The sequence below is a fragment of the Pseudoalteromonas sp. J2K-J599 genome, from assembly GCF_059295115.2.
Genome location: NZ_CM200271.1, coordinates 2,595,218 through 2,652,888, shown reverse-complemented (window position 1 = coordinate 2,652,888; position 57,671 = coordinate 2,595,218). Strand labels below are relative to the sequence as shown.

The following is a 57,671-nucleotide window of genomic DNA, read 5'->3' as shown; positions in this document are numbered from 1 at the left end:
TGTTCGCCACGAAGTAGTACATAACCGCTATGTGGTTGATGGACTAAAAAGCCGTGGTGCGGTATTTGTTGAAGAGCTTGATCAAGTACCTGACGACAGTATTGTTATTTTTAGCGCACATGGCGTATCGCAAGCGGTTCGCAGCGAGGCTAAACGTCGTGATTTAAAAGTATTTGATGCAACGTGTCCGCTTGTAACTAAAGTGCATATGGAAGTTACACGTGCGAGTCGCAAAGGTATTGAGTGTATTTTAATTGGACATCATGGTCACCCTGAAGTAGAGGGAACAATGGGACAATATGATAACTCAGACGGTGGTATTTATCTTGTTGAAACCGTTGATGATGTTGTTGCGCTTAATGTAAAAAATGCTGAAAATCTTTTTTACTGTAGTCAAACGACTTTATCAGTTGATGATACTGCTGATGTTATTGATGCACTACGCAATAAGTTTCCATCAATTGACGGACCTCGTAAAGATGATATTTGTTATGCAACGCAAAATCGTCAGGATGCTGTTCGTGACTTAGCTGACAAAGTTGATGTGCTATTAGTTGTTGGCGCTAAAAACAGCTCTAACTCTAATCGCTTACGTGAACTTGCAGATAAAATGGGCACTGTTGCTTATTTAATTGATGATGCAACTGATGTGCAAGAGCAGTGGGTTTCAGGTTCTAAATCAGTGGGTGTAACTGCGGGTGCATCTGCGCCAGAAGTACTTGTACAACAAGTTGTAAGCCGATTAAAAGATCTTGGTGGTAAGCAGGTTGTTGAAAACCCAGGCGAAGAAGAGAATATCGTATTTGCTGTTCCTGTAGAGCTACGTTAATTTAAAATTTAGATTATAGGAGAGTCGTTATGAGCAAGTCACTAAAAGATGATGGTTTGCTTTTTTCGGCTCTTTTTAATGAGCGAGGCGTACTAGCTTCGCTTATTGTTTCTCAAGTTATTGCTATTGTTTTAGCCTTTGCACCTAATGTAGAAGGCGATATTTGGCTTCGACTTGGGATCATTAGTTTGTTTATGCATTTAATTGTTTTAGTCGGTACCTCTTCTTTATACTTTTGTCGTTTTTTTTTACAAAACCGTACTCAAGCTTTTCAGTTAGGTTTGTTTTTTATCTTTTTTTTATTATCTACGTGCATTTTTAGTATTTTATTTTCCCATTTTGCTTTTGATATAGATGATACAGATAACTTAATTTATTTCACACTTCGCAATTGCATTATAGTGGCTTTGCTGGCGGCTTTATTCGTCCAATTTTTATTAATTCATTTTGAAAAAGAGCAGCAAACTAAAGCGCTTTCTCGAGCTGAGCTTGATGCCTTGCAAGCTAGAATACGTCCTCATTTTTTATATAATAGTTTAAACACTGCTGCAGAGCTTACTCATCATGATGCCGATGCGGCAGAGCAGGCTATTTTAGCATTAGCCGCCTTATCGCAGGCTGCAATGCACTCAGGAAAAAATGTATCTCTTGACGATGAAATAACGCTAAGTAAGCAATATATAGCACTTGAAACATGGCGTTTCGGTAATCGCTTAAGAGTTAATTGGCAAATACCCAATGAACTACCTGCATTGAGCATTCCTTGTTTAACCCTGCAGCCATTAATTGAAAATGCAGTATGCCACGGTGTTGAAACAAGTGAGCATGGTGCAGAAATAAAAGTAGAGCTACATATTACTACCGGCTATATAACCATGATTGTTTCTAACCCAATAACAATTTCTAATGCTCAAACTAGGCCTAATAACGGCATGGCGCTTGAAAATATTCGCCAGCGATTAAATATTTATTATAAAAATAAAGCGCAGCTAACAATTACTAATAAAAATGATGTGTTTAGGGTCAAGGTCGTGATCCCTAAGCTTATTGAGGGTAGTGTATGAACGTACTCATTGTTGACGATGAACCTCTTGCGAGATCGCGCTTAATTCGTTTGTTGGCTCATGATAAAAGTATAGTTGTACAAGGCGAGGCAAGTAATGGTAATGAAGCCCTAGTACTTGCTAAAAAGCAAACGCCGGATCTGATTTTTTTAGATGTTGATATGCCTGGTATGAATGGTTTGCAAGTTGCTAATGAGCTCAATAGTTTAACTCTACCTCCTGCTATTGTTTTTATAACTGCTCACCCTGAGCATGCCTTAGATGCTTTACAATTAAGCGCTGCAGGCTATTTAGTTAAACCTATTTCAGAGCAATCATTGCAAAAGGTGCTTAAGCAAGTTGGGCGCTTAAATAAAGTACATATTCAAAAACAACAAAATGCAAAAATCTCTTATCAGCTCGCTGGTACTCTACGCAGTGTTGATATAAATGATGTTTTGTATTTTAGTGCCGAAGAAAAGTATACCAAAATGATATTCTGTGGTGGAGAAGCTTTACTTGAACAAAGTCTAAAACAATTAGAGTTACAATATCCTACACATATTTTGCGAATTCATCGCAATACATTGGTTAATAAACAAAAAGTAATTGCTTTGCATTCAAAAGCGAATGGCAATCATATGATTGAGCTACAAGGGGGCAGTGAGCTATTGCCAGTGAGCCGCCGTGAGCTTAAATTAGTTAAAAATTCGCTTTAGGCTTACCTTGCAATTAACTCCCCCCTGATTTAAATACATTTGAGCTTTAATTATCAACGGTGTTATTGAATAAACAGATTTAATTAACCGTTTATCAACAAATATAACCGCTTGTCTTAGTCCTCATTGATTCCTCAAATAAATAACATAAACTTATAATCAGATAATTTTTATTTGGTTTTATTATGCAATCACCTCACATAAAAGTGCAAAGAGGCTTCACTCTGATTGAAGTGCTAATTGCATTTATTATTCTTAGTTTTGGCCTTCTAGGCGCAGTTGCTTTGCAAGCAAAAGCAAAGCAAACAAGCTTTGATTCTATGCAGCGTGCTGCTGCAGTTGCACTTGGTAATGATATTGTGCAGCGTATCCGTGCTAACGATACCCCGCAAATAGCCGGACTGTACACACAGACATTTGATAGTGAAACTGCTACTACAACCTCGCAGGCGTGCTTTACAAACACTTGTAGCGCAGCGCAAGTTGCGGCGTTAGATCTTGAGCAGTGGAAAAGAGCTATAAGAGCTCGAGAAAATACGGGAACTTTAGATGGTGCTACCGTATGTATTGCACCTACCGCAGTTGCTGGTTCGGGTGGTAAAGCATTTAATTTAGAAGTAATTGTTTCGTGGCAAGGTCGACAAGAGTTCAATGCAAATGATGCTACTGGCGCTATAAAGTGTGGAACGGCTGACAAAAAGCGCCGTTTAGTTGTTTTAACTAGTTATATTTACCTTAGGAGCTAACATGAAGCAAAAAGGTTTTACACTTGTAGAAATGATGATTTCATTATTTATTGGTGGATTAATACTAGGTGGCGTTATGTTTACCTATATAGGAATGAAAGTAACCACTAAAGATACGATGACTATTGGTGAGCTTCAAGAATCAGGGCGCCTTGCAATTAACATTATGCAACGTGATATTGAACAAATTGGCTTTTGGGGAACTTATTATGACGATTCGTTCACCGCAATAAACACAGATACACTAGCAAACCCTGGAACAGACTGCTTTGAAGGATTAAATAATGGGAGTTTCCCTGATTTTGCTACAGCTAGTAATTTTAGAACTATTTACGCAAAGGTTGCAGGCGAATCAAAAGAGCTTAACTGTCTAAATAATCCGATTAAAAGCACTGACATTATTCAATTAAAATTTTTACAAGGCAAGAGTTTAACAGTTAATGCAGTAACTAATGAGACTCAGGTCGATGAAAACTACTTTGTAGCTGAGCAAGAGAAAGCTCAATTTTTCACGCTGCTTCTCTTAATGTTAATGCAACTGTTTGGCCTTATAGCCATCATGTTTATTATCTATCAGAACAAACTTATAAAGTTAATAATAAGAATTTAACTGTACCTGCATTAATGAGAAAGCGCCTTGTTGGTGGAAATATCAACACAGAAACTATTATGGAAGGTGTTGAGAATATGCGGTTTGTTTTTGGTCTTGATACTAACAGTGATAATCGCGTAGATACCTACCGAAGTATTCAAGATATGAAGCATACAGATTGGGAAAATCGTAAAGGTATTTTAACTGTTCAGGTTTTTTTATTAATACGCGCATTGCAGCCAGACCCAGGAGTTAAAATTAAAAACCAAACTTACACATTAGGTGAAGATGAAGACAAGCGTGAATTGAAATTTACCGATAGTTTCAGACGCACAGTGTTTACCACGACTATTCGATTAAATAATGTTGGATCAAATTTATGGCGTATTTAAAACAATTACAAAAAAAACAGCAAGGTGTAGTTCTAATTACAGCTTTAATAATGGTTATTGCAGTGACTGGTATTGCTGTGACACTTATGAGCAGTAGTAGTATTGATATTAAAATTACCAATGCAGCACAAGAGCGCGAAGTAGCCGAAAATGAACTCATTGGTGAAGTGCAACGCATGATCTCTGATGAGGCAAATCAAGGCGCTGATAATCATTTCTTCCTGACTCCCGATGAAGTAACTGCAATCGCGGATGGTGATGACAAAGGTATGGTGATTGCAAATCATGCAGATATGCAAAGCAAAATGACTAACCTGAACAAGGGGGAGCTAGATTTAGAATGCCCTCGACGCTTTAATTTTACAGCAGGTATATCGTGCAATATGTTACAGGTCGCCACTACGATAGAATATGGTTCTAAAAGTAAGCATGAACTAACTATTGTTACAGGTATAGCACAAGAAATGGCCAGCGTAAGCAAGGGGATTTAAGATGAAATTTAAATTAAACAAAGTGTTAGCTTCTTTGCTTGGCTTAACAATAAGTATGTCGGTATTTGCAGAGGATATTGAGCTTTATGTAAATCATGATGTAGAGACAGACGAAAATCCAAGAGTGTTAATGATATTTGATACTTCAGGAAGTATGGCTTGGGATGTTGTAGATGGAGGCAGGTGTTATCGTCGTTATCAAAATGGACAGTTCTATGAATCTGATTGTTTTAAAAGTCAGACTTACTTTAATTACACACAGCAGTGTTACAAGTCTGTAAATGGATATGCACAAGCTATTTGTGAAGATAGCCGATTATTAGTAGCAAAAAACGCCGTTAGCCAACTAGTTACTGATAATGATGATATTGATTTTGGTTTAATGAGATTTAGAGAAAGTTCAGGTGGCTATGTATTAGCAAGGCTTGGTTCTAACAAAAATACCTTACTTAATGAAATTGATGATTTGCCTGCAAGTGGAGCAACTCCCTTAACAGAAACCTTATGGGAGGCGTATAGATATATTACTGGGCAAAGTCTTTACTATGGTTATGGTATTAACAATAGAGATAAAGCAGCTGATGCTAATGGAACTTATAAGTCACCATTTAAAAAGGAGTCAGGAGATCCTCTTAGGTGCGATAACTCAATTAATATTATTTTGATGACTGATGGAGATCCCACTAACGATGATGGTCGTGATGATCAGATTAAAAGTGTACATAATAATTTATTTAATGATTCAATCCCTTTTGTGAGTGGTGATTATTCTAATAGCTATTTAGTTGCTCTATCAAAAATAATACATGGAACAAATAATACAAAAGTAGATTTATACTCTGAGACAAGCGATGTGCTAGATACGGGTAGAGTTTTTACCATTGGCTTTGGCACAGGAATGAGTGATGGCGGTATTGACTTACTAGAGAAAGCGGCATCGGTTGGTGGAGGGCAGTACTTAGAGGCGCGAACTTCAGAGGCTTTATCAGAGGCATTAAAAAATACGATTTCAAGAATCAGAGAAGTAAATGATAGTTTTTCATCACCTTCAGTTGCAAGTAATAATGTAGATCAAACTCGTAGTCGAGATGCTGTTTATTTTGCCATGTTTTACCCAGAAACAGGTGCTCGTTGGCGTGGAAACCTAAAAAAGCTGAAAGTATCAGGGAGTCAAATTGTTGACTCAAAAGGATTATCGGCACTTGATGAAAATGGCTTGATTGACGAAAATGCAGAAACATTTTGGTTGCCAAGCGGGGAGCCAGCTGATGGTAACTTAGTTGCACAAGGTGGTGTAAACCTTCATTTAACTACATTAGATTCAGATAGCCGTAATTTATACACAGACAATCAGGGAGCAATAGTAAATTTTAATACCTCAGTTGTCAGTGATATTCTTAATTTAGTCGATAATAATCCTATGAGCTTATCGAGCGATGATATTAAATGGGCGATGGGTGTTGATGTTGATGATGATGATGCTGATGGGTCTAACGTTGACCAGCGTCAAGATATTTTTGGTGATCCTCTGCATTCTAAACCTGTTGCAATCGATTATGGTAATGATGATATTCGAGTTTTAATAGGAACTAATGCAGGCTTTTTGCATATGTTCAAGGATTCTGATGATAGCGTAAGTGAAAGTTGGGCATTTATACCGTCTGCTTTATACGACATTATTGAACCCCTACGTAAAAATCAGGCCGATACGAAAGTATATGGTATGGATGGCCCTATTAGTATTTATTTTGATAATAAAAACTTAAATAGTGATGGTTTAAACGACGGTATTATTGATGCGAGTGGCGACGATAGAGTGTGGGCTTTTGCGGGAATGCGTCGCGGTGGTAAAAATTATTACGGACTTGATATAACAAACCCAAACATACCAAAAAAATTATGGGACGCACCAATAGAGGGCGGAAAAGGCGATTTTAAAGAGCTTGCGCAAACATGGTCAAAGCCACAAATAGCCTATATTAAAGCATTTGGTGATAAGCCTTTGTTAATTTTTGGTGCTGGATACGATACAAATAAAGATGCAGCTATTCGTAGTGAGGATAATATAGGGCGAGGTATCTATATTGTTGAAGCCGAAACAGGTAAAAGAGTATGGGCATTAACACCCGATATTAATGGCTTTAAAGGTAAGCATAGCATTGCTGCAGATGTTACCACGCTTGACTCAGATTATGATGGATATATAGACCGAATTTATGCGGCAGATACTGGGGGAGATATTTGGCGTATAGATATGCCAGGCACTAGTACTAGCGAATTTAGTCACTTTAAATTAGCTGAGCTTGGCAGTAATAAAGCAACTGAAGATCGACGCTTTTTTTACAAACCACTCGTAGCACGTACAATTTATAGTAAAGTAAGCGAGACAACAATTGATGGTAGTACCGTTATAACACGCTTAGATACGCCGTATGATGCAATAGTTATTGGTAGTGGTAACCGCTCAAAACCAACTGGTACCAATGAGAAAGATCAACTGTTTATGATCAGAGATGAAAATACAGTTACTAAATCGTATAAAACGAATGCACCAGATACTATTGTACCTGCTGATTTGATGCAAATGAATTCAGACCCATTTGGTAATGCTCTAGATGACGTTGATGATTTTGTTGACTTAGAAGTCGACTTGGCTAAATTTAATGGCTGGAGATATGAGTTAGGAACGGGTGAAAAATCACTAGCTGCTGCTACAGTTGTTGGAGGTGTTGCTTATTTTACAAGTTTCACACCTGCATCAGATACATCGACTGAAAACCAATGTTCACTAAGTGGTGGTGGAGGTTCTTTATACGCTTTTCACTTACATTACGGTACTAAAGTGTATGACGAGCTTAAATTTACAACCAGCTACGATGTACCAGATACACCTCAGTTATACTTTGGTGAAGGCGCTTCATGTGTAGATGGTAATGGCGATGGTAAATGTGATGACGACCCAACAGTTGACGTAATACAAGAAAGTCAGTTTTATTTAATTGGCCCTGGTATTAAAGGTGAAAATGCGGAAAATCCAATGAAACCTGTAGAAATAAAAGGTCCTGGTTTAACTGTTGTCGATGGTAAAGTTGTATTGGTTAATGACAATGCTGTAGGGTTTGGCTTTAAAACTCAACAAACATATATCTATAAACGTGAAGAAAATGACGAAGTTAATAATTAAGGAAATTAAATGAAGAAACAACATGGGTTTACCTTAATTGAGCTGATGATAGCGGTTGCAATTGTAGGCATACTTGCTTCAATTGCATTGCCCAATTATACAGAATATGTAAAGCGTGCTTCGCGCGCTGAAGCGGCTGCAGCATTGCTAGATGCTGCAAATAAGGAGGAGCAGTATTTTGTCGATAACAGGGAATATACAGAGACATTTACTGATTTAGGATTGCAAAGTAAGACCGAAAATGGTCACTTTGAGCTATCTATAAAGGTAGTCGATAGCAATACCTTCACTATTACAGCTAAGCCTATAGATGGTCCTGTAAAGGGGGATAATGACTGTAAAGAGCTTACAATTACTGACACAGGTCTTAAAGGTGCAAAAGGAAGTAAAGGTAACTCTGATATTGATTATTGTTGGGGTCGATAATAGCCTAGATTACTTCTTTTGACACTTATCAGTTGATTTGATGCGAATTCTACCCGTTTGACTTACAGATAAAGCCAATCCTTCGAGATTGGCTTTATTGCTATTGGGACAATATATAAAAGTCCCATTTTGAAAGCCATTTAAAGAACCATCTGGACGAAACGTAATGGCGTTGCGCGGATACTCTAAAGTATCAGCGTCATGAACATCCTCGAAAGTGCTTAAGAGTAACTCATCATCATCTAGAGTCGTTGATTTATCTTTGTCGATAAAGAGTGACATTTGACCATCCCACTCGTCCTTTGTACATTGACTGCCTTTTAGTGCGCAAAGTGTGACGTAAGTCCCATTTTCAATTGCGTAAAGGCGGCCATAATTTATATTTCGGTGTAGCAGATTCACATGGTTATCTAATCGGTTTTTAGCCAAGAAATCTGGATAAAACCACATCGACAATTGACTGATAATACTGACAACAGCCATCGATACCATTAATTCAAGAAGTGTCACTCCCTTGTTTTTTGATATTGATAATCTCATCCTTGAAAACCTGAGTTAATAAATGATTAACTGAGTCTAGTAAATGATACAAATATGACAAGATGAATTTGTATGTTTTTTAACCGCAAGTCTGAGCTGTATCACCAGTATAAAAAGAAGTACCAGATTGAGATACTGTTAAAGCTTTATTATTTTCACTGCCATTATTAGGACAAAATACAAAATCACCGGGTTTCGTTGTTATTCGACCACTGGTATTAAATCGTAATCTCCTATCATTACCAGTATATTTTATTTTGTCATTAAGGCTTATTTTTTCCATGACACGTAGTAAAGAGTCTGTAGAGCTGTTGTATTGACCACTATTATCACCATCAATGAATACAATGATAATTTTATTTCTGTCCCATCGATTACGACATTGCATTGTATCATTTTGATTTTTTACTTCACCATGCTGCGCGGCGCATATAACGACTATTTCATCTGTACTCGCTGCTTGAGAGCGTGCGTAGCTAATATTTCTTTTTAATTCCAACAAAAAATTCTCAGCTCTATTTTCTTCTAGCATATCGCTACTATTCCAAATTGCAATTGATGCAATAATGCCAACGATAGCAACGGTTACCATGAGTTCTAAAAGGGTGAACCCGTTTTGTTTGTTTTTCATATTAATCTCATTTACTGCTAGTCATTTAAGTATAGCTATTTTTATATAATAAATTATACCACGATAGGTTGTTTTATCACCGTAATTCAATTGCTTTGTTTGCTATGAACACCATGATTGTCTAAAATCGAGGCAACTGGAGCTTTCAAAAGTAATTAATATGAAAAAAATAGAAGCAATTATTAAACCTTTTAAGTTAGATGATGTGCGTGAAGCGTTGTCTGATGTAGGTATTACGGGGATGACGGTAAGCGAAGTTAAAGGCTTTGGACGTCAAAAAGGTCACACAGAGCTATATCGTGGCGCAGAGTATATGGTCGATTTTTTACCTAAAGTAAAACTTGATATTGTATTGACTGATGAAGATGTAGACCGTGCAATTGAAGTTATTGTAAAAACGGCGCAAACAGGAAAAATCGGTGATGGTAAAATATTTATCACAGATGTTGAGCGTGTAATACGTATTCGTACTGCAGAGGAAGATGAAGAAGCGATTTAAGCTTGTTTTTCTATGTAGTAAAAAGGCGCTTAGTAAGCGCCTTTTTTATTTAGTGCTTTTATTTAGTTCTTTTATTTAGTTTTCGTGTTTGCTTTGCGTGTTCACTAAGCTCAGTTAAACCTAATTGGTCGTAACTTTTCTCCATCATTTCAAGCGCGGGATCTAAGTAACTGCTTTGTGAATAATGCTCAACAACAAACTTACCTCTATTAGCAGCAGCTAAATAAGCTTCACGTTCGTAATAGTAAGTTGCTACTTTTAATTCATAACGAGCCATACGGTTTAAAAGCCAAACTAAACGACGCTTAGCTTCAGGCGCGTAATCACTTTTAGGAAAACGTTTTACTAATGTCGATAAATCTGTAAATGCAACACGAGTACGGTTAGCATCACGGTCGGCTCTATCTACACCAAAGTACTCTTGGAACGCATTTTTATCTGCTTTAATGTTTACTAAACCACGCATGTAATACATGTAGTCTAAATCTTTATGATTTGGGTTTAAGCGAATAAAGCGGTCAATGGTTGCAAGTGCTTGTTCAGTATTACCTGATTGATAATGTGCATAGACTAAGTCCATTTGTACTTGCTTAGAGAATGGGCCAAACGGGTAGCGAGAGTCTATTGCACTCAAAAGTTCAATTGCACGAGCATATAAACCAGAATCTAGCGTTTCTTTTGCATCTTCATATAAAGCGTGTGCAGACTTATTCGGTACACGTTGAATGTCTTCTTGGTCTGGAGCAGACGAACAAGCGCCTAAACTAAGTACAGAAACTGAAAAAACAATGGCAAATGCACGTTTCCCTATTTTATTTATCATTTTATTTGTTACCTTCGATGTCTTCGGCTAGGCCAAGTCGGTAAAACCGAGTAAACTATGCGTATTATATTATGCTTTTATTAAAAGCGATTCTAACCCAGTCGAGCAAAGCTTGCACTGGTAAATTGGGTAAAGTTACTAATGTCAGAGCAAATTTCTCTTCAAGCCGACGTTCCAACCGAATTAGGTGGTAAACGTCTAGACCAAGTATTAGCACAATTGTTCCCTGATTATTCACGTTCTCGTATAAAAACGTGGATTTTGGATGATAAAATCACTGTAGACGGTGAAATTTTCAACACTCCACGCGAAAAACTACTAGGTGGTGAAGTTGTAAGTGTTGAAACAACAATTGAAGCACCACGCGAATACGAAGCACAAGATATCAAATTAAACATTGTTTATGAAGACGATGATATTTTGGTAATTAATAAACCAATGGGCCTAGTGGTTCATCCTGGTGCGGGTAACCCTAATGGAACAGTGCTAAACGCATTGCTACATTACTACCCTGAAATAATTAACGTGCCTCGCGCAGGTATTGTGCATCGTTTAGATAAAGACACGACCGGTTTAATGGTTGTAGCTAAAACGATTCAGGCCCAAACGCATTTGGTAAAAGCACTACAAAAGCGCGAAAATTTCACTCGTGAATATGAAGCACTGTGTAATGGCACCATGACTGCTGGTGGTATGGTTGAAAAAGCAATTGGCCGCCATCCTACGCAGCGTACGCATATGGCCGTACATGAAATGGGTAAGCCGGCAATTACACATTACCGTGTTGCTGAAAAATTCCGTGCTCATACTCGTTTACGTTTGCGTTTAGAAACAGGTCGTACTCACCAAATTCGTGTGCATATGGCACATTTAAATCATCCGCTAATTGGCGATCAATCTTATGGCGGCCGTCCGCGTCCACCTAAAGGTGCAACACCTGAGTTATTTGAGTTACTCCGTAGCTTTAGACGCCAAGCACTGCATGCTGTAAAATTAAGTATTGCGCACCCAATCACCGGTGAAATGATGACATGGCAAGCTCCTATCCCTGACGATATGGTTGCTATGACACATGCACTACGTGAAGATACTAAAGCTAATCCTGATATCGATAGATAATGCACTTATTGTCAGCGACATGGCAAAACCTTCATAAAGTAGGAACGTTAAGTACTACTTGTGGAGGTGGTGTTTCAAAAACCCCATTTAAAAGTTTTAATTTGGGATACCATGTTGGTGATAATAAAAGTGATGTATCAAAAAACCGCTCACTATTAACCAAACTCTTACCTAAACCTGCCGTGTGGCTAAATCAAGTTCATAGCTCTGATGTTGTTATTGTTGATGAATATTTTGACTCTAAAAAGTTACATAATGCTGATGCGCTTTATACTCAGTTATTAAACCAACCTTTGGCTATAATGACTGCCGATTGCTTACCTATTTTATTAGTGAGTGATGATGAGAATGAAGTTGCAGCTATACATGGTGGCTGGCGAGGGCTTGAGCAGGGAATTATTAAAAATACTTTAGAATGTTTTAGCTCAAAGTATGAAAATATAAATGCTTGGCTAGGGCCTGCAATTGGGCCAACTCAATTTGAGGTTGGGGCTGAAGTGCTTGAGTTATTTCAAAAAAGATCTTCTTCATTTGTTCAAGCATTTACACCACAAGCTAATGGCAAATATCTTGCTGATATTTATGGCATTGCGCGTACTTTACTTACCCAGCAAGGCGTTAAAAATATTACAGGCGGCGACTATTGTACAGTCTCTCAAAGTGACTTATTTTTTTCTTACCGGCGAGATGGACAAACCGGACGCATGGCAAGTTTGATCTGGCGCAAGTAATTAGCACCTTTAGCTATTATATTTCTCTCTATACCTTGAACAAACACCTAAACATACCCATTAATTAAGCAATTAGATTATTTAATAGGTAACACCATGCGTTTAGATAGATTTACAAGTAAATTTCAATCTGCGCTTTCTGATGCGCAATCGCTAGCCCTTGGCCGCGATCATCAATTTATTGAACCCGTACATTTAATGTATTCATTACTGCAGCAAAGCGGCTCCAGTGTGCGCGCGTTATTTGCACAAACGGGGGTTAGCGCAGATGAACTTAACACCAAGCTTTCACAAGAAATAGAAAAACTATTTAAAGTAGAAGGCGTAGGTGGCGACGTACAGCTATCAAATAATATGGCTTCACTTATTAACCTATGTGACAAGTATGCACAAAAACGCAAAGACAAATACATTTCAAGTGAATTGTTTGTACTGGCGGCATGCGATGATAAAGGTCCACTTGGCGATATATTCAGATCGTTAAATATTACCTCGACTAAAATTGAAACTGCAATTAAAGCGATTCGCGGCGGTCAAAAAGTTGATGATCCAAACGCCGAAGAAACACGTCAAGCGCTTGAAAAGTACACCATTGATCTAACTGAGCGAGCAGAGCAAGGTAAGCTTGATCCTGTAATAGGTCGAGATGACGAAATTCGCCGCACGATTCAAGTACTACAACGGCGCACTAAAAATAACCCTGTATTAATCGGTGAACCAGGTGTTGGTAAAACAGCAATAGCAGAAGGTTTAGCACAGCGTATTATTAATGGTGAAGTACCCGAAGGATTAAAAAACAAACGTGTTTTATCGCTTGATTTAGGAGCACTAGTTGCGGGCGCTAAATATCGCGGTGAATTTGAAGAGCGTTTAAAATCAGTGTTAAACGAATTGGCTAAAGAAGAAGGCCAAGTCATTTTATTTATTGATGAAATACACACTATTGTGGGTGCAGGCAAAAGTGATGGCGCAATGGATGCGGGTAATATGCTAAAACCTGCTTTAGCACGCGGTGAGTTACACTGTGTTGGCGCAACCACGCTTGATGAATACCGTAAATATATAGAGAAAGACGCAGCACTTGAGCGTCGATTCCAAAAGGTACTCATTGAAGAGCCGTCGGTTGAAGATACCATTGCAATATTGCGTGGCTTAAAAGAGCGATATGAGCTACATCATTCAGTAGAAATTACTGATCCCGCGATTGTTGCTGCGGCGCAGTTATCTCACCGTTACATTAGCGATCGTCAGTTACCAGATAAAGCAATTGATTTAATAGACGAAGCGGGTTCTTCAATTCGATTACAAATTGATTCAAAACCAGAGTCGTTAGACAAGCTTGAGCGTCGTATTATCCAATTAAAATTAGAAGATAATGCACTTGCTAAAGAAAAAGATGAGGCGAGTCAAAAGCGTCGCACCGAAATGCAAGAGTTGATCACCGACCTTGATGGGCAATATCGTGAGCTAGACGAAATTTGGAATGCTGAAAAAGCATCGCTTCAAGGTACACAAGTAATTAAAGCCGAGCTTGAACAAGCAAGATTAGATTTAGATGTAGCGCGAAGAGCAAGTGATTTACAGCGTATGTCAGAACTGCAATATGGGCGAATTCCAGAGCTTGAACGAAAACTTGATTTAGCCTCACAAGCCGAAATGCAAGAAATGACTCTGCTTAAAAACCAAGTAGGTGAGGATGAAATTGCTGAAATTTTATCTCGCTGGACAGGTATTCCTGTTGCAAGAATGCTACAAGGTGAGCGTGAAAAGCTGCTGCAAATGGAAGATAAGTTACACAGTAAAGTAATAGGGCAAGATGAAGCGGTCGTTGCTGTTGCTAACGCAATAAGACGCTCACGTGCAGGACTTGCAGATCCTAATCGCCCAATTGGTTCTTTCTTGTTTTTAGGTCCAACAGGTGTGGGTAAAACCGAGCTTACAAAAGCATTGGCTGGTTTTATGTTTGATACCGAAGATGCCATGGTGCGTATCGACATGTCTGAGTTTATGGAAAAGCACTCAGTTGCCCGCCTAGTGGGCGCACCTCCAGGTTATGTGGGTTATGAAGAGGGCGGTTATTTAACCGAAGCCGTTCGTCGTAAGCCATACTCGGTAATATTGCTTGATGAGATTGAAAAAGCACATCCTGATGTATTCAATATTTTACTTCAAGTACTTGATGATGGACGCTTAACTGATGGGCAAGGCCGCACGGTTGATTTTAAAAATACCGTCATTATCATGACATCAAATTTAGGCTCAGATATTATCCAAGAACAAGCGGGTAATAATGACTATACGACCCTTAAAGCTAAAGTAATGGAAGTATTGATTAATGAGTTTAGACCTGAATTTATTAACCGTATTGACGAGACTGTTGTATTCCACCCGTTAGCAAACGAGCATATAAAAGAAATAGCCGATATTCAGTTAATGAAATTACGTGAGCGTTTAACAGAGATGGGGTATCTGCTTGAAATAAGCGATGCTGCACTTGAGCGAATTGCAGCAAGTGGGTTTGATCCTGTCTACGGTGCACGCCCGCTTAAGCGTGCTATTCAGCAAACGATTGAAAATCCGCTAGCACAAAAGCTACTTAATGGGGACTACATACCAGGTAGCGTGATTGTTATTGATGCAAATGACGACTCTTTGGTATTTACCAAACGCTGATTGTAAATAATTAAACTCTAAAGCCGCTAAAATAGCGGCTTTTTTATTTTTGTTAAACTTTAAAAGTTAGTAATAAATCGCTCACTCTACGTGAGCCTTCAACAAGTTCAGCAGCACCTTTTGCCACATTAAAGCTTAAACTTAAGTTGTTATCACCGAAGCCTTTAATTTGCGAAACATTATTACTAATATCGTTACTAACCATTTGTTGCTCTTCTGCAGCGGATGATATTTGTATTGCCAAGTGAGATATTTCACTGATTTGGATAAAAATACCCTCTAACTCAACTTGGGTTTTATCGGTTGTCAAAACACAGTTATCGGCTTGTTCTTTAGTGCTTTGCATTACTTTGGACCAGCTAAATAAAGTGTCTTGTATTTCTTTAATAGAACTATGGATTTGCGTCGTAGCATTTTGAGTGCGTGACGAAAGAGTCCTTACCTCATCGGCGACTACTGCAAAGCCTCGACCATGTTCTCCTGCTCTAGCTGCTTCAATCGCTGCATTAAGAGCAAGTAAGTTAGTTTGATCGGCAATTCCCTCTATTTCACTCATTACCTTACCAATTTTATCTGCTTCAGAGGCTAAGCTGGTGGCTGTATTTGCTGCTTGTTCTACTTGAGAAGCTAAGTCAGATACCATTTTACTATTATCTGCAATGTGGTCTTTTATCTCTGAGCAACTTTGATGGGTGTTATTCACTTTATCAGCTGTTTGAGCTGTATTTACTGATATTTCACCAATGGTAGAGCTCATTTGGGTCATCGCTGATGCAATTTGCTCTAAACGCTCCCCTTGTGAAGAAATGCCTTCTTCGGTGAGTGTTGATTGTTTGTCTAAATCAGTCGCGATGCCATTAAAGCTTAATGTTGAGTCTTTCATACGACCAAGAACCGTGCGTAGTTTTGCGCTTAGCATTTGCTCTCTATAATCACTTACACTGTGCGGTGTGTAGCCGCTGTAAATATAGCGAGAGATTGAATCGGCTTTTGCTTTTTGTTCGCGTAATATTTTAGGGGTAACAATGAGTTCGTCATAATTTAGCACAATAACTAAGGCACAAATAAATAGGCTAATTGCAGCAATGGTGATTGATGCCGCAACAGCAATAAAAATCAGCCAAAATAACAAGCATATAAAAGTAATGCTTTGCCTTATTGCGGTGTGTTCTCGCAGTTTAAATAATGATTTGTTGGTATTTAATTTGTTGTAAAGTGTTTGTGCACGTTGCTTAAGTTGAGAGCTTGCTTTGGTTCTTACAGATTGATAACCAACAAGTCGGCCATTTTCAAAAATTGGGGTTACAAAGGCATCTACCCAGTAATAGCGGCCATCTTTACAGCGGTTTTTAACCATACCGCGCCATGAGTGTTCTTGTTTTAATGTTGCCCACATTTCTTTAAAGGCTGTTTTTGGCATATCAGGGTGACGAACAATATTATGATGCTGACCAATAAGCTCTTGTGCGCTATATCCTGCAACAGCACAAAACGCTTGATTGACGTATGTTATTACACCTTTAAGGTCAGTAGTAGAAACCAGCTCTTGTGATTCATCAAAGTATACTTCTTCATTTTTTAAGCTTTTATCATTGTGCATTGTGTTTATTATCATCCTTTATTGTTGCAGTCATTATATTGCTTACACACTACAAAGCAAAAAATAGCGTCTTTCCGTCTATGCTCATAAGACAAATGATTGTATTTATTGATCTAGATCAAGTTTAAATACCAGGCAGCTAAATTGAACTGATTTTGTATAAGTTCCGGTCTATTACTATAGGCTGATATTTTACTTATTTGATTTATAATTAAATACGTATTTAAAGCATTTGTATAATGCACATAGCAATGGCAATATTACGACTTAATATAATGATGTTGGTCATATTAAGCGCATGTATAAAGTGGGCAAATAATTATTAGATTTGAAAAGTTATATTGTTCTTAGCAATTTATTCCAGTTGCATTAAATGAATGATCTATTATAGCGCTAAGAAAATAGCACAATAACAAGGCGAAAATTATGACATATAGTTGTTCTATATGAATAATTTTTAACGCAGTGAGGGCGTTATTTAACGCGATATAATGATCATATTTTCAATAAAATTGGTATTCATCTTGAGTCTAAGTAATTAGCCCCCATAACCTTATGATTAAGCCACGTGGCCCGAGGAAAGATTTTTTGACAACACATGATTTAGCTAACGCACTTGAAGCGTTATCAGTAGATGAGCACCAACATGCAGTTAAAGGCATTAAACGTGGCATAGAGCGAGAGTCACTAAGAATACAAGAGAATGGTGCTATATCACCTAAAGGCCATCCAAAAGGGGTGGGCAGTGCGTTAACTAATGGCCATATCACAACTGATTTTTCTGAATCTTTACTTGAATTTATTACTCCAGTTAGTGAGTCGTCAACGCAAACTCTTAAACAATTAAAAGACCTTCAAAAGTTCACTCTAGAAAAGATGGACGATGAACTGCTTTGGCCTATCAGTATGCCGTGCTTTATTGAGCAGCAAGATGATATTGTTTTAGCTCAATTTGGTAGTTCTAATACAGGCAAAATGAAAACACTATACCGTGAAGGATTAAAAAATCGCTACGGTAGTATGATGCAAGCAATTGCAGGCGTTCACTTTAATATTTCATTTCCAGATACGCTTTGGCAGTCGCTTCACTCGTTACAACAAAGTAATGCAAGCCTTCAAGATTTTATTTCAGAGGGTTATTTAGCGCTTATTCGTAACTTTAAACGCGAACTATGGCTAATAAGTTACATGTTTGGTGCATCACCAGCATTATGTAACTCATTTTTACAAGGTCGAAAAACCGATTTACCATTTAAAAAACTAGGTAAAGGTACGCTTTACTTAGAAGTTGGTACGGCACTGCGTTTAGGCAATTTAGGTTATACAAATAGCGCCCAGTCGTCACTACGTGTAATGTATAACTCGTTAGATGAATATGTTGCAGGTCTTAAAAAAGCAATCAACACACCATCAGAAATTTATGGTGATCTTGATGACTATAAGAGTGAAAACCCTAAACAATTAAATAAAAATATTCTGCAGATTGAAAACGAATTTTACTCACCAATTCGTCCTAAGCGTAATGCTAAAAGTGGCGAAACGCCAACGGATGCATTGCTTCGAGCAGGCATTGAATATGTAGAAATTCGCGCTTTAGACGTTAACCCGTTTAGCGAAGTGGGTATTGATATTGAGCAAATTCACTTTTTAGATGTGTTTTTAACGTATTGTTTATTAAAAGATTCAGCTCCAATGGATTGGAAAGAACAAGCACGCAGTACTGAAAACCTCGACACAGTAGTCAATCAAGGTCGAGAAGAAGGGCTAATGCTTAACTTTAATAATACACAGCGTAGTCTTCAGTCGTGGGGTGATGAAATATTTGCCCAGCTCACTGATGTCGCTAAATGGATGGATAATGCTTATGGTGTTAATTATTACTCTGATACTATAAAGCGCATGGCAACGTGGGTGCATAATCCAGAGCTTACCTATTCTGGACGTTACGTGTCACAATTAAAAGAGTCTGGTTTAGACAACGGTCACTTTGCGCTAGCACTGGCTAATAAATACAAACAAAGCCACGCAGACACTGATTACAGTGAGTTTTTAAAGCCTTGGCTAGAACAACAAGTTGTAGAGTCTAACGAAGCACAAACTGTAATTGAGCAAGCAGATACGCAGTCATTTACTGCCTTTTTAGATGCGTATTTTGACGGTAAATAATCTTAATACCTAGCAAAATTTAAGCAAAAAAAACGCAGCCTAAGTTGGCTGCGTAAATATATATTCAGGGATGAACTAATGCTGTACTGCTGCATTCATTGAGTCAGACCCACACTTTTTAAAAAAGTTCTGTGAGATCTTAAAAAAATGAAAAAAAATGCAATTATTTTATCTCTCGCCATTACTTTAGCTGGTTGTGCTACAGCGCCTCCGAAACAACCTAACGATCTATGCAAAATCTTTGAAGAAAAGCCTGATTGGTACTTTGACGCAAAAGACGCGCAAGAAAAATGGGGTTCTCCTAAGCATGTACTCATGAGTATGATGTACCAGGAAAGCTCCTTTAAACATGATGCGGCTCCACCCATGGAGTACTTCTTATGGATAATTCCAACCGGTCGCGCAAGTGATGCTTATGGCTACTCACAGGCTAAAACACCAACATGGTCAGATTACATTCGTGAAACAGGCAACAATGGTGCTGATAGAGACGATTTTGACGATGCAATCGACTTTATGGCGTGGTTTGTTTATAAAACGCATAAAGTAAATAAAATCTCTAAGTGGGATGCTTATGCACAATACCTTAATTATCATGAAGGTTGGGGTGGTTATAAGCGTGGCACATATAAAAAGAAAAAGTGGTTAATGGGTGTCGCAAACAAAGTTAAACACAGAGCGAGCCGTTATGGTGCGCAATTAAAACGCTGTGAAGACGAGCTTGATAAAGGTTGGTTTGAACGCCTTATATTTGGCTAGAAAGTTATTAATGGATATAAAAAAGGAGCTAATCGGCTCCTTTTTACTTAGTGAGAACTAGCGAGAACGCTTGTTAGGCTGAATCTTCACCTGTTTAATCATATTCTCTTTTACTTCGAGTACTTCAATAGGGTAGCCCGCAATACGTAGACTAATATTTGCATCGGGAATATCTTCTAAGTATTCAACAATTAAACCACTCAAAGTTTTTGGGCCGTCTAGTGGGAAATCCCAACCCATCTCTTTATTTAAATCGCGTACGTTAGCGCCGCCATCTACAATACAAGAGCCATCTGTTTGTGTTTCTACTTCTTCGCTTGGCGTACGAGTTTGTGTAGTTGTAAAATCGCCAACAACTTCTTCTAAAATATCTTCAAGCGTTACTAAACCTTGAATATCGCCATACTCGTCTACTACTAAGCCAATACGCTCTTTAGACTGCTGAAACTTTAACAGCTGAGTGTTAAGTGATGTTCCCTCTGGGATAAAGTAAATTTCGCGTACAGCACGCAGCAAAGATGGTTTATCAAATTGCTCTTTTGTAAGTAGACGAAGTGCATCTCGAGAGTGAATAAAGCCTACTGCGTCATCTATATTGTCGCGATACAACAACACGCGAGTATGTTGTGCATGGGTAAGCTGACGACTAATTAGTTTCCAATCATCATTAATATCAATAGCCACAATTTCGTTACGTGGGATCATGATATCTTCAACGGTTACTTGCTCTAAATCTAAAATTGAGGTCAGCATACTTTGATGGCGAGCAGGGATAAGTGCGCCTGACTCATTGAGCACTGTTTTTAATTCTTCTTTGCTCATGCTGTGCTCGTCGATTTGAGCGGCACTAATACCAAATAATCGCAATATCCCGTTGGTCATCCAGTTAACGATAACAACAAAAGGAAAAAGAATTTTTAGTAACCCTTTAAGTATTATTGAGCTTGGAAAGGCAACTTTTTCAGGATAGAGGGCAGCAAGAGTTTTAGGTGTTACTTCGGCAAATATAAGCACGACTAAAGTTAACACACCCGTAGCGATAGCAATACCAAGGTCACCGTAAAGGCGAATACCTATAATGGTAGCAACTTGAGCTGCAGCTATATTGACAAGATTATTGCCAATTAAGATTAAACCGATGAGCCTATCTGGACGGCTAAGTAATTTACTGACTCGTTTAGCTGCACGATGATCCTCTTTAGCGAGGTGTCGCAGGCGTATACGATTGATTGACATAATTCCGGTTTCTGAACCAGAAAAATAAGCAGAAAAAAGCACCAAAAAACCTAAAATGATAAATAGGGTACTTGTCGATATGTCGTCCAACGATGGATCCTTTTCTTATAAATCAATGCGTATTAAGCTAGAGTGAGCAAGCAGAGTCAAGTTAAAACTTATTTAGTATCACTTCTTGTATGAAACGGCTGCCAAAATATGCGAGTGTGAGGACAAATGCAGCGACCATGATCGTAATAACCACAGGTTTACCGCGCCAACCCTTTTTCATATGCCCGATGGCTACAATGGCAAAAATAGCCCACGCAACTAACGACAATATCGTTTTATGAATGAACTCTTTAGCAAACATCCCATCAAGAAATACAAACCCCGAGAGTAATGCGAACGTGAGTAATATGGTGCCTAAATTAAGGAGTTGGTAAAGCTGGCGCTCAACAACCATTAAAGGCGGAAGGTGACTATGCACAATTGCTAAATCTTTACGTTTTAAACGTTTATCAATAAAGTAGAACTGTACACCATATAAAGTAGCAATAATTAAAATACAGTAGGCCAATAGGGATAAGGAAATGTGTGTTACTAAGCCAACCTCAATATTAATGCTTTGCAGTAAAATATGATGAGGAATAAATAAACTGGCAATTGTAAGTAAAGCACCAAAACCATAAACAACGGGCAATAATAAAGTGGCAGGGAACTTTAGCGACACAGCTGTTACTGAAACTACAATAACCCAGCATGTTAAAAGGGAGACGTTTACAATACTTAAGTCTTGACCATCGGATCTAAAAACAGAGTTAACTAACAGCAGCATATGCGCCACTATAGCAACAGTGCTCAATATGACGGTTACCTTTTGGCTAGGGCCTTGTTGATGAAACAGGCGTGAGAGCACGTGAGACGTTGCTAACACATAAAATAAACTGGCAATAATAGTTAAACTAATAATCAGCATTGTGCTTGGGCCACTTAATTTGAGACAAAATAATCCTTGTTGTTATATAGCCATTGTATTTTATAGCAAAGCAAATGCATAGACCTTAAAAAAAGAAACTCAACAAGGTGCACTTGAACACTGTATTGTAAGACGCCATATACGGTATACTACTTTTAATTGAAACTTAATAAGTCAATCCTGGTTAATTGAAAATCAAACTAACCGTAAAATTTTAATGGATTGATATAAACGTCTTATCGGAACCGTTACATGTTTGAGAACCTCCAAGAACGATTAGGTAAAACCTTAAAAAATATCAGTGGCCGTGGCCGTCTGACTGAAGACAACATAAAAGACACACTTCGCGAAGTGCGTATGGCATTTTTAGAAGCCGATGTGGCACTGCCTGTTGTTCGCGAGTTTGTAAAACAAGTTAAAGAACGTGCAGTTGGGGTTGAAGTTACAAAAAGCTTAAGCCCAGGCCAAGTATTTATAAAAATAGTGCGTGAAGAACTAGAAAAAGCAATGGGTGAGGCCAATGAAGAGCTAAGCCTAAATGCACAACCGCCAGCCGTTGTTATGGTAGCGGGTCTGCAAGGTGCGGGTAAAACCACCAGTGTAGCTAAGCTTGCTAAGTTTTTAAAAGAACGCAAAAAGAAATCAGTGCTTGTAGTAAGTGCCGATGTTTATCGCCCTGCTGCGATTAAACAGCTAGAAACGCTTGCTACAGAAGTTGACGTTGATTTCTTTCCAAGTGATATTTCGCAAAAGCCAGTGGATATTGCAAACGCTGCAATTTCTCATGCTAAAAAGAAATTTATAGATGTAGTACTTGTTGATACCGCAGGTCGTTTACATGTTGACAGCAACATGATGGACGAGATTAAAGATCTTCACAAAGCAATCAACCCAATTGAAACTTTATTCGTTGTTGATGCAATGACGGGTCAAGATGCGGCAAATACAGCTAAAGCATTTGACGAAGCCCTGCCACTAACCGGTGTAATATTAACAAAAACCGATGGTGATGCACGTGGTGGTGCTGCTTTATCTATTCGTCATATCACAGGCAAACCAATTAAATTTATGGGTGTGGGTGAGCGTACTGACGCACTCGAGCCTTTTCATCCAGACCGTATAGCGTCGCGTATTTTAGGTATGGGTGATGTACTTTCATTAATCGAAGAAGTCGAAATGAAAGTAGATAAAGAGCAAGCTGCCAAAGTTGCTGAAAAAGTATTTAAAGGTGCCGGTTTTACCCTTGACGACTTTGCTGATCAATTAAAGCAAATGAAAAACATGGGTGGCATGATGTCGATGCTTGATAAGCTCCCTGGTATGTCTAACTTACCAGATGCTGTTAAAGGCCAAATGGGTGACAAAACATTTATCCAAATGGAAGCTATTATTAGCTCAATGACTAAAAAAGAGCGCGCACGTCCAGAAATCATCAAAGGTTCGCGTAAAAAACGCATCGCAGCTGGCTCTGGTACACAAGTACAAGAGATCAATAAGCTGCTTAAGCAGTTTACGCAAATGCAAAAAATGATGAAAAAGATGAAAGGTAAAGGCGGCATGACTAAAATGATGCGCGGTATGAAAGGAATGTTACCACCTGGGATGATGGGTGGCGGTGGTCCTAAGTTTTAAAAAATACTTTTGAGTTATTTTTTAAAATAATAGCGAATCATATTTAAAGGAGCAAATAGCTCCTTTTTTGTTGAATAAATTATGCATGTAATACACCTTTAACCCTAATTTGTCGTTGAGATCACGGTTTAACCTACTAAACTGTCTTTTTGCTTCACTTCTTACTTGCGTTATTGCCAAAAACTCGTACAATTCCCCAGCTCCCCATTCTGGGGAGTAAATCTTATTAATGAAAACAGTCAATCTTTATAGAGGACGGTATGGTAACTATTCGTTTGCAACGTGGTGGCGCTAAAAAACGCCCTTTCTATCAAATTGTGGTTGCGGATAGCCGTTTCTCGCGTGACGGTCGCTTCATCGAGAAAGTAGGCTTTTTTAACCCAATTGCTTCAGGTCAAGAAGAAAAAATTCGTTTAGATTTACCACGTGTTGAACACTGGGTAGGTCAGGGCGCATCTCTTTCAGATCGCGTAGCTAAGTTAGTAAAAGACGCTCGTAAAGCGGCTTAATAGGCGTAAGTGTAACCATGAGTCAAGAGAACACCTCATCAATAATTGTCGTAGGAAAGCTCGGTGCCCCATATGGTATAAAGGGCTGGCTTAAGGTACATTCATTTACTGATGATCCCGTAGGGATCTTCGATTTCAGCCCGTGGTTGATAGGGCAGCAAGGTAAATGGCAGTCCTTAGAAGTGGTCGACTGGCGTCGCCACAACAAAGGCTTTATCGCTAAATTTGCGCAGATAAACGACCGAGACGAAGCAATGGCTTATACCCATGCTGAAATCTCAATGGATGCAGCGCATTTACCAGAACTTCCGCAAGGTGAGTTCTATTGGCGAGATCTCATTGGCATGTCTGTTGTAACCGATAAAGGTTATAGCTTAGGCATTGTTGATGACCTTATGGAGACAGGGTCAAATGACGTACTAGTTGTGAAAGCAAACAGTAAAGACGCATTTGGTCAAGCTGAACGTTTGATTCCTTTTTTAACTGATTCAGTTATTAAAGAAGTTAAATACGACGCAAGAGAAATTACCGTAGATTGGGATCCAGGGTTTTAATGACGCAAACTAGTTCATTATGGGTAGGGGTTATAAGCCTTTTTCCAGACATGTTTGACGCTATTACAGACCAAGGTGTTACCGGTCGCGCAGTAAAAAATGGTTTAATTGATTTTAACTGTTGGAATCCGCGAGACTACGCTTTAGATAAGCATAGAACCGTAGATGACCGCCCTTACGGGGGCGGACCAGGTATGTTAATGATGGTTGAGCCATTAAAAAAAGCGATTGCCGAAGCTAAAAAAGCAGCTGGTGATGGCGCTAAAGTAATTTATATGTCCCCGCAAGGGCGCAAACTTGATCAGCAGGGCGCTAGCGAACTCGCTAACTCTAATAAACTGATTTTGATTGCCGGTCGCTATGAAGGTATAGATGAGAGAATAATAGAATCATATGTTGACGAAGAATGGTCAATTGGTGATTTTATTTTGAGTGGTGGTGAACTACCTGCCATGACATTAATTGACGCAGTAGCGCGATTAGTGCCAGGTGTGTTAGGTCATAACCAGTCAGCAGAACAAGATTCGTTTTCGGATGGCTTGTTAGATTGTCCACACTATACACGACCAGAAACATTGGACGACAAACAGGTTCCTGCTGTATTACTCAGTGGAAACCACCAAGAGATAGCAAAGTGGCGGCTTAAGCAGTCATTAGGTAGAACTTGGTTACGACGTCCTGACTTGTTGCATAACCTAGCTCTGACTGAGGAGCAAGCGGTATTACTCGCAGAATTTCAGCAAGAGTACCAAAAAGCTTGTGGCTAGAAGACAGTTACACCTAGGAAAGTGAGAAACATAATGGCAAAAGTAAACCAAAATATTATTAAAGCGCTTGAAGATGAGCAGCTTAAAACAGACGTACCTGCATTTGGCCCTGGTGATACAGTGGTTGTACAGGTAAAAGTAAAAGAAGGTGCTAAAGAGCGTCTACAGGCCTTTGAAGGTGTTGTAATCGCTAAGCGTAATCGTGGTCTTCACTCAGCATTCACAGTTCGTAAAATTTCGAACGGTGAAGGTGTTGAGCGTGTATTCCAAACGCACAGCCCTCTTATTGATAGCGTAGCAGTTAAGCGTCGCGGTGCAGTTCGCCGTGCTAAGCTTTACTACCTACGTGAGCGTTCTGGTAAATCTGCACGTATTAGAGAAAAACTTAACTAATACGCGCTGTTTATCAACGCAAAAAAACGGGTTGCATCCTTCGGGTTGCAACCCGTTTTGGTTTTAGAATATTATTTTCTCAATTCTCAATTCTTATTTCCTCATTAGTAAAATTTAAGCTTTAGCCTTTTATCAGTTAGCTGATCCTGTTAGTATTTATCGTATTGATTAGTTTACTTTTATGTAAATTTATATTTACGTTATTTGTTTTTTAAGGTGGTATGAACGTGGCTGACATAAGTGATTTAGCACAGCTGAGAGAAGGTATCGATGAATGCGACGCACAGCTTGTTGCCTTACTTGCTAAACGTAATGGTATTACGCAAAAAATTGGTGAGATAAAACAACAAACAGGCGCGCCTTTACATGCTCCTAATCGTGAAGCAGAGCTATTAGCGGCAAGAAGACAAGAAGCAATAAATCAAAATGTAAGCCCCGATCTCGTTGAAGATATACTAAGACGCATGATGCGAGAAGCCTATCAAAACCAACAAGCAAAACTTGCATGTGCAGCGCCAGAACTTTCGCCAATTGTTATTGTAGGTGGCCAAGGTGCTATGGGGCAGCTATTTGCTCAGCAGTTTATTCGCTCAGGTTACGAAGTTAAAGTTTTAGATAAAGATCAGCAAAACGATGCGCAAAATATTTTAAAAGGTGCCAAGCTAGTAATGATTAGCGTACCAATTAATGCATTGGACGAAGTAGTTGCTAAGTTACCTAAACTAGATGATGACTGTTTACTAGTTGATATTACATCGGTAAAGCAATCGCCTATTAAAGCACTAAAAGCTGCGCACAGTGGCCCTGTGGTTGGTTTGCATCCTATGTTTGGCCCTGACATATCACACTGGGTAAAACAAACAGTCGTTGTATGTGAAGGGCGAGAGCACCAAGCGGCAAAAGGCTTGTTACAGCAGTTACAAGTATGGGGTTGTCAGCTTGTTGAGCTTGATGCTAAAAAACACGACGAAGCAATGCAAATTATTCAGGTAATGCGCCATTTAACAACATTTGTGTACGGACAGTTTTTAGCAAAACAAAGTCATACATTAGAAGAGTTACGTAGTTGCTCGTCACCTATATATCAATTAGAGCTGATGATGGTAGGGCGTTTATTTGCGCAGTCGCCGGAGTTGTACTCAGATATTATGTTAGCGCAATTCGATGATGTAGAGAGCCTACTCGCACAGTACCAAGACACTTTTGCAAGTACATTGGAAAAATTAAAAGCAGGAGATAAAGCAGCGCTTATTGATTCTTTTGCACAGGCGAAAGTTTACTTTTCTGACTCAACAGAGCACTTTTTAACACAAAGCCGAAGCTTATTAAATAAAGCGAATGATTCAAAAGTTTTAGACTAATACTTGTCACTTTTTGCTAAAAAGGGCCGATATCGGCCCTTTTTAATTATGAAAGTGTGTATTAGGTATTAACGCTTACAGCCTGTAATGACTCGCTTTGATAGCAGCCTAAAATACGCACATATTGGGTGTGTTCTTTAAGTTCTTCTAGCGCTTCTTTTACTTGGCTATCAGCTAAGTTTGCTTCAAGATCCACATAAAATACTTCTTCCCACGGATTGCCCGGAGTTGGGCGCGACTCAAGTTTTACTAAATTAATCTTATGCTGTTTAAAAATCATCAACGCATCGGCTAGTGAGCCCGCTTGCTGTTTTGTCGACATGATTAAACTAGTTTTAGTTGGAATTTGGTTAGACACTTGCAGAGGTTTACGCGCAACAACAATAAAGCGGCTATGGTTTTCGCTTTGATTAGCAAGATTTGATTTGATGACTTCAAGGCCGACATTTTTTCCTGCTTGTGCAGAGCCAATTGCAGCACTATTTGGTGTGTTCAGAGCTGATTGTAATGCGCTTGATGTAGAGTCACAAGTTTCGTGTTGCAAATCACCCAAGCCTTGCAAAAAACGGCTGCACTGTGCAAATGGTTGTGGATGTGCAAATACTTTTGTTAGTTGGCTAAGTTCAGTATCAGGGTTTGCGAGTAAGCAATGCTCTACACTGTGAGTGACTTCTCCAACAATAGAGACTTGTGCGTGCTGTAATAAGTCAAATACTTCGTTAATGCTACCAGAGCTTGTGTTTTCAATCGGTAATAAACCAAAATCAGCTTGGCCGTTTTCTACTTTACCTGTTATTTCGTCAAACGATGTACAGCCAATTTCAATTAATTTACCAGGGCGGCGGCTAAAGTATTTATGACATGCAAGCTGGCTATAAGAACCTTGACCACCTAAGTAAGTTACACGGTGTGTTTCACTCAGTGCGTCTGGATTAAGGTTTTTTTGTAACATTGCTTGTTGGTGTAAAACTGAATCTTCCAAAATAGTTTGAAACACATTATTTACGTAGTAAGCATCTAAACCCAGTGACTTACCATAACCAATTAATTTTTCTAGAAGCGCGAGTTCACGTGCTTCATCGCGAATTGGCTTGTTGTTGGCGATTTTATATTCAACCACACCGTGGCTAATGCGACGGCGTTTAGCTAATAACACGAGTAAGTCGGAGTCTATTTCATTTATATCGTGTCTTAGTGCATTTAATACATCATTTGTCATTTTGGTATCCTCATTCCAAAAGTAGGCTGTTATTACACAGCAAAAACAAAAAAGCCTCCCGGTTGGGAGGCTTTACTATTCGATTGATTTTATCTCACAAACAGGGAAGCCTCTTCTATATAAAGAAGCTAAAAAACGAAAAAAAAGTGCGAGAGATAAATATGTTCATACGGTTAATGTATGGAGAGTTGCCAACAATGTCAATAAAGATCTAAATAAGCTTAGGGTACTATTTATTTACCTTAGGTGGTTATTATAGAAACTTTACAAATAATTTATAAATATGAATGCGGATCTGGTATATTTCGTTAACTGGTTCAAATAATAACAATTATTAATAATTAAGGTTGACCCGTGGTTTACAGACGGCCTCCATCTCGTTTTGGATTGAATTCTTTAAGTGTAAAACTTTCACTGCTTATATCTGCTATTTGTTTAATAGCAGGGGTATGTGCGGCTGCCTTAATGCTTAAATCTGAAGAGAAACAACTTGTTTTTGAAGAACATGAGGTGTTAAAAAGCTCTACAGATTTATTAGTGAAGCAGTTTAATGAGCGTATTAAAACAAAAATAAATATTGCTCAGCAAGCTAATAACGTAGTAACAGAGCAGCTTTTTCAATCTAATTCACCAATTAATTTAGGTAATAAATCACAGTTACAGTTTAATAGCGATGGTACCATTCGAAGTGCCTCGGCTGATGGATTGTCAGCAGCATTTTTACCACAGCAAAATTACTCTCCCTTTTATAAACGCCTATTTAATGATTCTGAAATGTTATGGCGTATAATTTCTCCGACTCTGGTACACGACTTTTTTAACTTTTATTTAATTACCGATGACGATTTCATTCGTGTTTCTCCTCCAAACTGGGCATTAAATGCACCAGCCGAGTTTAGAGTTACGCAAGGAACAACGTATAAATATATTAAAAGTATGTTGGGGTCAGAGCGAGAGCCTGCATGGTCAAAAGTTTATTACGATACAGTATGGCGAAAGTGGGTTATTAGCTTACTAGTGCCGGTGTATGTTGATAACGAGTTTTTAGGTGTAACGGGAAGCGATATTTCCCTTAACAAACTTATTTCATTTTTACCTGTTGGCGATAAAGAAAAACACTTACTTGTATTTGATAGTAAAGGGCAATTGTTAGCCCATCCCAATCTAAACCCCGCATTATTAGCTGACTACGGTAGTGACAATAAAGCACTCGCTACTAACGAATTTGTAAACCCAGAACTGCAGTCAATTATTGACGATGCAATTGCGGTGAAGTTACCAGAATACGCCAATTCATTTGAACAAAATGATGAAGCTCACATTATTAATATCCGTAAAATTGATGATTTAGATTGGTACATAGGGGTTTATAAAAAACGTTCATCAACGTTATCTGCGTTACAAGATTTAAAACTGAAGTTTTTTGGACTCTTTATTTTATACGCAATATTAGTTGCCTTATTGCTGCATCAGGCGCTTTATCAACTAGTGCTTCGCCGTTTACATACTTTAGTTTATGCAGTAACAAGCTTTGGTAAAGGTCAGCTAACAACAGAGTTTCCGCCAGAAAACAAAGATGAAATTGGTACCCTTAATGGCTCATTTAGAGACATGACGGTAGAAATCCGCAAACTTATTGATGGTTTAAACCAAAGAATTACAGAAAAAGAAATTGCTGAAAAAGCAGCTAATCGTTTATCTAAAGCGGTCGCGTTCTCGGGCACTGGGGTTGTGATCACCGATGAAAATTTTGTCATTGAGTACGTAAACCCCAAAATGCTCGAAATGACAGGCTATCCAGAAAGCCATTTTAATAGAGCACCATTACTTAATATTATTGCCTCAGAAATGTCTATTTTAATTGAAGATATAGACATAGATTTACGCAGCCGTAATTACTGGCGCGGGGACACATTAATAGCTGGTTTAAACAAAGAGCCAATTTGGGTGTCTTTAAGTGTTTCGCCAATTCGTGAAGAGGGCGGTGAAATAACCAGTTATGTAGCATCAGCACAAGATATTTCGTTTGTAAAAGAAAGCCAGCGTAAAATGGAACAATTGGCTTACTTTGACACCCTTACGGGACTTGCCAACAGAACATTTTTTAGAATGCAATTGCGTAAATCAATGGCATTAGCAGAGCGCGGACATTATGCATTTGCTTTGTTTTACTTTGATTTAGACGAATTTAAGCGTATTAACGACACATTAGGGCACGATGCTGGCGATCAATTATTAATTGAAGTGGCAAACAGACTTAAAAAACGTTTACGAGCCGAGGACACCATAGCGCGCTTAGGTGGTGATGAATTTGCAGTGTTGCTCAGTGGTATAGAAAGCCAAGCTCACGCGGCTGATGTTGCCAATACAATTCAAAAAACACTGAATGTGCCTATAAAACTAGGTAGCAATGAAGTTATTGTCAGTGCAAGTATTGGTATAACTATGGCTCCTTACGATAGCTTAGAGGAAGATCAGTTACTCAAACATGCTGATTTGGCAATGTATGAGGCAAAAGCAAAAGGACGTAATACCTTCCACTTTTATAGCCAAGAATTAAATGCGGCCGCAAATGAGCGTTTATTTATTGAAAATGAGTTACGTATAGGGCTCAAAGAAAAGCAATTTGTAGTTTACTACCAACCTCAAGTTGATAGCCGTACTCATCAGGTCGTTGGTTATGAAGCGTTATTAAGATGGTTCCACCCAACTGAAGGCGCAATCCCTCCCGATAAATTTATTCCTATTGCAGAAGCGACAGGCCTTATAGTTGAATTAGGTGAATGGGTGCTTCAAGAGTCTTGTGATTTTGCCGTAAGATTGGCAGAACAAGGTCTAGAAAATAATATATCGATAAACTTATCGGCCCGCCAGTTTAAAGACTCTAGCTTAGTTACAACACTGAGCAAAATGATAGTTAAGTCGGGTGTTTCAGCAAAGCGCCTTCATTTAGAGCTGACCGAAAGCATGCTAATGGGTAATGTAGAGGCAGCCATTACACAATTGCACGAGCTTAAAGCATTAGGTATATCTATTTCTATTGATGACTTTGGTACAGGTTATTCATCGCTCAGTTACTTAAAACGATTCCCGGTTGATATATTGAAAATTGACCGTTCATTTGTAAAAGATATCCCAGAGGATACAAATGATATGGAAATCACTGCAGCTATTATTGCCATGGCGCAAAAGTTAAAGCTAGACGTGGTAGCAGAAGGGGTTGAGACAATAGAGCAGATGCAGTTTTTACAAAATAATAATTGCTTCATTGTGCAAGGCTATTATTTTAGTAAGCCAATTGCTGAGCACGAACTAACGAATTTGTATGAAAGGTTAAATGAACTCGCAAATAGCGAAGTAACAAGTTAATAAAATTGCGGGTTAACCACCCGCAATTTTAACTTTAAATTTTAACGCTTCTAAAATGCCTTTTAGTTTATCTCGGTCATCACCTTGTACTTCAATAATGCCTTCTTTTACTGCGCCGCCTTGGCCCATTTTGCTTTTTATAGTTTTAGCTAACTTTTTTAAATCGTGATCTTTTGGATCAATGCCAACAACTAGCATTACGCCTTTGCCTTTACGCCCTTTTGTTTGACGCTCAATGCGAATAAAACCATCTTTAAAAAGTTTAGCGTGCAACTCTTTTTCTGGTTTCGGCTGGTCAATGCGACCCGTACTGGTTGAATATACTAAGTGACTATCACTCATACCTTACCTTTGTGGATAAAAATGAATTAAATGCTGGTGTAAATGATAGCAAATTTGAAGTTGTGTGTTTTTCTTTTTGCTAAATACTTTTAACAGGTTATATTTAGTTCAAAGGAAATATTATTGGAGTTTACTATGAGTTTAACTAAGACTGAATCAGTCGATGGCACTACATTAACAATACAAATTAAAGGTAAGTTTGATTTTAATTTAGTGCAATCTTTTCGCCAAGCTTATGCTCAAATGAGCGAAAAAACAGTAAAGGTTATTATCGATTTAAGAGAGACTGATTATATGGATAGTTCAGCACTTGGCATGTTACTTAACATGAAAAAAACCATTGATAGCCAAGTAAAAACCATCGAAATAAGTAATTGCCAGCCTCAGCTTAGAAAAATCCTACAAATTTCACGTTTTGATAAAAAGTTTGATATTAGCTAATGATACATGTGTTGATTGTTGACGATCAGGCGCTCAATCGCATTTTACTAAGTAAAATGCTTGAGCAGGAAGGTTACAAAATTTCAGTGGCTTACAATGGGCTAGATGCACTTAATGTACTTAAAAGAGAGCAAATAGACATTGTTCTACTTGATGTTTTAATGCCCGTAATGGATGGTTTTGAAACCGCTGAAAAAATAAAGCAGCAGTATAGTGAAGTTTACTTACCGATTATTTTTATAACCTCCTTAGAAGATCAAGCAAGTTTTGAGCGGTGCCTCGCGGTAGGTGGCGATGACTTTATTCATAAACCATTTGAAAAAGTTATTTTGCATGCAAAAATTAAAGCACATAGCCGCACCAGAGAGTTGAGTAAAAAATCAAATCAACAAAAAAAGCTGCTTGAATATCATCACAATCAAATTGAACGTGAACACGAAATAATTGAGCATATTTTTAATAACTCATTAGAGAACCAAGGCAAGTTTAAAGAGTACCTCGATTTTAATTTATCGCCGGCGTCTATGTTTAACGGCGATATGTTTTTAGTGGCGCAAAGTCCAATAGGCAATCTGTATTGCATGTTGGGAGACTTTACAGGACACGGCTTAGCGGCAGCTATTGGTGCATTACCTATCTCTCGTGTTTTTTATACTATGGTACAAAAAGGCATGGCTATTAATGACATTGCCTGTGAGCTAAATACACTGCTTTACAATCTCCTACCTGGACACATGTTTTGTGCTGCAACCATTATCGAGCTTAGTGCATCCGGTAAAAGTATTTCTGCATGGATGGGCGGCCTGCCAGATGCGTACCTAATAGATAAAGACGGTAATGTAAAACAAACATTAGAGTCGCAACATATGGCGCTGGGGATTTTAGACGATCAAGAATTTGAATATGAAGTTATTCACTTTGAAACAAATAGTAATACACGCCTAGTATTAGCAACCGACGGTATTATAGAAACAGCAAACAAAGAAGATACATTTTTTGGGGAAGAGCGTTTTTTACAAACCTTAAAAAGTAAATCGATGATTAGTAGCGAAGATATAGTGGGTGACGTTACTAAGTTTGCAGATGGCACTAAACAGCAAGATGATTTAAGCATTGTTTTACTAAACTGCCTGCCTTTAGTTCCTGAGGAGCAAGAGCGAGAAGCATTCTCTACTTTAGCGTTTAATTTATCTTTAAGTTTAAACTCAGAGCAAATAAAAAAAACAGACCCCGTTTACGACGTTGTTAATATTTTAAGCAGTGTTGGGGGGCTAAATGCCCATCGTTCTAATATATTTTTACTGTTGTCTGAGGCTTATAACAATGCGCTTGATCATGGTGTACTAGGGCTTAACTCAGAGATTAAAAAACAAGAAGACGGCTTTTTTCGATATTACGAACTAAGAGAGGCAGCTCTTGCTAAACTTACAGATGCGATGATTATTATTGATATGCGCTATTGCCCCGACACGCTCAGTTTATATTTCATTATTTGTGATTCAGGCCGAGGGTTTAGTAGTAAGCACGATGAGTTGGCAAAGGTTAATAATGAATTTGGTAGAGGGGTGTCTTTACTAGAAGAAATAGCCGAAAAGGTAACTTATAACGCCAGCGGTAACCAAGTTGAAATGTGCTACAAGTTGAGCTAGCTCTGCAAAAATATCCATGCTATTATTCTCGAAACTTTAGATGTATGGATGGCCAAATGATTTCTTCTTACCTAAAAAAAGCACAACTAAGTGCTAATCCAGCTTTGATTTCAACAGAGCTTGAAAAGCTTGAGCTACATTTAGCAAACACAGCTTTGCCTGATGTATGTTGGGAGTATCAAATACCTGAGCTTGGCGAGGGCGGTGCGTGTAGTTTATTTGGTTACCTACAAGATGAGCCATTCAAATTAACTGATTATATTAAAAATGATGAGCAAACACAGTTTAAGCTGGCTAATTTACAAAGTATTGTAAGCTACATTGAGCAGCAAACGGGCGTTGATTGGTATGGTATTTATCAATCAACTAATACCCCTGAAGGTAATCAACTATTAAAATTGGCTTATCATGGAGCGCCTAGTCGTCCGTTGTTTCCTTTAACGCAAGCATTTGCAGCTGGCAGTAACAACGTACAGGTTGCGCTATCTCACAAGGGCCGCATTATTAATAACGTTGAGGCGTATTTATCACAAGGTGGTGAATACTACACATGCGATCCTAAAGTTAAATCAGAAACCTGCCTACCTTTATTTAATGCACAAAATGAATGTGTTGGTATTGTAGATGCTGAAGCTTTTAAAAATGATTTTTTTGATGAAAAGACACTTGCCGTTTTAATTGCATGTTGTATTAAAATTCCTCACTTTCTAGTGTAAATAACGCTAGTCAATATGATGTGCTTTTATGTTAAGCTTAGCTTAACAGCTAACCCCTAAATAACGATAAGAGATAGCCAATGTTCTCAGTATTAAAACCATTACCAACAGATCCTATTCTTGGCCTTATGGCGGCCTATAAACAAGATACAAACCCTAATAAAATTGATTTAGGTGTAGGTGTCTACAAAGATGAGCAAGGCAATACACCGGTTCTTAAAGCGGTTAAAAAAGCTGAAGCGTTTCGTCTTGAAAACGAAATGAGCAAATCTTACATTGGTTTAGCGGGTAATTTAGATTACTGCCAAAAAATGGAGCAGTTACTATTAGGTGAGCATCAAGTATTACTAGCTAACCGCGTACGTACTGCGCAAGCTCCTGGTGGTACGGGTGCACTTCGTGTTGCAGCTGAATTTATTAAGCGTTGTAATACAGACGCAACTGTTTGGGTAACTAACCCAACATGGGCTAACCATATTAGCTTGTTTGAAGCTGCAGGCTTAACAGTAAAAGAATACCCATATTACGATTACGAAAATAAAGATTTATTGTTTGATGAAATGATCAACACACTTAAACAAGTGCCTAAAGGTGATGTGGTTTTACTGCATGCATGTTGTCATAACCCAAGCGGTATGGATTTAAACGAAACACAGTGGAACACGGTTGCCGAACTGGCAAAAGAAGTTGGCTTTACACCACTTGTTGATATTGCGTACCAAGGCTTTGGTGCCTCACTTGAAGAAGATGCACGTGGCTTACGTATTTTAGCCGATGCAGTAGAAGAGCTAATTATTTGTTCTTCATGTTCTAAAAACTTTGGCTTATACCGCGAGCGTATTGGTGCATGTTCACTAATTGCAAAAGATAGCGCAACAGCAGATATTTCAAACTCTGTAATGCTAAGCGTTGTACGTAGTATTTACTCAATGCCGCCAGCGCATGGTGCTGATATTGTTAATACTATTTTAAGCAGTACAGAGCTTACACAATTATGGCACTCTGAGCTTGATGAAATGCGTAGCCGCATAAATGGCTTACGTAGCTTAATTAAAGAAAGCTTAGCAACTAAAGATATTGCGCAAGACTTCTCATTTATTGAACGCCAAAACGGTATGTTTTCTTTCTTAGGTATTAATAAAGAGCAAATTGCTCGCCTACAAAAAGAATATGGTATTTACATTGTAGGTTCTAGCCGCGTAAATGTTGCAGGTGTTAGCCAGTCAAATATTGAATACTTTTCAAATGCTGTAGCTGACGTTTGTAAATAAACGCAGTTAATATAAAAAAACTGCACATCTAATGATGTGCGGTTTTTTATTATCTAAATTAAAACAAAAAGCTTTAACCGATAGCAGGAATTAGCCCCGCCATTTGCATAAACTGCGCAGCAATAATCGTTATGCCACATATAGCTGCTATGCCAAGCCCAACATTCCCACTTTTAACTTTGTAGCCTGTTTTACTTGATGTTGTACGCTGTTTATAAACCATTGCTACAGGCAAAAATATTGCAAGTACGACAAGTGCTATTGCAGCGTAACCTAAAGCCATAATAAAGCCTTGAGGATAAAATAATGCAAAGCCAAGCGGCGGGATAAACGTAATTAAGGCCGTTTTAATTCGGTCCGTTTTATTGTCACCTTTTTTAAATGTATCAGCAAAAAAATCAAATAACCCTAAACTCACCCCTAAAAATGATGTCGCAAGTGCTAAATCAGCAAATAACTTAACGGCCGTTGCCACACTTGGGTTATGCGCAATACTTGCCACGCTTGATACAAAGCCACTAAGGCCTTGGCTGTTGAGTAAGTCAGCTTGGCTCATAATACCTTGGCTAAGTAGTTGCCAAAAAATATAAATGACTAAAGGCAGGGCGGCTCCAGCAATCATTACTTTGCGCAGTACTTTTATTTCTACACCAACATATTTAACAATAGAAGGAATAGAGCCATGAAAGCCAAACGAAGTAAATATAACCGGTATAGCCGAAAGGATTAATCCTTGCTTTACAGGCATCTCTAATAAGTGCTTACCTTGTACATAAGGGGTTAGCATGTAAAACAAACTAGCTAATACAATAATTTTTATTGTAAATAACACTCTGTTTAGTTTATCTACCTTGCTAGTGCCCAGCGTTACCACACTTGCAATAATAACAGCGAGGATCACAGAGCCAAACTGTGGGGCTATATTTACATCAAAGCCTATATTTATACGCGCTTGAAGTTGTGCACCACCACCTGCAATATAAGCAGCGCATAAAGCGTAAAATAAAAAAACCATCGAAAAATTCGCGATGTATTGTCCGCGCTTTCCAAGCCATAATTTAGCCAACGTATTTAACGTTGCATCGCGTGGTGCATATTGGTGTAGCTCTAGCATGAGTAGTGCGGTGTAGGTCATTAGTAACCAGCTAGCAATTATCAATGCAAGCGCGGTGCTAAACCCAAGCCCGGCAGATGCAATTGGCAGTGCCAACATACCTGCACCAATAGTTGTGCCTGCAACAATTAACATGCTTCCAGTTGTTTTATTTTTAAGCACTTAATTACCTTAATTATTATTAATATACATGCACGATATAACTAGTTACTCAAATCTCAAATAGTTTTGTAATAAAAGAGCTGTATTAAAATGTAACTTACAATTTACAACTGTATTTATTAAGGACTTGTATGCATTTAAAAGTATTAAAATAGGGTGGTGAGGGTATAATTTTATGTACGTTGGATTGCGTTATAAAACGCTAAGGATTGGCATGTGCCGGTAAAAGTATCGTATTTTTTAATGGTTCTTATATGGTCCACTACACCACTGGGTATAGTGTGGAGTAGTGAAACAGTATCGCCAACGCTTGCTGTATTAATGCGTATGCTGGTGGGGTTGTTTTTAGGTGGTTTAATTGTTGCCATAACAAACATTAGAGTACCTTGGAGCAAAAATGCGTGCTTACTTTATTTTTATTCGAGTATAGGTATTTTTGGCGGTATGTTACTGAGCTATATGGCAGCTAAAACAGTCCCTTCGGGTATTATTTCGCTTATGTTTGGCCTTGCACCTATTTTGTCAGGGTTGCTTGCTCAGCAATTACTAAATGAACCTAAATTTAGCCCGATTAAATTAGTGGCGTTAGCGTGCGCCCTAATCGGCTTATATTTTGTTAGTTATAACCAAGTACAAAACTCGCAAACTCAAGGGCTCGGGTTACTTTATGTGTTTATGGCTGTTTGCTTTTTTAGCTTAAGTGGTGTGATGATTAAGCGCGTACAAATTGCGATTCACCCTATGGCGACAACATTTGGTGCCTTAGTTTTTGTAACCCCACTCTTTTTTATTGCTTGGTGGTTATTAGATGGTCAGTTGCATATACAGAACTGGAGTGCAAAATCATTGTGGGCAATTGGTTATCTAGGTGTGTTTGGATCTTTAGTTGGGGCTTTGGCGTATTTTCATGTACTGCAAAACCTAAATGCGAGTACGGTATCACTTACTACGCTCATAACCCCTAGCTTTGCGTTAGGCTTAGGAGCTTGGCTAAACAATGAGCCATTAAGCCAAGAGCTAATCATTGGTGCGGTTATTATTTTAATTAGTCTGGGCCTGTTTATCTTTCAGGATTAAGATTTGTTCAACCTAGGGGCGATTTAATCGCGGCGCGAGGTTTGTAACCTAGTGGGCTAAGTAAAAACCGAGCAACAAAGAGTAAATTGCCCCTAGGCAGAACCCTTCGGGCAGCGCATGTTTGGCATTAATGCTACGTTATCGCCTATTTATGGGGAATAACCACACTACATAGGCTCTGCCTTGCCTAAATACCAAACGTACTGCTGCAAATTCAATCTCGAAAGACAAACAGGCCCTAGGTTTTTTCCAATTTGGTGATAAATTTTTAAAGCGAAAGAGAGTAAGCGCAAATTAGTTTTACTACATTTTCTCTATTTGAATAATTAAACGACGGTTTTTGTCTCGGCCTAAAATGTTATCGTTATTATCAACAAAGCGTTTTTCGCCTAAGCCGGTGGTTTGTACTTTTGCTTCATCGACACCCAAGCTCACCATATAATCTTTTATAGTTTTGGCGCGCTTGCGCGATAAATCTAAGTTATTCCAGCGGCCGCCATAACTATCGGTGTATGAGTCAATGCTAATGGACTCTATGCTTGCGTCATTTTTTAAATACTCAGCAATCTTATCAAGGCGTTGTTGCGAGGATTTAGTTAATTTACTGCTGTTAGATTGATAGTTCATTACAGTAAACGAAATATCTTCAAAGCTGTAAGGGAGTAGCTCATCGCGGCATTGTAAAAAAGCCCAGTAAGCTTGTTTAAAGTTTACACTCGATATACCTACGGCAATTTTATCGGCACTGTTTTGCCAGTCTTGATAATAAAAAGTAGGGTAGTAGCCTTTTTCAAGCTCGCTAAGCATCTCCCATGCGGTTTTATTGCCCAGCTCGCCATCAAACTTTTTGAGTAATTTCATATTTGCAATATCGCGAGCCGGTAAGCCTGCACGCCAAGACGGTGGCACGGCTTTTAAACCAGCAATTGCGTAGTTATCTGGGCGTACAACCATATCTAAATTAAACGTTAAGTTTTTATTTTTACTTGCTGAAGCTTTAAAAATAGCTTCCCCATAATAAGGAACTTCATGATTTAATTGGCATTGTAAGCGCGTTGTTTTAACGACTTCCCAGTTGGAGTTGTCTTGGGTTGCTATGTATTGGCGCATAGCAGCTTGCGAGTGAGTACTGCAAAGCACTGCACTTATACTAAGGCTAATAAATAACAACTTATACTTCATGGTGCTCTCCAGCTATCCGGGAATGCCAATAATTTGGCAAATTAACGACTGCAATGATTAGTTTGTTCTCTACGTAACTAACTTATAAGTTAAAGCAAGTTATGTGCCTACAATTTTAAAGCAATAAATACTTAAATCCCCTAGCCTAGGGGGCATCAATTTTGACATAATAGTCAGCTTACACGTATAAACAAAGAAGACTATGGCAAATACTGAGCAAACACCTTTCGCAAAACGCTTTCGTGGATTTTTTCCTGTTGTTATTGATGTTGAAACTGCAGGTTTTAACAAAGAGACAGATGCCTTGTTAGAAATAGCAGCTTCTGTTTTAAAAATGGATGACGAAGGACTGCTCAGCATAGATCATACTGTTCATTTTCATGTTCAGCCATTCGAAGGCGCTAATATTGAACAAGCAGCCATCGACTTTAACGGTATAGATCCGTTTTCACCATTACGTGGCGCAGTACCTGAAGACGAAGTAATTAAAGAAATATGTAAAGTAGTACGCAAAGCGCAAAAGGCCGCTGGGTGCCAACGCTCAGTTATTGTGGCGCATAATGCCGCATTCGATCATGGCTTTTTAAATGCAGCAATAGAGCGTAATAACATTAAGCGTACGCCATTTCATCCATTTGTAAGCTTTGATACAACATCTTTAGCGGGTTTAGCGTTAGGGCAGACTGTATTAGCAAAAGCATGTAGAGCGGCAGGTATCGAGTTTGATAACAGCCAAGCACACTCAGCGCTTTACGACACAGAACGTACAGCTGAGCTTTATTGTTTAATAGTAAATCGCTGGCAGCAATTAGGTGGTTGGCCATTAGCGCCAACCGACGATTGCGACGCTAATGCCGAAGTTGAAACTGAGACACAAAATAACGAAGAAACTAAAACGTCTGAGTAATTTTACCCTCAGTTAACTTAACTAGGTGGGGCGGGTAAATACGCGAAAATTGTTTAGAATCTTTCGCTATTTTAAGCTCCACACCAGGGTGCATTAATTCATTTACTTTTAAACGACTACTGGCAAGTAATTGCACTATTTTTTGCTTAATAAGTAGTTTTTGACGATGAATATGCGCAGAGCGTATTTTTATATGCTTTTCATTTTCAGTTATCTTATTCATGAATTGCTGACGCTGAGCAGCCCCCGCAATTTTACTCGCTTTTTCACGAGCCTGTTGTAAAGCGGTTACTTTAGTCGCAAGTACTTTTTCAAAATCGGTTATTTGTGTTTGCTTTTGGCGAAGCTCAAACCAGAGTTGTGCTAAAAATACGCGTGTTTTAGTACCGGCTGGCGCGCCTAGCTCACCCGTTTCAATGCGCATAGCATCTAAAATATTACCGCCAATAATTTTACCTCGCGGATCATTTGCTTTGCCTACACGTATTAATCGCCTAGCGCTTAAATCACAATGTAGAGCTTGGCGTTCAATAAATAAATCTTGTTCTGATTTAATATTGCAGTACTGAGCATAACCAATAGAAATAGTTCGTTGAGCGGTTATAGAGCATGTAAATGCTTCCTCGCCTTCACGTTTTCTACCAATTGCGCCAAGCATAATGGTTACCGCACTTTTACTTTCAACAGCTCCTGATTCTACAAAACCCAGTACCGTAATATCACCATTGGCTTTTACACGCATGCCGTCTTTAATATCGCCAGTAATAATTACGCTACCATCAAAATCAACGTGGCCTGTACTTACATCTACATTATCAAAGCATAAAACGTCATCTACACGCATACCTCGGGGTAGGGCAACGGGCACACCTTTGCAGTCGGCAATAAGCATATTAGGATTATTAGGATCTACTTTTGTACCTTCGAAAGGCTGGAGTTGGTGATCTGTACCTGGTTTTGCACTAATTGAATCGCCAAATACCGTATAGCCATCTTCTCCAGGGGTAGCGGCAATACGCTGCATTAAGGGAGTACCAGGTTTTACGGTGATAATAGCGCCAAGATTTTTCATATCAACCTTACCGCCTTCTTTAGCTTGTGGGCTAAGCACACGGTCTTGGGCTGTTGAGCATAAACGCACAAATTTAGCATCGCTGCCTTTTTTAGGATTACGCCCATGTGCAATTATGGCGCTATAAGAGCTTCCTGCTGGTTTTTCAAATTGCTGGCCTAAAAAGGTATCAAGCGCGCGTGGGCTTATTCCTTTTTTAACACCTGCATTAGCAAGCGCTTTTTGTGCACCTTCCATAGACAAAAGCGCACCACCTTTAGCGGTAGTTAATGTTGCTTCTGCGACCATGTTTTTTTCATCAATATTAATGACAAGCGACGCATCTACCGCTTTAGCAACGACAAGTGATACTTCCTGATAGTTTTTAGTTGGCGCAAAAAGCTTTCCAATATTGGCAATGACAGCTTCGTACTCACTAAACTCAGATTGTTCGAGCATTTGCGTAAGCTGAGTACTCGTAACAGGAAAGCCACTATCAATAGGGTGACTAACTAAAGAGACAAACCCTGTATTTTGATCAAATGAAAAAACCGACATTTATTAATTCCCTACTCTATGCCTGTTATTATTTTTTTTTACAACTAAAGGTTTAGAAATGACAAAAACCTTAACTCCTTATTTGAACACAGGTTAAACACATTGTTAAGCAAATGTTTAGATGGGCTTGCATAAACTAAATTTTGGTTACTTAATGCTCGGTTAGTGCACGCAATTAAAATAAAGCGTTACTAGGCCTTGAGTATCAGTACTTTACTCAGTTATACTGTTTGCACACTCTGGATTGAGTTACTAATTCAGGGGCTGATTAGGATTCGACGGAATTCAAGAAGCCCAAGGTGCATGTCGAGGTGCGGTTTGCCTCGTTAAACAGCCGCAACCTAAAGTAATCGCAAACGACGATAACTACTCTCTAGCAGCTTAGGCTGGCTAGCGCTCCTTCCATGTATTCTTGTGGACTGGATTTTGGAGTGTCACCCTAACACCTGATCGCGACGGAAACCCTGGCCGGGGTTGAAGCGTTAAAACTAAGCGGCCTCGCCTTTATTTACCGTGTTTGTCCGGGACTTAAAGGTTAATTAAATGACAATACTAAACATGTAGTACCGACGGTCGAGGCTTTTCGGACGGGGGTTCAAATCCCCCCAGCTCCACCAATAAAGGTTTTTGAACTCGTTATTCGAAAACCATAAGAAACCCGCAAATTTGTTAATCCAAATTTGCGGGTTTTTTTATGAAATTTATAAAGTAAAAAATAAAGTTTAAGAATGTCTTATAGCACGTAGCTTTATTTTTATTGCAATCACAAGCAGGCTAAATAATGACAGCATACTTATTAACAACGTTAGGTTAAGTATGGGGTTACTTGGCTCATAGGTAGCGACAGGAGAGTTATTTATAGTTTGCGAGTTTTGATATTGCCTAATATAGCTTTGGCTGATCCAATCTACCGCGTTTATCCATTGTACTTTGGCGGGGTCAGTATTGTTTAGCATCCCTATTGCGTGCTTATCGTTATCTAAGCTTTTTGAAAGTTGTATCAGTTGCTGCCAAAATTCATTTTTAGGGCCTAGGTCATCTATTTCTTGCAGGTGCTGTTGTAATTTATTGCCCCCCATCGCTTTTATATCAGCTTGTCCTGTACTTTGCGCGTAGCTATTTATTAGCGATGAAAAGCGACTAAAGTACTCATTACTTTTTTGCTGTGTAGGGTTAGCTGTTTGCTCGTTTGTTACTTTTTGTGTTGGTTTATTTAGGCTATTTTGATCAATCAAATATTGTTTATAGTTTTGGTAACTTAAGCTGTTTGTAGTTGTGTTATTTGTGGTTCCATTATTTAGAGTGCCAAAGTTATTTTTAAGTGCATTAACACTGATCACTACGCCTACTAAGGTAATAATACAAAGTGCGCAATAGCAAAAGTACAATGCGCTTTTTAAAGTGTTACGCAGTAGTTTATATTTATTATAACTTTGCTTAATAGCTGCAGCTGTATTTGGGGCTTCGTCTGTATCTAGGCGTTCGTTTTGTATTGAGATATTTTTGCCGTTAGTGCTTTCACTAATGTGTTTATCTGTATTTTTACTGTGCTCAGTGAGTGCTATTTGATTATTTTGAGACTGAGAGCTTACAGTAGAGAGTTGAGGTTCTACTTTAGTAATCAAACCTAGCTTTTTTAGTGAGGATTCTGTTTTAACAGCATCAATACTCGATAAGTCTTTTTTTAAAGCGTAAGCTTTTCCATCAAATAACTGAACAACTATATTATGAGGAATATTAAGAAGTTGGCTAAGTTTTTCTTGGGCAGAGGTAATGTCAGTATTTTGATATAACTGACCATTAAAAACAATTTTAAATGTGGCGCTCACGTTAGTACCTTGCTTGTGTAATTCCATTTTTGGAATTTTATTTTTATTATTTGATACACAAAGTTAACTTAACAGATAAAGGATATGCTTTCTAATGATTTGCGATTAAAAAAGCCTTAACAAACAGCGTTAAGGCTTTGGCGTGTAGCTGTTACTTTATCGTTTAGCGAGTGATTTTACAGATTGCTTTTGATCACTTGCTGGTTGGGTTGCTTTGTCTATTAATGTTTCAAGTGGTTTATTTCGAACGCACATAAGTACTTTGTTCATTGCTTGGCATGTGCCTGTCGCTTTTTTATCATGGCTTGTGTAGCTGCAATCTTCATTAATGGCTTTTGCTTCACATGCTTCCCAAGGCGCATTTGAGCCGTGGCCTGCATGACTTAGCGCTGAGCATGAGGCAGCAAGTAAAAAGCCAGTGGTTAGTGCTTTTATCACGTTAAATATTTTCATTAGTATCTCAGTTAATTATTTGGCCAGAATGCGAGTTATCTTGCGGTAGCACCTTTAAAACAACCAATAAACATGTTTTCAGATACATCGGCTGCATGGTAGTGGTATCCGCGTGTATCGTCGGTGTGGCCTCTACATTCGTCTAAATCAGTGGGTTCTAATCCATCTTCGTTAAACATGCCAAATATACCAAATCCATCGAGTGCATAACCCATCATGGCGGCATGACCGTCTGATTGAATTTGTGTTTGGCTACAGCCTGCTTCACCGTGATAGTGATAACCTGCTACTAAGTTAATATGGCCAGCGCAATCATCAAAGGCTGCAATAGTGTATGCGCCTAAAATAGCCTCAACAGGGGCTGGTGCAGCAAGTACAACACCATTGAGAGCAACACCTACATTAGCATTACCAATACTGCTGTTTTGAGTGGTTGCAACGGGCGTTATTGGTATTAAAAATGATTCTGATATACCGCCATCAACATAATCAATAGAGCATTCTACGCAGTGGTTTTGGTATTGTTCTTCTACGTTTGGACGTGCAGCGCCATCACACGATTCTTGTGTGTCTGTTACATTTACAAGGCCTGTACCTTCGTCGTATAGCTGCCAATGACTATCGTTATATAATGTAGGAAGATTTAAAATAAAGTCACCAGTTATATCATAAACCTCACCGGTGCCATCAAACCAAATACCGGCTTCGTCTGCTGTTGAGGTGATATTTCTAGGGCAAAATACACCAATCTCGTAATTTGAAGGTGCACCTGCAATATCAATTTTGTAGCATGAAGCTTCATCGCCATTACTTAGCGTACATGTTTGAGTGGTAATTGATGAAATGAGCGCATCGTTTTCAAAGTTAAAAGGGTCAACTTCTACAATGAAATCGGTTGAAGTATCTGTTGTAGTGCCCTCATCGGTGGTTGTTTCAGTTACGACGGTACTTTCAGCATCGCTACCGTTACAGGCGGCTAAACTCAGTGCAAGTATACACACTGCAAGCGGTGCTAAAATTGGTGCGTTAAGTTTTCTCATCAGAAATATCCGGTAATGAAGTTGAATGTATAATATTTGTTAAATGTGCAAACAAAGTGCAAAAACAACGCAACATAATACATTGCCTGAAATAGAGGCTTATAACGCTTGCTATAAGTGTATGTTGTACCTTTTATTGTTTAAAATACTGCGACTTTAAAGTACCTAAATAGGCAGTGGAGTTTTATGGACTTTTTACTTCCCGACAGTATGTCTTTATTTTTGTTTTTATTAATGATGATCACCGCTGGCTTTACTTCTTTTATATCTGCTGCATTTGGTGCGGGTGGCGGATTAATGCTGCTTGTTGTTATGGCGTCGTTTATGCCTATGGCAGTTGTTGTGCCTGTACATGGTTTAGTACAGCTTGGCTCTAATGCAAATAGGTTATTACTCAGCTTTAAGCATATTGATAAAAGCATGTTTGTATATTTTGCGTTAGGCGGCTTAGTAGGGGCGGGGTTATCAAGTTTTGTTATTAATGATATATCGCTTGATGCTATGAAGTTAGTGGTCGCTATTTTTGTTATTTATTTACTGTGGGGTAAAACACCGCCAGTAAAATTAACCTCTAAGTTATGGCGTATGGTCGCCGGTGGCATAACGACTTTTGTTTCTATGTTTGTGGGAGCGAGCGGGCCATTAGTTGGTAGCTGTTTATATATAAATAATTACGAAAAGTTAAAATTTACGGCAACGTTTTCGAGCATTATGAGTGTGCAGCATTTATTAAAAGCGGTAATTTATGGTGCTGTTGGCTTTAGTTTTTGGCAATGGATGCCGCTTGTAATTGCTATGGTAATAAGTGGTGCTGTAGGTACTTGGTTTGGAATTAAATTACTTAAAAGTATGTCTGGGGATAAATTTAAGCGTATTTTTAGAGTCGTTTTAACGTTATTAACGCTACAACTCGGTTGGCAAGGTATTAAAATATTACTCCACTAATTTACTTAGTGGAGTAAATTTAATTTTATTAAACATAAATCACTTAAGCGAATTAAACAATTCATTGCGCCAAAAAGTTACTGATATAGAGCGACTACACTGTAATTTTTTGGCTTATCGATGAACTATACTAACCTGCAATAATTGTTTATACGTTTAATTAAATTGGTATTAAAGCTTATTTAACAGCGGCTTTAATTGGTTTGTCGCCATCAAATAACTCAAAAATGCGGTTACTAATAAATGAGTTAGTCGCAATATGTAATAATGCATTGGCTACGTTTTCGCGGCTAATTTTAGCCTCAGAACGATCACTTGGTCGCTGCGTCGTTACTTGCATTGAAGCGCTATCATCAGTCAGTGTACCAGGGCGAACAATGGTGTAATTTAAACCACTATTGATTAAGTGCTCGTCAGCCATGTGCTTGGCAACTAAGTAAGGTTTTAAATCACCTTGAATCGAATCTGGGTCGTCTGCACCGATTGAGCTGACCATAATAAAGTGTTTAACGCCATGCTCTTTTGCAAAGGTAGCTGCTTTAGTTGCAGCCCATAAATCAATAAGTACAGTTTTATCATCGCCCGTACTTCCGCCAGAACCTGCAGCAAAAATCACTTGGTCACAGCCTTTTACTGCTTCGCCAAAATCGCCTTCAAGATCTTGCTCAACAATAGTTAAAAAAGAGCTGTTTACATCACTTAGCTTATTTTTGTCGCGCACTAATGCCACAACATTTTGCTCATTTTTTAAAAGTAGCTCAGTTGCCATTTTACCTATTTGTCCGCTTGCGCCAATAATTAGGGTCTTACTCATAATTAACTCCTTCCAATAAATAGTAAAAGTAATGTGCTTACAAACAGACCTTGGGGTAGGGGATGATTTTTAAAGGGTAAAAAAGAGTTTAAATGAGCTAATTTCAAAAAATACTTTAATTAAAATTCAATACTTAACTGAGCATTAAAATTAGCTGCTTTTGGCGTGTTTTTTAGAACTTTTTATTCAACCATTATACTCACTTCGGTCACATAACTACGGCGATATAAACTAATACGAACCTTATGTTCTTGGTAATTATAAAACAAAGTGCGATATGTATTATTGCCGCTTGTTTTTAACGGCTCTCCTAATTTTTGCTGATAAAAGCGAGCGATATCAGAAATTGAATCTGTTAAATAACCAGTGCGAACCATTGGGTATTCGCTTGCTACATCCATTGTTGTAACAAACTCTTCAGGAAGTGGGATTTCAGTGACGTTTTGGCTAAGTACATTAAACGATAGAGTGCATAGCAGTATTATTAAAAATGCTAAAGTTTTCATTAAAGTCCTTTAAATAATAAATTCCATTTATTGGTACTCATTTTACCTCAATAAGCACCTTTGTCATTTAAATTTTATTACGAATTAAATCTCGTACTATAAACCGAGCAGGGTGAATAGCTTGGCTTACACGTTCGCTTAATGGGCGAGGCTCGTTATTTAAACAACTTACGAGATGTTCTGCACTTAGCGGTGCGCTACATAAAGCGCGTGCGCCAAAGCCGGTAAAAATATGTAGGCCTTGTTGTGGCTTATTAAGTTGCTCATATTGATAGCGTTTACCTAAACGTAGGTTAGCAAAAGCCATAGTGTAATCACTTTGTTCGCACCATTGCCCTGCCATTGGTAGGTGATCTATAAATGTGCATCGTACAGCTGCTTTTGCCGAGGTAATATTGCCAAGGGATGAGGCAAATTCACTTTGCTGATAAAAGCTAAGTAGTTGCTCTTGGTTTAACTGGTTGTCGAGCGCTGTAACTTGACGGCTTTTGGTGTTTTTTTCAAACGTGGCTCCCATACAGTGATGATCTAAATAGGCTGGGGTAAAATACCCTTTATGGCATAGCACTGTTTTAAGTTTGCGTGATTGCTCACTTGCCTCAATATGTGAAACTTGCCCGCGTACGCCTACTATTGGTAGCGCTTTTGTTTGCTCAAATGCATCACTGTGCTCGCCCGCACAAATAATTACATCACTAAAAGGACCTAACTGCTCATCATTCGTTAATAAAAACCAACCGCTATCAGTTTTTTTAAGCTGTTTTATATTGCAGTTAAATACGCTTTTAAATGGGGTTATGCTATTTGCAGCGCTTAACATGGCGTTTACTAATTGCGGAGGGTTAACCCAGCCGCCTTGCTCAAAAAACACGCCCGAATAACCTGTTTCTACGCCGGCTATTTCGTCGCCTTGCTCTGCGGTTACGTTGTGCATTAGCTGGGTTGGCCACAGTTGTTTTTGTGCTAAGTTTTCATGTTTATCGGCCAGAGGTTTTTTTACTGCGTGTTGTAATACGCCGCACCAATCGTAATCAAAATTAAAACCACTGCTAAGTAAGTTGTTATATAGGCGCTTTGCGTATAAAAAGCTATGTGCAAACAATTCGCTGTGCGGTGAATTTTTAGCTTGTAGGTGAGGGTAGATAGCGCCTTGCACATTGTGCGATGCCCCCATAGCTGGTTTTTCATCTTGGCAGAATAATTGGCTTGCTATGCCTCGTTTAGCCAAACTATATAAAATGCAGCTACTGGCTATACCGCCGCCAATGACCGCTACATTTTTTAAAGCGCTGCTATCTTGATGAAAATATGCAGGAGCTGATTGAGCATCATTTACGCACTCTAGCTGGCCAACAAGCATATCTCTTTTTTGGCCAAAGCCTTTGGCTTTTTTAGTATTAAAGCCTGCATCAATTAATCCACGGCGAACAAAACCTGCTGAAGTAAATGTTGATAAGGTTGCACTTGCCCTTGATATATTGACCATAGAATTAAATAAACTTTGCTGCCACATTTCGGGGTTTTTACTTGGCGCAAAACCATCTAAATACCAAGCGTCAACAATTCCCGTTTGCGGATAGCTCATAGCTTGTATTGATTCAAGTGCATCTCCAAAGTATAAATCGAGAACAACAAGTCCATTGTCAAATTCGAGTCTGTGGCATCCTTCTAAATTAATTGGGTATTGTTTAGATAATTTGTTACTAAAGGCGCTTAATGATGGCCATGCCTGTAGTGCTTTGTTTAAATCGTCTATGTGCAGTGGATATTTTTCAAATGAAATAAAGTGTAAGCGTTTAACACCATTATCTAATTGATTTTGAACTTGTTGACATGCAAGGTGGTCAGTAAAGCGTTGCCATGTATTTAAAAAGTTTAAACCTGTACCAAAGCCGGTTTCGGCAATAACAAAATGTGGCTGGTCATGATTTTGTAATCGTACATCTATATTATTTTGCTCATAATACACATAATGCGATTCAGCTAAGCCATCGTCATTAGAAAAATAAATATCACCGAAGTCATTAGCGAAAGGTGTACCTAAATTATTAAAGTGTATATGTGCATTTTTGATCATGATTTTTTAATTTTATAGATATATTTTTTAATTATTTTACGGGTTTTCTTTGAAATAGTCTGGCGTTATTTATAAGCTAGCAGTTCAGAGTACAAGTGTACGCTAGAAAGCTGACCACTTAGGTGATTAAATTCGCGTAAAATAGAATGCAATTAAGTATTAAGCTAAGGGAATTACCCATGAGAAGAGCTGTAATTACAGGTATCGGTGTTGTATCAAGTATAGGTAACAACAAAGAAGAAGTATTAGAATCGTTAAAAACGGGCAAAAGCGGCATCGCTTTTAATCAAGAATTTGCCGATTATAAGTTACGTAGTAACGTATCGGGTAAAATTGATATTGACGTTAAAGCACACGTTGACCGCAAAGCAATGCGCTTTATGGGAGATGCTGCTGCTTACTCTTATATTTCAATGACGCAAGCAATTGAAGACTCAGGTTTGTCTGACGACCAAGTATCAAATGAGCGCACGGGTATTATTGTTGGCTCTGGCGGTGGTTCGTCTAAATGGCAAGTAGAAGCTGCTGATATTTTACGTGAAAAAGGCGTAAAACGTGTAGGGCCTTATATGGTGCCACGCACTATGGCGAGCACTACATCTGCTTGTTTAGCAACACCATTTAAAATTAAAGGTGTTAACTATTCAATTAGCTCTGCATGTGCAACATCTGCGCATTGTATTGGTAATGCAGTAGAGCAAATCCAGCTTGGCAAGCAAGACGTTGTGTTTGCTGGTGGTGGTGAAGAGCTACACTGGACATTGGCAATGGAATTTGACGCTATGGGCGCACTTTCTACTAAATACAATGAAACACCTGAAAAAGCGTCTCGTACATACGATGCAAATCGCGATGGTTTTGTTATTTCTGGCGGCGGCGGTATTGTTGTAGTTGAAGAACTTGAACATGCACTTGCACGTGGCGCGCACATTTACGCTGAAATTGTTGGTTACGGTGCAACATCAGATGGCTACGACATGGTTGCTCCTTCTGGCGAAGGTGCAGCACGTTGTATGCGCCAAGCTATGCAAGATGTAGATAGTATTGATTACCTAAACACGCACGGCACATCAACGCCTGTAGGCGATGTTAAAGAGTTAGGTGCGATACAAGAAGTGTTTGGTGGTAAATCACCAATGATCAGTGCAACTAAAGCAATGACGGGTCATGCCCTAGGTGCTGCAGGTGTTCACGAAGCTATTTTCTCATTATTAATGCTAGAGCACAGCTTTGTAGCACCTTCAATTAATATTGATGAGCTAGATGAGCAAGCGACAGGTTTAGATATTATTACTGAGCGTCGTGATGTTGAGTTAAATACTGTAATGTCTAATAGCTTTGGCTTTGGTGGCACAAACGCGACTTTAGTTATGAGTAAGTACAAAGGTTAATTTGAGCTTATAAGCTGTATTAGTTCAGACAAGATCTGACACATCAACTTGAAAAAGTGAGAGTTACCCGTTTTGATAAAAGGTGTCGAATCTTTAAATCAAAACATATAAGAGGTAACTCTCATGCTACATACTAACAACCCAATTATTAAACACAAAGCGGGTTTACTTAATCTTGCAGAAGAACTTGGCAACGTATCAAGAGCCTGCAAAGTGATGGGCGTATCCCGTGATACATTTTATCGATATCAAGAACTCGTCGAAGACGGTGGACTTGATGCGTTAATTGATAAAAGTCGTAGAGCGCCAAACTTAAAAAATAGAGTTGATGAAGCAACAGAACAAGCCGTTATTAAATACGCTGTCGATTATCCAGCTCATGGCCAACACAGAACGAGTAATGAACTCAGAAAACAAGGCGTATTCGTTTCTGGCAGCGGTGTTCGTTCAATATGGCTACGTCATGACCTAGAGAACTTCAAAAAGCGTCTCAAGGCACTAGAAAATAAAGTGGCTAACGAAGGTATCATTCTCACCGACGCTCAAGTAGCTGCGCTTGAAAAGAAAAAACATGATGACGAAGCGTGTGGTGAAATTGAAACGGCTCACCCAGGTTATCTAGGCTCTCAAGATACATTTTACGTGGGTAATCTCAAAGGCGTTGGGCGTATCTACCAACAAACCTTCGTTGATACATACAGCAAAGTAGCGTTCGCTAAGCTCTACACCACGAAAACGCCAATTACTGCGGCTGACATACTCAACGACAAAGTACTGCCGTACTTCGAACAGTACGAGCTTCCCATGCTACGTATTCTAACCGATAGAGGCACTGAATATTGTGGCAAAGTCGAACATCATGATTACCAGTTATATCTGGCTATTAATGATATCGATCATACAAAAACCAAAGCTATGTCACCGCAAACAAATGGTATCTGCGAACGCTTCCACAAAACGATACTCAATGAATTCTATCAAGTTACATTCCGTAAAAAGCTATATAGCTCATTAGAGGAATTGCAAAAGGATCTGGACGAATGGATGATTTATTACAATAATGACCGAACTCATTAAGGAAAAATATGCTGTGGCAGAACGCCATTAGAAACTTTATTAGATGGAAAATTGATCTGGGCTGAGAAAAATTTAGCTCAAATCTAGACTGACAGTCACCGATTAAAAAACGGGTAACTGTCAGATCAAGTCTGAGCTAGTACATATAAGCCCTATATGCAAACGCATAACTGGGCTAAATAGCCCAAAACAAAAAAGGAAAGCCGAGGCTTTCCTTTTTTATTATCGAAAGTTTAATTAACCTTCGTTATGTTCTTGACGCGCTTGCTCAATTTCGTCTGCAATTTCTTGCGCTTTTTGCTTAGTTTTTTCAGTTAACTCGCCAGCAGCTTCTTTGCTTTTAATCCATGCGTCAACCGCAATCTCTTTGCCGTCGTCGTACATGTCTAAGCCCATTGCTTTACTTTGCTCTAATAGCTCGTTTAAAGACTCGTCATTTTTAAGATCGTTAGTTGTCTCTTTAACGTCGTTCCATGCATCACCAAGCTTTTCTTGCATTTGTGCGCTTTTATCTTTTGCATCTTCTTTTACTTCGTTGGCATCTTCACAACCAGTTAATGTAATTAAAGTGCCTAATAAAGCTAAACCTGCTAATTTATTCATGTGCTATCTCCTTTAGAGACTGATAATTAATTCGAGGCAGACTATACAACAATGAAAATGAACGCCCCCGTAACAAAACGATTAAATTTTAAATTAATGAATGAGCATGATTGGCCTCAATTATTTGAACTCGACCAAGACCCAGCTGTAATGCAGTATTTAACACGAGGTGAACCTACCTCTTTAGAGCAAATAAAAAATGAGGGAGTGCCTCGTATGCTCGCATATCGAAATGAGCTTAAAGGCTGGGGGCTGTGGAGTGTCACTATAAAGCAAACCAATACATTTATAGGTTGGGTATTAATAAGGCCTATGGGCTTTTTTACTGATGCACCAAACTACAGTGATATTGAAATAGGCTGGCGCTTTAAGCAAGCAAGTTGGGGGCATGGTTATGCAACCGAGGCGGCTTTAGCATTATGTGATGAACTTATAAAGCAAGATGACGTTAAGGCGATAAGTGCAACGGCACTAAAAGATAATACGGCTTCTATAAATATAATGAAAAAGCTAGGCCTGCAATTTATAAAAAATTATACACATACAGACGAGCAAGGCGACTTACCTGCGGTGCTTTATTCAAAAAGTGTTTAAAGATGATTAAATATCAACAGTATAAAGATTGACCTGTCCTTAAGTGACGTGCATTAATAAGAATGCGTAACTAAAAAATAATAAATTAAGGATGTTGTATGGGATTGCTTTTTTCACCAAGTAAATTAATCGTCAAAAGTGTGCTGGTTTTACAGTTCGCTGCTTTTAGTGTTTTAGCGCAGCCTTTATCGCAAAGTGCGGTAGCAATGCCTGACTCGTTCAGTGCCGATGCTGCTAAAAGTATATTAGAGCAAGGCGGTAATGCTGTTGATGCGGCTATTACGGCACAATTTGTACTTGCAGTAACGCTTCCTGAAGCCGGCAATATTGGCGGCGGGGGATTTATGCTTATTCAAAAAGATGGCAAGGGCGATTTTATAGATTATCGCGAAACAGCGCCAACAGCGGCTCATCGTGATATGTATTTAGATGAGCAAGGTAATGTTATTGCAAACAAATCAATATATGGTATTCACGCAAGCGGTGTACCTGGCAGTGTAGCGGGCATGTGGCTTGCCCATCAAAAACATGGCACTTTAAAGTGGGAAGAATTAGTACAACCTGCGGTAACGTTGGCTGAGCAAGGGTTTGTAGTTCCGCCTAAGTTAGCAAAAGGTGTGAGCAATTATATAGCCCACCTAAAAGAGCAAAAAATAAATGTAAACTTCGAAAAATACTTTGCTGATGTAAAAGCTAATAAAGTATTTAAGCAACCCGAGTTAGCGGCAACGCTAAAGCGTATCCGTGATAACGGCCAAGATGGGTTTTATAAAGGCGAAACTGCAAATATTATTGCTAAATTTATGCACCAACATGGCGGTATAATTAATCAAGATGATTTAAAAGGTTACACCGCTAAATCACGTACACCTATTAAAGCGAGTTGGAATGGTTATGAATTACTTACTTCTCCACCGCCGAGTTCAGGTGGTATTGCTATTTTACAGTGGCTTAAAATGTATGAGTTACAAAAACCAGATGCGGGCTTAGCGCATAACTCTACTCAGTATGTACACTTACTTTCTGAAATAGGTAAACGTGTATTTGCAGATAGGGCGGAGTATTTAGGCGATCCTGATTTTTTTGATGTACCAGTCAACGCATTAACTAATATTAACTACCTCAAAGAGCGCAGTAATGGCATTTCGTTAACCGCTATCTCGACTACCGAAAATATTAAACCGGGCCTTAAAGAAAGTGAGCAAACTACACACTTTTCAATCGTTGATAAAATGGGTAACGCTGTTGCAAATACCACCACAATAAACTTAGGGTTTGGTAGCGGTGTAGTTGTTGAAGGTGCAGGTTTTATTTTAAATGATGAAATGGACGACTTTAGTGCCAAACCTGGCGTTATGAATGCGTTTGGTGCAATAGGCGGTAAAGCTAACGAAATACAGCCGCACAAGCGTATGCTTAGCTCTATGACGCCTACAATACTCCTTAAAGACAACACTGTTAAAATGGTGACAGGCTCGCCTGGTGGCACAACTATTATTAGCTCTGTGTACGAATCTATTTTAAATGCGGTAGAGTTTGATATGACTGCAGAGCAGGTTGTAAATAGCCCTCGTTTTCATCATCAACTGTGGCCTAAAAATATAATTAGAACACACATAGGTTTAACCGATAGCGTAAAAGCAGAACTTACAAAAATGGGCTACACCATAGATGAGAATCACTTTGGTGACTTACACGTTATTATTAATAAAGAGGGCCAATTAGATGCCGCTTCTGAAGCATCAGGACGTGGTAAATCAATTGTTTTTTAAATAAAAAAAACACCGCGTTAAGAGCGCGGTGTTTTAAACAATATAAAATTATTGAGTATCAATTAAATCTTCAACACCCACTATTAGCCATGGAGCATCGTCTGAAATTAGACGCTCTAAGTGCCAAATTTCTAAAATAGGCTCTTCTTTTTTATCGCCTAAATCACGGTACTTACCTTTAAAGCGAACACTAACCTGCCACGATTGCGCGTTTGTATCTGCGCGCACAAGTTCGGCATCAATAAACATCACTTCTGTTTCTACGCTTTGTATAGCTTCACGTTCAGCTTTAAACTCGGCAACAAGTGCAGGGCTTAAGTATTCAGCCATTGTGGAGTAATCGGCATTGTTCCATGCAGTTTGTAGTGTGTGGTAATGACTACGGGCGCCTTGCAAAAAGCCATTAACGTCAAAGTTAGGTGGTAAATTAAAAGGCACACTTTCACCTTGTGGGGCGCTGCTTGCAAAGCCTGTACTTGTTGGTTGCTCGATAGGTGCTTGTTTAAAAGCATTTTGCTGAGCACTTGTACTTGCACTGGCAAGTTGTGGGGCACGATTAGCACGTAAAAAGCCCGTTACTAGCTTAAATAAAATAAAGAGTCCGCCAGCTAATAAAATAATTTCTAATAGCTGAAAACCTTCAAAATCGTCGCCTAACATTGCTGCAATTAAGCCACCCGCTAAAAGCCCTCCAAAAACGCCTGCCATAATGCCTTTTTTATTTGATGTGGCTTTAGGTGTTGTTGTATCTGTTTGCTGTTTTTGCGCTGTTTGTTGAGTTGCAGGTGTCTGTCCGCGTTTACTACTGCCAAACTTTTTACGTGCGTGTGCATCAAAACTGGCAGTACATAATAATGCCAATAATGAAAAAATAACGATGATGTTCTTCATGAAATTCCCTAATTAAAATCGAGCCGCGATTATAATTTACTTTCTTTAGAAATTTAATTAATTACTTTAAAAATCAGAGGTTTTGGGGAGAGAAGAAACGCTTTGTTAGTGAGTATATAATCAAAAAACCGCTCAGTAGAAACTAAGCGGTAAATTTGTCTATTTTAAAGCCAACGAATTGCGCCAGTAACGCGTTCGTTATATGTATCTAGAGGTGCTCCAAGACTTGCCACTAAAATAGTATCAGCTTGTGAGCCACGATTAATGTGACCTTCAAAGCGCTCATCGCGGAAGTTGTCATCCCCAAAACCGAATGATTTATTTTCAGAAGGCACTATAAATACCGTCATAGGACCAAAGTCAGACTCAAATATTAAATGCAGTCCTTTTTCGCCTTTAAAATCACAAAACATGGCATAAGTTACAGCGCCAGGAAGTTCATCAAGATGACCACCTAATACTGCAAGCTTGTCGTTGACGCTTTGTAGGCTAATGGGCTCTTTTTTATCAAGCGCATTAATTTCGTAGTACACATGGGCAAGCGCATGCTCACCTGCTTCGTGTGCAATATTTTGCTCTGTACTAAAAAAGAAGGCACTAATCGCCACTACAAAAGACGCTGCTAACGCAAGATGTACACGATCAAACTTAAAACGCGATCGAGCATCAACCACGTTTTTACCAGTTGCTTGTTCTTCTTGGAGTGCTTTTTCTTTTAACGATGTGTTTAAAAGAATGCGGTCTGCAAGATTTTCAGGCACAGGTATATCTAAAGAATCTTGAATGAATTTATCAAAATCTTTCATATCGTTAATAAAACTTTGTCGCTCTGGGTTATTGTCAGCAAACTCCATAAGCTCCTTGTCAATGTCGTTTGGCTGCGCAATAGTGCGGCGACGAAACTCAAGTTCATCCATTATTTTGATGCCCCTTTAAGTTGTTCATCATCACGGCTTAAAGCCTCTTTAAGTTGATTTCTGGCACGGTATAAACGAGTCATTACCGTGTTTTTATTTAAATTAAGTATGCCTGCAATTTCTTCACCAGAGCAGCCCATTACAACTTGCAGTAATAATGGCTCTCGGTATTCATCAGATAGCAGTGCAATCTGGCGTTGAATTACCGTTTGTTCCATTTCATCGTCTAATGAATGGCTGGTTTCATCAACAAGCGTATCGTTTTCTACGTCGCTGTAATCAAACTGTTTACGTTCAAATCGGCGTGCGTTTTCTCTTCGTAATATAGTAA

The 57,671-nt window shown here is 38.8% G+C and carries 51 protein-coding genes, 1 other RNA gene, 2 pseudogenes and 1 other annotated feature (2 of these 55 running past the window's edge); of the genes and pseudogenes, 33 read left to right on the top strand and 21 right to left on the bottom strand.

The window, feature by feature from the left end; genetic code table 11:
* The 8 genes and pseudogenes from ispH to AC5NT5_RS12050 form a co-directional block, all read left to right on the top strand.
* A protein-coding gene (gene ispH, locus AC5NT5_RS12085) for a 4-hydroxy-3-methylbut-2-enyl diphosphate reductase (RefSeq protein ID WP_494514032.1) crosses the window boundary here: on the top strand, window positions 1–829 show its 3' portion. 101 nt of this gene lie to the left of the window's left edge; 829 of the gene's 930 nt are visible here — the last part of the coding sequence; the start codon falls outside the window, past its left edge; it ends in the stop codon at window positions 827–829.
* Window positions 830–858: 29 nt separating this feature from the next.
* Window positions 859–1,893: a sensor histidine kinase gene (locus AC5NT5_RS12080; RefSeq protein WP_494514033.1), complete on the top strand. Its 1,035-nt coding sequence runs from the start codon at window positions 859–861 to the stop codon at window positions 1,891–1,893.
* Window positions 1,890–2,591 (top strand): LytR/AlgR family response regulator transcription factor, encoded by a 702-nt coding sequence (locus AC5NT5_RS12075; protein ID WP_494514034.1) that lies wholly within the window; start codon window positions 1,890–1,892, stop codon window positions 2,589–2,591. The genes AC5NT5_RS12080 and AC5NT5_RS12075 overlap by 4 nt, the downstream gene beginning before the upstream one ends.
* A gap of 185 nt (window positions 2,592–2,776) precedes the next feature.
* A complete protein-coding gene (gene pilV, locus AC5NT5_RS12070; RefSeq protein ID WP_494514035.1) occupies window positions 2,777–3,337 on the top strand; it encodes a type IV pilus modification protein PilV in 561 nt (186 codons plus the stop codon).
* Between the two features lies 1 nt (window position 3,338).
* Window positions 3,339–4,321, top strand: a pseudogene (locus AC5NT5_RS12065) (PilW family protein).
* On the top strand, window positions 4,309–4,812 hold the full coding sequence (locus AC5NT5_RS12060; RefSeq protein WP_182670896.1) for a pilus assembly protein PilX: 504 nt from the start codon (window positions 4,309–4,311) through the stop codon (window positions 4,810–4,812). The pseudogene AC5NT5_RS12065 and the gene AC5NT5_RS12060 overlap by 13 nt, the downstream one beginning before the upstream one ends.
* A 1-nt stretch (window position 4,813) precedes the next feature.
* Window positions 4,814–7,996 (top strand): pilus assembly protein, encoded by a 3,183-nt coding sequence (locus AC5NT5_RS12055; protein WP_494514036.1) that lies wholly within the window; start codon window positions 4,814–4,816, stop codon window positions 7,994–7,996.
* Between the two features lie 9 nt (window positions 7,997–8,005).
* Window positions 8,006–8,422, top strand: coding sequence for a type IV pilin protein (locus AC5NT5_RS12050; protein WP_182673709.1), 417 nt, complete (start codon window positions 8,006–8,008; stop codon window positions 8,420–8,422).
* A 9-nt stretch (window positions 8,423–8,431) separates the two neighbouring features.
* Here AC5NT5_RS12050 and AC5NT5_RS12045 read toward each other — a convergent pair whose 3' ends face one another.
* Window positions 8,432–8,962 carry a GspH/FimT family pseudopilin gene (locus tag AC5NT5_RS12045; RefSeq protein ID WP_182673708.1) on the bottom strand — a complete coding sequence of 177 codons (531 nt, stop codon included), beginning with the start codon at window positions 8,960–8,962 and terminating at the stop codon, window positions 8,432–8,434.
* A gap of 79 nt (window positions 8,963–9,041) precedes the next feature.
* Window positions 9,042–9,593, bottom strand: a complete 552-nt coding sequence (locus AC5NT5_RS12040; RefSeq protein ID WP_182670900.1) for a GspH/FimT family pseudopilin — start codon at window positions 9,591–9,593, stop codon at window positions 9,042–9,044.
* Between the two features lie 160 nt (window positions 9,594–9,753).
* On the opposite strand from AC5NT5_RS12040, the gene glnB reads away from it, so the two are divergent.
* Window positions 9,754–10,092, top strand: a complete 339-nt coding sequence (gene glnB, locus AC5NT5_RS12035; RefSeq protein WP_182673707.1) for a nitrogen regulatory protein P-II — start codon at window positions 9,754–9,756, stop codon at window positions 10,090–10,092.
* Window positions 10,093–10,150: 58 nt separating this feature from the next.
* Here the strand turns inward: glnB and AC5NT5_RS12030 are convergent, their stop codons facing one another.
* The gene (locus AC5NT5_RS12030; RefSeq protein WP_002962210.1) at window positions 10,151–10,915 is read right to left on the bottom strand and encodes an outer membrane protein assembly factor BamD; all 765 of its coding nucleotides are present in this window, start codon (window positions 10,913–10,915) and stop codon (window positions 10,151–10,153) included.
* A gap of 141 nt (window positions 10,916–11,056) precedes the next feature.
* Here AC5NT5_RS12030 and rluD point away from each other — a divergent pair, with 141 nt between their 5' ends.
* The 3 genes from rluD (at window position 11,057) to clpB (ending at window position 15,438) form a co-directional block, all read left to right on the top strand.
* A complete protein-coding gene (gene rluD, locus AC5NT5_RS12025; RefSeq protein WP_149594281.1) occupies window positions 11,057–12,034 on the top strand; it encodes a 23S rRNA pseudouridine(1911/1915/1917) synthase RluD in 978 nt (325 codons plus the stop codon).
* Complete coding sequence (pgeF, locus tag AC5NT5_RS12020; RefSeq protein ID WP_182670901.1) at window positions 12,034–12,765, top strand: peptidoglycan editing factor PgeF; 732 nt, start codon at window positions 12,034–12,036, stop codon at window positions 12,763–12,765. Before rluD ends, pgeF begins: the two co-directional genes overlap by 1 nt.
* A gap of 96 nt (window positions 12,766–12,861) precedes the next feature.
* Window positions 12,862–15,438 carry an ATP-dependent chaperone ClpB gene (clpB, locus tag AC5NT5_RS12015; protein ID WP_002962207.1) on the top strand — a complete coding sequence of 859 codons (2,577 nt, stop codon included), beginning with the start codon at window positions 12,862–12,864 and terminating at the stop codon, window positions 15,436–15,438.
* A gap of 52 nt (window positions 15,439–15,490) precedes the next feature.
* Here the strand turns inward: clpB and AC5NT5_RS12010 are convergent, their stop codons facing one another.
* On the bottom strand, window positions 15,491–17,038 hold the full coding sequence (locus AC5NT5_RS12010; RefSeq protein ID WP_182756954.1) for a methyl-accepting chemotaxis protein: 1,548 nt from the start codon (window positions 17,036–17,038) through the stop codon (window positions 15,491–15,493).
* A 588-nt stretch (window positions 17,039–17,626) separates the two neighbouring features.
* On the opposite strand from AC5NT5_RS12010, the gene gshA reads away from it, so the two are divergent.
* The gene (gshA, locus tag AC5NT5_RS12005; protein WP_494514037.1) at window positions 17,627–19,204 is read left to right on the top strand and encodes a glutamate--cysteine ligase; all 1,578 of its coding nucleotides are present in this window, start codon (window positions 17,627–17,629) and stop codon (window positions 19,202–19,204) included.
* 147 nt (window positions 19,205–19,351) lie between these two features.
* Window positions 19,352–19,963: a transglycosylase SLT domain-containing protein gene (locus tag AC5NT5_RS12000; protein WP_002962200.1), complete on the top strand. Its 612-nt coding sequence runs from the start codon at window positions 19,352–19,354 to the stop codon at window positions 19,961–19,963.
* 57 nt (window positions 19,964–20,020) lie between these two features.
* On the opposite strand, the gene AC5NT5_RS11995 is transcribed toward AC5NT5_RS12000, so the two are convergent.
* Together AC5NT5_RS11995 and AC5NT5_RS11990 are read right to left on the bottom strand one after the other, a co-directional pair.
* Window positions 20,021–21,289, bottom strand: coding sequence for an HlyC/CorC family transporter (locus AC5NT5_RS11995; RefSeq protein ID WP_002962198.1), 1,269 nt, complete (start codon window positions 21,287–21,289; stop codon window positions 20,021–20,023).
* Window positions 21,290–21,350: 61 nt separating this feature from the next.
* Window positions 21,351–22,157: a cytochrome C assembly family protein gene (locus tag AC5NT5_RS11990; protein ID WP_002962197.1), complete on the bottom strand. Its 807-nt coding sequence runs from the start codon at window positions 22,155–22,157 to the stop codon at window positions 21,351–21,353.
* Window positions 22,158–22,409: 252 nt separating this feature from the next.
* Between AC5NT5_RS11990 and ffh the strand changes: the two genes are divergently transcribed.
* The 6 genes from ffh to tyrA all read left to right on the top strand — a co-directional run bounded on the left by ffh (window position 22,410) and on the right by tyrA (window position 27,373).
* Entirely contained in the window at window positions 22,410–23,789 is a 1,380-nt protein-coding gene (gene ffh / locus AC5NT5_RS11985) for a signal recognition particle protein (protein ID WP_002962194.1), read from the top strand.
* Window positions 23,790–24,049: 260 nt separating this feature from the next.
* The gene (gene rpsP / locus AC5NT5_RS11980) at window positions 24,050–24,298 is read left to right on the top strand and encodes a 30S ribosomal protein S16 (RefSeq protein WP_002962192.1); all 249 of its coding nucleotides are present in this window, start codon (window positions 24,050–24,052) and stop codon (window positions 24,296–24,298) included.
* 17 nt (window positions 24,299–24,315) lie between these two features.
* A complete protein-coding gene (rimM, locus tag AC5NT5_RS11975; RefSeq protein WP_024596584.1) occupies window positions 24,316–24,852 on the top strand; it encodes a ribosome maturation factor RimM in 537 nt (178 codons plus the stop codon).
* Entirely contained in the window at window positions 24,852–25,619 is a 768-nt protein-coding gene (gene trmD, locus AC5NT5_RS11970; protein ID WP_002962190.1) for a tRNA (guanosine(37)-N1)-methyltransferase TrmD, read from the top strand. The genes rimM and trmD overlap by 1 nt, the downstream gene beginning before the upstream one ends.
* Window positions 25,620–25,652: 33 nt before the next feature.
* On the top strand, window positions 25,653–26,012 hold the full coding sequence (gene rplS / locus AC5NT5_RS11965; RefSeq protein ID WP_002962189.1) for a 50S ribosomal protein L19: 360 nt from the start codon (window positions 25,653–25,655) through the stop codon (window positions 26,010–26,012).
* A 227-nt stretch (window positions 26,013–26,239) separates the two neighbouring features.
* Window positions 26,240–27,373, top strand: coding sequence for a bifunctional chorismate mutase/prephenate dehydrogenase (tyrA, locus tag AC5NT5_RS11960; RefSeq protein WP_182682004.1), 1,134 nt, complete (start codon window positions 26,240–26,242; stop codon window positions 27,371–27,373).
* A 61-nt stretch (window positions 27,374–27,434) separates the two neighbouring features.
* Here tyrA and AC5NT5_RS11955 read toward each other — a convergent pair whose 3' ends face one another.
* Window positions 27,435–28,592, bottom strand: coding sequence for a chorismate mutase (locus tag AC5NT5_RS11955; protein WP_002962945.1), 1,158 nt, complete (start codon window positions 28,590–28,592; stop codon window positions 27,435–27,437).
* Between the two features lie 44 nt (window positions 28,593–28,636).
* Window positions 28,637–28,754: a sequence feature (Phe leader region), on the bottom strand.
* Window positions 28,755–28,946: 192 nt separating this feature from the next.
* Here AC5NT5_RS11955 and AC5NT5_RS11950 point away from each other — a divergent pair.
* Window positions 28,947–31,961, top strand: a complete 3,015-nt coding sequence (locus AC5NT5_RS11950) for a bifunctional diguanylate cyclase/phosphodiesterase (RefSeq protein ID WP_494514038.1) — start codon at window positions 28,947–28,949, stop codon at window positions 31,959–31,961.
* 12 nt (window positions 31,962–31,973) lie between these two features.
* Here AC5NT5_RS11950 and AC5NT5_RS11945 read toward each other — a convergent pair whose 3' ends face one another.
* Window positions 31,974–32,303, bottom strand: coding sequence for an SUI1 family translation initiation factor (locus tag AC5NT5_RS11945; protein ID WP_002962947.1), 330 nt, complete (start codon window positions 32,301–32,303; stop codon window positions 31,974–31,976).
* A gap of 135 nt (window positions 32,304–32,438) precedes the next feature.
* Here AC5NT5_RS11945 and AC5NT5_RS11940 point away from each other — a divergent pair, with 135 nt between their 5' ends.
* The 4 genes from AC5NT5_RS11940 (at window position 32,439) to AC5NT5_RS11925 (ending at window position 36,380) form a co-directional block, all read left to right on the top strand.
* Window positions 32,439–32,744 carry an STAS domain-containing protein gene (locus tag AC5NT5_RS11940; protein ID WP_494514039.1) on the top strand — a complete coding sequence of 102 codons (306 nt, stop codon included), beginning with the start codon at window positions 32,439–32,441 and terminating at the stop codon, window positions 32,742–32,744.
* The gene (locus AC5NT5_RS11935; RefSeq protein ID WP_494514040.1) at window positions 32,744–34,393 is read left to right on the top strand and encodes a SpoIIE family protein phosphatase; all 1,650 of its coding nucleotides are present in this window, start codon (window positions 32,744–32,746) and stop codon (window positions 34,391–34,393) included. Before AC5NT5_RS11940 ends, AC5NT5_RS11935 begins: the two co-directional genes overlap by 1 nt.
* Window positions 34,394–34,449: 56 nt before the next feature.
* Entirely contained in the window at window positions 34,450–35,109 is a 660-nt protein-coding gene (locus AC5NT5_RS11930) for a GAF domain-containing protein (RefSeq protein WP_494514041.1), read from the top strand.
* Between the two features lie 80 nt (window positions 35,110–35,189).
* Window positions 35,190–36,380 (top strand): amino acid aminotransferase, encoded by a 1,191-nt coding sequence (locus AC5NT5_RS11925; RefSeq protein ID WP_494514042.1) that lies wholly within the window; start codon window positions 35,190–35,192, stop codon window positions 36,378–36,380.
* A 73-nt stretch (window positions 36,381–36,453) separates the two neighbouring features.
* Here AC5NT5_RS11925 and AC5NT5_RS11920 read toward each other — a convergent pair whose 3' ends face one another.
* Window positions 36,454–37,656, bottom strand: coding sequence for an aromatic amino acid transport family protein (locus tag AC5NT5_RS11920; RefSeq protein WP_494514043.1), 1,203 nt, complete (start codon window positions 37,654–37,656; stop codon window positions 36,454–36,456).
* Between the two features lie 216 nt (window positions 37,657–37,872).
* Here AC5NT5_RS11920 and AC5NT5_RS11915 point away from each other — a divergent pair, with 216 nt between their 5' ends.
* Window positions 37,873–38,733: a DMT family transporter gene (locus tag AC5NT5_RS11915; protein ID WP_290174457.1), complete on the top strand. Its 861-nt coding sequence runs from the start codon at window positions 37,873–37,875 to the stop codon at window positions 38,731–38,733.
* 303 nt (window positions 38,734–39,036) lie between these two features.
* Here AC5NT5_RS11915 and AC5NT5_RS11910 read toward each other — a convergent pair whose 3' ends face one another.
* Complete coding sequence (locus AC5NT5_RS11910) at window positions 39,037–39,915, bottom strand: flagellar protein MotY (RefSeq protein ID WP_494514044.1); 879 nt, start codon at window positions 39,913–39,915, stop codon at window positions 39,037–39,039.
* Between the two features lie 202 nt (window positions 39,916–40,117).
* On the opposite strand from AC5NT5_RS11910, the gene rnt reads away from it, so the two are divergent.
* Window positions 40,118–40,822 carry a ribonuclease T gene (rnt, locus tag AC5NT5_RS11905; RefSeq protein ID WP_165744211.1) on the top strand — a complete coding sequence of 235 codons (705 nt, stop codon included), beginning with the start codon at window positions 40,118–40,120 and terminating at the stop codon, window positions 40,820–40,822.
* Here rnt and AC5NT5_RS11900 read toward each other — a convergent pair.
* The gene (locus tag AC5NT5_RS11900; RefSeq protein ID WP_039489206.1) at window positions 40,806–42,431 is read right to left on the bottom strand and encodes a flagellar assembly protein A; all 1,626 of its coding nucleotides are present in this window, start codon (window positions 42,429–42,431) and stop codon (window positions 40,806–40,808) included. The genes rnt and AC5NT5_RS11900 overlap by 17 nt on opposite strands.
* A gap of 260 nt (window positions 42,432–42,691) precedes the next feature.
* On the opposite strand from AC5NT5_RS11900, the gene ssrA reads away from it, so the two are divergent.
* Window positions 42,692–43,048: a transfer-messenger RNA gene (gene ssrA / locus AC5NT5_RS11895) on the top strand.
* A 105-nt stretch (window positions 43,049–43,153) separates the two neighbouring features.
* On the opposite strand, the gene AC5NT5_RS11890 is transcribed toward ssrA, so the two are convergent.
* The 3 genes from AC5NT5_RS11890 to AC5NT5_RS11880 all read right to left on the bottom strand — a co-directional run bounded on the left by AC5NT5_RS11890 (window position 43,154) and on the right by AC5NT5_RS11880 (window position 45,753).
* Window positions 43,154–44,260 (bottom strand): hypothetical protein, encoded by a 1,107-nt coding sequence (locus AC5NT5_RS11890; protein WP_494514045.1) that lies wholly within the window; start codon window positions 44,258–44,260, stop codon window positions 43,154–43,156.
* Between the two features lie 156 nt (window positions 44,261–44,416).
* Entirely contained in the window at window positions 44,417–44,713 is a 297-nt protein-coding gene (locus tag AC5NT5_RS11885; protein WP_007581994.1) for a hypothetical protein, read from the bottom strand.
* 35 nt (window positions 44,714–44,748) lie between these two features.
* The gene (locus AC5NT5_RS11880; RefSeq protein WP_494514046.1) at window positions 44,749–45,753 is read right to left on the bottom strand and encodes a YHYH protein; all 1,005 of its coding nucleotides are present in this window, start codon (window positions 45,751–45,753) and stop codon (window positions 44,749–44,751) included.
* 186 nt (window positions 45,754–45,939) lie between these two features.
* Between AC5NT5_RS11880 and AC5NT5_RS11875 the strand changes: the two genes are divergently transcribed.
* Window positions 45,940–46,698 (top strand): sulfite exporter TauE/SafE family protein, encoded by a 759-nt coding sequence (locus AC5NT5_RS11875; RefSeq protein ID WP_494514047.1) that lies wholly within the window; start codon window positions 45,940–45,942, stop codon window positions 46,696–46,698.
* Window positions 46,699–46,876: 178 nt separating this feature from the next.
* Here AC5NT5_RS11875 and AC5NT5_RS11870 read toward each other — a convergent pair whose 3' ends face one another.
* The 3 genes from AC5NT5_RS11870 to mnmC form a co-directional block, all read right to left on the bottom strand.
* Window positions 46,877–47,512: an SDR family oxidoreductase gene (locus AC5NT5_RS11870; RefSeq protein ID WP_494514048.1), complete on the bottom strand. Its 636-nt coding sequence runs from the start codon at window positions 47,510–47,512 to the stop codon at window positions 46,877–46,879.
* 182 nt (window positions 47,513–47,694) lie between these two features.
* Window positions 47,695–48,018, bottom strand: coding sequence for a hypothetical protein (locus AC5NT5_RS11865; protein ID WP_494514049.1), 324 nt, complete (start codon window positions 48,016–48,018; stop codon window positions 47,695–47,697).
* A gap of 67 nt (window positions 48,019–48,085) precedes the next feature.
* Window positions 48,086–50,095 carry a bifunctional tRNA (5-methylaminomethyl-2-thiouridine)(34)-methyltransferase MnmC2/FAD-dependent 5-carboxymethylaminomethyl-2-thiouridine(34) oxidoreductase MnmC1 gene (gene mnmC, locus AC5NT5_RS11860; RefSeq protein ID WP_494514050.1) on the bottom strand — a complete coding sequence of 670 codons (2,010 nt, stop codon included), beginning with the start codon at window positions 50,093–50,095 and terminating at the stop codon, window positions 48,086–48,088.
* 179 nt (window positions 50,096–50,274) lie between these two features.
* Between mnmC and fabB the strand changes: the two genes are divergently transcribed.
* Both fabB and AC5NT5_RS11850 read left to right on the top strand, forming a co-directional pair.
* Window positions 50,275–51,486, top strand: a complete 1,212-nt coding sequence (gene fabB, locus AC5NT5_RS11855; protein WP_004335606.1) for a beta-ketoacyl-ACP synthase I — start codon at window positions 50,275–50,277, stop codon at window positions 51,484–51,486.
* Between the two features lie 123 nt (window positions 51,487–51,609).
* Window positions 51,610–52,650, top strand: a pseudogene (locus AC5NT5_RS11850) (IS481 family transposase).
* A 150-nt stretch (window positions 52,651–52,800) separates the two neighbouring features.
* Here AC5NT5_RS11850 and AC5NT5_RS11845 read toward each other — a convergent pair.
* Window positions 52,801–53,166: a hypothetical protein gene (locus AC5NT5_RS11845; protein WP_024596750.1), complete on the bottom strand. Its 366-nt coding sequence runs from the start codon at window positions 53,164–53,166 to the stop codon at window positions 52,801–52,803.
* Window positions 53,167–53,217: 51 nt separating this feature from the next.
* Here AC5NT5_RS11845 and AC5NT5_RS11840 point away from each other — a divergent pair, with 51 nt between their 5' ends.
* Complete coding sequence (locus tag AC5NT5_RS11840) at window positions 53,218–53,760, top strand: GNAT family N-acetyltransferase (protein ID WP_182671268.1); 543 nt, start codon at window positions 53,218–53,220, stop codon at window positions 53,758–53,760.
* Window positions 53,761–53,858: 98 nt separating this feature from the next.
* Complete coding sequence (ggt, locus tag AC5NT5_RS11835; RefSeq protein ID WP_494514052.1) at window positions 53,859–55,532, top strand: gamma-glutamyltransferase; 1,674 nt, start codon at window positions 53,859–53,861, stop codon at window positions 55,530–55,532.
* Between the two features lie 48 nt (window positions 55,533–55,580).
* On the opposite strand, the gene AC5NT5_RS11830 is transcribed toward ggt, so the two are convergent.
* The 3 genes from AC5NT5_RS11830 to AC5NT5_RS11820 all read right to left on the bottom strand — a co-directional run.
* Complete coding sequence (locus tag AC5NT5_RS11830; protein WP_494514053.1) at window positions 55,581–56,423, bottom strand: Tim44 domain-containing protein; 843 nt, start codon at window positions 56,421–56,423, stop codon at window positions 55,581–55,583.
* A gap of 164 nt (window positions 56,424–56,587) precedes the next feature.
* Window positions 56,588–57,340 carry a DUF3379 family protein gene (locus tag AC5NT5_RS11825; protein ID WP_138489429.1) on the bottom strand — a complete coding sequence of 251 codons (753 nt, stop codon included), beginning with the start codon at window positions 57,338–57,340 and terminating at the stop codon, window positions 56,588–56,590.
* On the bottom strand, window positions 57,340–57,671 hold the 3' portion of the coding sequence (locus tag AC5NT5_RS11820; protein ID WP_032827217.1) for a sigma-70 family RNA polymerase sigma factor. 226 nt of this gene lie beyond the right edge of the window; 332 of the gene's 558 nt are visible here — the last part of the coding sequence; the start codon falls outside the window, past its right edge; it ends in the stop codon at window positions 57,340–57,342. Before AC5NT5_RS11820 ends, AC5NT5_RS11825 begins: the two co-directional genes overlap by 1 nt.

Excerpts from the sequence above, each read along its gene's own strand:
- AC5NT5_RS12080 (WP_494514033.1), top strand. The coding sequence starts at position 859 with ATGAGCAAGTCACTAAAAGATGATGGTTTGCTTTTTTCGGCTCTTTTT.
- AC5NT5_RS12075 (WP_494514034.1), top strand. The coding sequence starts at position 1,890 with ATGAACGTACTCATTGTTGACGATGAACCTCTTGCGAGATCGCGCTTA.
- pilV (WP_494514035.1), top strand. The coding sequence starts at position 2,777 with ATGCAATCACCTCACATAAAAGTGCAAAGAGGCTTCACTCTGATTGAA.
- AC5NT5_RS12060 (WP_182670896.1), top strand. The coding sequence starts at position 4,309 with ATGGCGTATTTAAAACAATTACAAAAAAAACAGCAAGGTGTAGTTCTA.
- AC5NT5_RS12055 (WP_494514036.1), top strand. The coding sequence starts at position 4,814 with ATGAAATTTAAATTAAACAAAGTGTTAGCTTCTTTGCTTGGCTTAACA.
- AC5NT5_RS12050 (WP_182673709.1), top strand. The coding sequence starts at position 8,006 with ATGAAGAAACAACATGGGTTTACCTTAATTGAGCTGATGATAGCGGTT.
- AC5NT5_RS12045 (WP_182673708.1), bottom strand. The coding sequence starts at position 8,962 with ATGAGATTATCAATATCAAAAAACAAGGGAGTGACACTTCTTGAATTA.
- AC5NT5_RS12040 (WP_182670900.1), bottom strand. The coding sequence starts at position 9,593 with ATGAAAAACAAACAAAACGGGTTCACCCTTTTAGAACTCATGGTAACC.
- glnB (WP_182673707.1), top strand. The coding sequence starts at position 9,754 with ATGAAAAAAATAGAAGCAATTATTAAACCTTTTAAGTTAGATGATGTG.
- AC5NT5_RS12030 (WP_002962210.1), bottom strand. The coding sequence starts at position 10,915 with ATGATAAATAAAATAGGGAAACGTGCATTTGCCATTGTTTTTTCAGTT.
- rluD (WP_149594281.1), top strand. The coding sequence starts at position 11,057 with ATGTCAGAGCAAATTTCTCTTCAAGCCGACGTTCCAACCGAATTAGGT.
- pgeF (WP_182670901.1), top strand. The coding sequence starts at position 12,034 with ATGCACTTATTGTCAGCGACATGGCAAAACCTTCATAAAGTAGGAACG.
- clpB (WP_002962207.1), top strand. The coding sequence starts at position 12,862 with ATGCGTTTAGATAGATTTACAAGTAAATTTCAATCTGCGCTTTCTGAT.
- AC5NT5_RS12010 (WP_182756954.1), bottom strand. The coding sequence starts at position 17,038 with ATGCACAATGATAAAAGCTTAAAAAATGAAGAAGTATACTTTGATGAA.
- AC5NT5_RS12000 (WP_002962200.1), top strand. The coding sequence starts at position 19,352 with ATGAAAAAAAATGCAATTATTTTATCTCTCGCCATTACTTTAGCTGGT.
- AC5NT5_RS11990 (WP_002962197.1), bottom strand. The coding sequence starts at position 22,157 with ATGCTGATTATTAGTTTAACTATTATTGCCAGTTTATTTTATGTGTTA.
- ffh (WP_002962194.1), top strand. The coding sequence starts at position 22,410 with ATGTTTGAGAACCTCCAAGAACGATTAGGTAAAACCTTAAAAAATATC.
- rpsP (WP_002962192.1), top strand. The coding sequence starts at position 24,050 with ATGGTAACTATTCGTTTGCAACGTGGTGGCGCTAAAAAACGCCCTTTC.
- rimM (WP_024596584.1), top strand. The coding sequence starts at position 24,316 with ATGAGTCAAGAGAACACCTCATCAATAATTGTCGTAGGAAAGCTCGGT.
- trmD (WP_002962190.1), top strand. The coding sequence starts at position 24,852 with ATGACGCAAACTAGTTCATTATGGGTAGGGGTTATAAGCCTTTTTCCA.
- rplS (WP_002962189.1), top strand. The coding sequence starts at position 25,653 with ATGGCAAAAGTAAACCAAAATATTATTAAAGCGCTTGAAGATGAGCAG.
- AC5NT5_RS11955 (WP_002962945.1), bottom strand. The coding sequence starts at position 28,592 with ATGACAAATGATGTATTAAATGCACTAAGACACGATATAAATGAAATA.
- AC5NT5_RS11945 (WP_002962947.1), bottom strand. The coding sequence starts at position 32,303 with ATGAGTGATAGTCACTTAGTATATTCAACCAGTACGGGTCGCATTGAC.
- AC5NT5_RS11940 (WP_494514039.1), top strand. The coding sequence starts at position 32,439 with ATGAGTTTAACTAAGACTGAATCAGTCGATGGCACTACATTAACAATA.
- AC5NT5_RS11935 (WP_494514040.1), top strand. The coding sequence starts at position 32,744 with ATGATACATGTGTTGATTGTTGACGATCAGGCGCTCAATCGCATTTTA.
- AC5NT5_RS11930 (WP_494514041.1), top strand. The coding sequence starts at position 34,450 with ATGATTTCTTCTTACCTAAAAAAAGCACAACTAAGTGCTAATCCAGCT.
- AC5NT5_RS11925 (WP_494514042.1), top strand. The coding sequence starts at position 35,190 with ATGTTCTCAGTATTAAAACCATTACCAACAGATCCTATTCTTGGCCTT.
- AC5NT5_RS11910 (WP_494514044.1), bottom strand. The coding sequence starts at position 39,915 with ATGAAGTATAAGTTGTTATTTATTAGCCTTAGTATAAGTGCAGTGCTT.
- rnt (WP_165744211.1), top strand. The coding sequence starts at position 40,118 with ATGGCAAATACTGAGCAAACACCTTTCGCAAAACGCTTTCGTGGATTT.
- AC5NT5_RS11900 (WP_039489206.1), bottom strand. The coding sequence starts at position 42,431 with ATGTCGGTTTTTTCATTTGATCAAAATACAGGGTTTGTCTCTTTAGTT.
- AC5NT5_RS11885 (WP_007581994.1), bottom strand. The coding sequence starts at position 44,713 with ATGAAAATATTTAACGTGATAAAAGCACTAACCACTGGCTTTTTACTT.
- AC5NT5_RS11880 (WP_494514046.1), bottom strand. The coding sequence starts at position 45,753 with ATGAGAAAACTTAACGCACCAATTTTAGCACCGCTTGCAGTGTGTATA.
- AC5NT5_RS11875 (WP_494514047.1), top strand. The coding sequence starts at position 45,940 with ATGGACTTTTTACTTCCCGACAGTATGTCTTTATTTTTGTTTTTATTA.
- AC5NT5_RS11870 (WP_494514048.1), bottom strand. The coding sequence starts at position 47,512 with ATGAGTAAGACCCTAATTATTGGCGCAAGCGGACAAATAGGTAAAATG.
- AC5NT5_RS11865 (WP_494514049.1), bottom strand. The coding sequence starts at position 48,018 with ATGAAAACTTTAGCATTTTTAATAATACTGCTATGCACTCTATCGTTT.
- mnmC (WP_494514050.1), bottom strand. The coding sequence starts at position 50,095 with ATGATCAAAAATGCACATATACACTTTAATAATTTAGGTACACCTTTC.
- fabB (WP_004335606.1), top strand. The coding sequence starts at position 50,275 with ATGAGAAGAGCTGTAATTACAGGTATCGGTGTTGTATCAAGTATAGGT.
- AC5NT5_RS11845 (WP_024596750.1), bottom strand. The coding sequence starts at position 53,166 with ATGAATAAATTAGCAGGTTTAGCTTTATTAGGCACTTTAATTACATTA.
- AC5NT5_RS11840 (WP_182671268.1), top strand. The coding sequence starts at position 53,218 with ATGAAAATGAACGCCCCCGTAACAAAACGATTAAATTTTAAATTAATG.
- ggt (WP_494514052.1), top strand. The coding sequence starts at position 53,859 with ATGGGATTGCTTTTTTCACCAAGTAAATTAATCGTCAAAAGTGTGCTG.
- AC5NT5_RS11830 (WP_494514053.1), bottom strand. The coding sequence starts at position 56,423 with ATGAAGAACATCATCGTTATTTTTTCATTATTGGCATTATTATGTACT.
- AC5NT5_RS11825 (WP_138489429.1), bottom strand. The coding sequence starts at position 57,340 with ATGGATGAACTTGAGTTTCGTCGCCGCACTATTGCGCAGCCAAACGAC.